Origin of the sequence: Providencia rustigianii DSM 4541, assembly GCF_000156395.1 — a bacterium.
Classification (GTDB): domain Bacteria; phylum Pseudomonadota; class Gammaproteobacteria; order Enterobacterales; family Enterobacteriaceae; genus Providencia; species Providencia rustigianii.
Genome location: NZ_GG703818.1, coordinates 926 through 46,127, shown reverse-complemented (window position 1 = coordinate 46,127; position 45,202 = coordinate 926). Strand labels below are relative to the sequence as shown.

Here is a 45,202-nt window from a genome sequence, read left to right as displayed (position 1 = left end):
ACAACTGACGTAACCGGTACTATCGAGCTGCCAGAAGGCGTAGAGATGGTAATGCCAGGCGACAACATCAACATGATCGTGACACTGATTCACCCAATCGCGATGGATGATGGTTTACGTTTCGCAATCCGTGAAGGTGGTCGTACTGTAGGTGCGGGTGTTGTTGCAAAAATCATTGCATAATACCGCTCTTTCTGAATAAGAAAGAACCACTAAAAAAGGACGTCCTAGGGCGTCCTTTTTATACTCTGAATTTTTTAGAGTATTTGCTTTATAAGCTTAAGAACCTATCTCATCAATCATTTTAATAATTATTGGTGAGATAGGCTCTGAAACAACGATTTGTTGATTGTATTGCAAGTGCAATACAGTTATATGAGATTTATTAAGGTTTTGCTCAGAAGATATGGTATATTTTACCGCTGCCACGAAAAGAAGTTTATTTTTATCATCAAGTGGTCAAAAAATTTACTGAGTATGCGCAATAACCTGTGAAACAGTTTTGCAAAATGATGCCTTATAATAGGCTCGTTACGTTTAATTCGCAGGTGATGTCATTGATATCCCTTCTGATTTCGCAGGCTCGGTTTGTAGTAAATTAAAGGATATGTTGGCATATTCTATTGGTGTGCTCTGATTGTTTTACATTTGTAAGGCAAACGGGCTTTATACATACTTCATGGTAACAGGTTGAATTATGAGTGCGAATAGCGAAGCTCAAGGAAGTGGACGCAGTGTAGACATCTTCAAATGGGTGATTGTCTGTGCCTTATTAATCGTTGCTATCGTGGGCAACTATTACTTCCGTCAATATAATCTCGCACTGCGTGCGTTTGCAGTTGTAGCTGTAGTTGCTATTGCAGGTGCCGTTGCTTTGTGGACCACTAAAGGTAAAGCAACTCTGGCATTTGCGCGCGAAGCTCGCATCGAGGTAAAAAAAGTCATTTGGCCTACTCGCCAGGAAGCATTACAAACGACTTTGATTGTTGCTGCAGTAACGGCTGTAATGTCATTAATCCTATGGGGATTAGATGGTATCCTAGTGCGTTTAGTTTCATTTATTACAAGCCTGAGGTTATTCTAAATGTCAGATACACCTAAAAAGCGCTGGTATGTCATTCAGGCATTCTCTGGTTTTGAAGGTCGCGTAGCACAGTCTCTGCGTGAACACATCAAATTACATGCGATGGAAGATTATTTTGGTGAAGTTATGGTTCCAACAGAAGAAGTTGTTGAGATCCGTAGCGGCCAGCGCCGTAAGAGCGAGCGTAAATTTTTCCCAGGTTATGTATTAGTGCAGATGGTCATGAATGACGAATCTTGGCACTTAGTACGTAGCGTTCCGCGTGTAATGGGTTTCATTGGTGGAACCTCAGATCGCCCAGCGCCAATTAGTGATAAAGAAGTTGATGCGATCATGAATCGCTTACAACAAGTTGGTGATAAACCACGTCCTAAAACACTGTTTGAGCCGGGTGAAATGGTTCGTGTTAGCGAAGGTCCATTTGCTGACTTTAATGGTGTTGTCGAAGAAATCGACTATGAAAAGAGCCGCTTAAAAGTCTCTGTTTCTATTTTTGGTCGTGCTACTCCAGTCGAATTGGATTTTGGTCAGGTCGAAAAAGCCTAATCGAAGCGACAAACCAGCTTGCAAAAGGCGTGAAATTTGACTACAATTTCGCGCCTTTTGTTTTTTATGCTTGGCAATATGACGTGAAAATGTGATTTTGCGAGGCAATTAATATCACGGGGAGCCTTAAAAATTTAAGGCGCTATTACCCATTTAGAGGAAATATTCATGGCTAAGAAAGTACAAGCCTACGTTAAGCTGCAAGTCGCAGCTGGTATGGCAAACCCAAGTCCACCGGTTGGTCCAGCACTGGGTCAGCAAGGTGTGAACATCATGGAATTCTGTAAAGCGTTCAACGCAAAAACAGACAGCATGGAAAAAGGTTTACCAATTCCTGTTGTTATCACTGTTTATGCAGACCGTTCATTCACTTTCGTAACTAAAACTCCACCTGCAGCAGTTCTGCTGAAAAAAGCAGCTGGCGTTAAGTCTGGTTCAGGCAAGCCTAACAAAGACAAAGTAGGTAAAGTGACTACTGCTCAGGTTCGCGAAATCGCAGAAACTAAAGCTGCGGATATGACTGGTGCCGATGTTGACGCGATGATGCGTTCAATCGCTGGTACTGCTCGTTCCATGGGCCTGGTAGTGGAGGACTAAGAAATGGCTAAACTAACTAAGCGCATGCGCACTATTCGTGAAAAAGTTGATGCAACTAAACAGTATGACATCAATGAAGCCATCTCTCTGCTGAAAGAATTAGCAACTGCTAAATTCGTTGAAAGCGTTGACGTAGCTATCAATCTTGGTATTGATGCTCGTAAATCTGATCAGAACGTACGTGGTGCAACTGTACTGCCACACGGTACTGGCCGTTCAGTTCGCGTTGCTGTATTTGCTCAGGGCGCAAACGCTGAAGCTGCTAAAGCTGCAGGTGCTGAACTGGTAGGTATGGAAGATCTGGCTGATAAAATCAAAGCTGGCCAAATGGACTTTGACGTTGTTATTGCTTCTCCAGATGCAATGCGCGTTGTTGGTCAATTAGGTCAAGTTCTTGGTCCACGTGGCCTGATGCCAAACCCTAAAGTTGGTACTGTAACTCCTAACGTTGCTGAAGCAGTTAATAATGCTAAAGCTGGTCAGGTTCGTTACCGTAATGACAAAAACGGAATCATCCATACCACTATCGGTAAAGCTGATTTCGATGCTGACAAACTGAAAGAAAACCTTGAGTCTCTGCTGATCGCGCTGAAAAAAGCAAAACCAGCTTCTGCTAAAGGTATTTTCATCAAGAAAATCAGCCTGTCCACCACTATGGGCGCAGGTGTTGCTATCGACCAATCTGGTCTGTCAGCAGCAGTTTAATTCCATTAGCTTTGGCTAATTGGTAATTAGACTTTACCTTTGCGTTGAATTTGTATAAAATTTGACGCCTCGAGTTTGTTGGGTGTAGAAATACGCTCAACAAACCACAAATTTCGGTATGGAGTCTGGCCTTTCCAGACCCCGTCCAAGACCGCAGGTGTAGTTTATTAGTTATTAGTAGCTACTTAATTTACCTGCGTAGACGGTGACAGAGATACCTAGAATTTCATTCTGGATTTCTATTCTGCTCACCGTGTTTTAGCGCTCTTACATAATGTTGTGTTCGAGTGAAGTGAGTCCCGGGATTTTCCCGGTTAATCCAGGAGCAAGAAGCTAATGGCACTAAATCTTCAAGACAAACAAGCGATTGTTGCTGAAGTCAGCGAAGTAGCCAAAGGCGCGCTTTCTGCAGTTGTTGCTGATTCACGCGGCGTAACTGTAGCAAAAATGACTGAACTGCGTAAAGCAGGTCGCGAAGCTGGCGTTTACATTCGTGTTGTTCGCAACACTTTGATTCGTCGTGCTGTTGAAGGTACTTCTTATGAAGTCCTGAAAGACGCGTTTGTTGGTCCAACCTTAATTGCTTTCTCTAACGAACATCCGGGCGCTGGCGCTCGTCTGTTCAAAGAGTTCGCGAAAGCGAATCCAGCATTTGAGATTAAAGCTGCGGCCTTTGAAGGTGAGTTAATCCAGGCTAAAGATATCGATCGTCTGGCAACTCTCCCAACTTACGAAGAAGCAATCGCACGCCTGATGGCAACCATGAAAGAAGCCGCTGCCGGCAAATTGGTTCGTACTCTGGCTGCACTGCGCGATCAGAAAGAAGCTGCATAAGCCCTTTCCTTCGTTGCTTTTTAACGTATAAACTATTTCTGAATTTTAGGAACACTTGTTATGTCTATCACTAAAGACCAAATCCTTGATGCAGTTGCAGAAATGTCTGTAATGGACGTTGTTGAACTGATTACTATGATGGAAGAAAAATTCGGCGTTTCTGCTGCTGCAGCTGTTGCTGTTGCTGCGGGCCCAGCTGAAGTTGCTGAAGAAAAAACTGAGTTCGACGTTGTTCTTTCTGCTGTTGGCGCAAACAAAGTTGCTGTCATCAAAGCAGTACGCGGCGCAACTGGTCTTGGCTTGAAAGAAGCTAAAGATATGGTAGAGTCAGCTCCAGCAACTATTAAAGAAGCTGCAAGCAAAGACGAAGCAGAAGCACTGAAGAAAGTTCTTGAAGAAGCAGGCGCTACTGCTGAACTTAAATAAGTTCAAATTCAAGTTCGCAGCCTAACTTATTAGGCTGACGGCTGGTGATTATTTAATCACCAGCCTTTTTGCGCTGTAAAGCGTGATGGGTGTTAACAGCTTTTCACGCAGTTTTAATGTTAACAACAACCCTCCAATACTTCTTTCTATTGACGACTTAATATACTGTGTTCATAGCTACGACCCGCTCGGGTAGCTCGGTAGTGATAACAACACAATGAAATGATTTAAGAGTGATAGCTTCAAGTATTAAGGAAAATATTCATTTTCCATTTCTTCAAAAACGCGTTCCTGTTCTGTCCTTAATCACAGGGCGAACGACTTGGGTCAATGATCAACGAGCTGAGGAAACCAATGGTTTACTCCTATACCGAGAAAAAACGTATTCGTAAGGATTTTGGTAAACGTCCACAAGTTCTGGATATACCTTATCTCCTTTCTATCCAACTTGACTCGTTCCAGAAGTTTATCGAGCAAGATCCTAACGGCCAGAATGGTTTGGAAGCAGCTTTCCGTTCTGTATTCCCAATTCAGAGTTACAGCGGTAATGCTGAACTGCAATATGTCAGCTATCGTTTAGGCGAGCCAGTCTTTGATGTTAAAGAATGCCAGATCCGTGGTGTAACTTACTCCGCGCCACTGCGTGTAAAACTGCGCCTGATCGTTTATGAGCGAGAAGCTCCTGAAGGCACCGTTAAAGACATCAAAGAACAAGAAGTCTACATGGGTGAAATTCCACTCATGACTGAAAACGGAACTTTCGTTATCAACGGTACAGAGCGTGTTATCGTTTCTCAGTTACACCGTAGCCCTGGTGTATTCTTCGACAGCGATAAAGGTAAAACACACTCTTCAGGTAAAGTGCTGTATAACGCACGTATTATTCCTTACCGTGGTTCATGGCTAGATTTCGAATTCGACCCGAAAGATAACCTGTTTGTACGTATTGACCGTCGCCGTAAATTACCTGCGACCATTATTCTGCGTGCAATGGATTACAACACCGAAGAAATCTTAAACCTGTTCTTCGATAAAACTGTATTCCAAATCCGTGATAACAAACTGATGATGACTCTGGTTCCAGAGCGTCTGCGTGGTGAAACTGCTTCTTTTGATATCGAAGCTAACGGCAAAGTCTATGTTGAAAAAGGCCGTCGTATCACTGCACGTCATATTCGTCAGTTAGAAAAAGAAGAAGTTAATAGCATCGAAGTTCCTGTTGAATATATCGCAGGCAAAGTCGTTGCAAGAGATTATATCGATGAAAGCACTGGTGAGCTGATTTGTGCAGCAAACATGGAACTTTCATTAGATATGTTGGCACGTCTGAGCCAGTCTGGTCATAAAACAATTGAAACATTGTTTACTAATGACTTAGACCACGGTGCTTACATCTCTGAAACGGTTCGTGTCGACCCAACTAACGATCGTTTAAGCGCATTGGTAGAAATTTACCGTATGATGCGTCCTGGTGAGCCACCAACACGCGAAGCCGCAGAAAACCTATTCGAAAACTTATTCTTCTCTGAAGATCGTTACGATTTATCTGCTGTAGGTCGCATGAAATTCAACCGTTCACTAAACCGTGAAGAGATTGAAGGTTCAGGCATCCTGAGCAAAGAAGATATCATTGAGGTAATGAAAAAACTCATTGAGATCCGTAACGGTAGAGGTGAAGTGGATGATATCGACCACTTAGGTAACCGTCGTATTCGTTCCGTTGGTGAAATGGCTGAGAACCAATTCCGTGTAGGTCTGGTTCGTGTTGAGCGTGCAGTGAAAGAGCGTCTTTCTCTGGGCGACCTTGATGCATTAATGCCACAGGATATGATCAACGCTAAGCCAATTTCAGCCGCAGTTAAAGAGTTCTTTGGTTCCAGCCAGCTGTCTCAATTTATGGACCAGAACAACCCACTGTCTGAAATCACGCACAAACGTCGTATCTCTGCGTTAGGCCCAGGTGGTCTGACTCGTGAACGTGCGGGCTTCGAAGTACGTGACGTTCACCCAACTCACTACGGTCGTGTATGTCCAATCGAAACGCCGGAAGGTCCAAACATCGGTTTGATCAACTCATTATCTGTTTATGCACAGACCAATGAGTACGGTTTCTTAGAAACCCCTTACCGTTTAGTTCGTGATGGCATCGTAACGGATGAAATCCATTACCTGTCTGCAATTGAAGAAGGTAACTTCATCATTGCTCAGGCAAACACCGTATTAAGTGACGATGGTCGTTTCATTGAAGAACTGATTACTTGTCGTAACAAAGGTGAATCAAGCTTATTCAGCCGTGAACAAGTTGAATATATGGACGTTTCGACTCAACAGGTTGTTTCTGTTGGTGCGTCTCTGATCCCATTCCTTGAACACGATGATGCTAACCGTGCATTGATGGGTGCGAACATGCAACGTCAAGCGGTTCCTACTTTACGTGCTGACAAACCATTAGTCGGTACTGGTATGGAACGTGCAGTAGCGGTTGACTCCGGTGTTACAGCGGTAGCAAGACGTGGTGGTACAGTCCAATACGTTGATGCTTCTCGTATCGTTATCAAAGTTAACGAAGATGAGATGTATCCGGGCGAAGCTGGAATCGATATCTATAACCTGACTAAGTACACTCGTTCTAACCAGAACACCTGTATTAACCAGATGCCTTGCGTATCTTTAGGTGAACCAGTTGAACGTGGTGACGTGTTAGCTGATGGTCCTTCAACAGACCTCGGTGAATTGGCTCTTGGTCAAAACATGCGCGTGGCATTCATGCCATGGAATGGTTATAACTTCGAAGACTCCATCTTAGTTTCTGAGCGTGTTGTTCAAGAAGACCGTTTCACAACTATTCACATTCAGGAACTCTCTTGTGTGTCTCGTGACACCAAATTAGGGCCTGAAGAAATCACAGCGGATATTCCAAACGTTGGTGAAGCAGCACTGTCTAAACTTGATGAATCCGGTATCGTTTATATCGGTGCAGAAGTGAAAGGCGGCGATATTCTGGTTGGTAAAGTAACCCCTAAAGGTGAAACCCAATTAACGCCAGAAGAGAAACTGCTGCGTGCTATCTTCGGTGAAAAAGCGTCAGACGTTAAAGACTCTTCTTTACGTATTCCTAACGGTGTTTCCGGTACAGTTATCGATGTACAGGTATTTACCCGTGACGGCGTAGAGAAAGACAAACGTGCTTTGGAAATCGAAGAAACTCAGTTACGTGATGCGAAAAAAGACTTAACAGAAGAACTGCGTATTTTTGAATCTGCATTGTTCTCTCGTATCCGTTCTGTGTTAATCAGCGGTGGTATTGAAGCTGAGAAACTGGACAAACTGCCTCGTGACCGTTGGTTAGAATTATCATTAGCGGACGAAGAGAAACAGAACCAGTTAGAACAATTAGCTGAACAGTATGACGAACTGAAATCTGATTTCGAGAAAAAACTGGACGCGAAACGTCGTAAAATCACCCAAGGTGATGATCTGGCGCCAGGCGTACTGAAAATTGTTAAGGTTTATCTGGCTGTTAAACGTCAGATCCAACCGGGTGATAAAATGGCGGGTCGCCATGGTAACAAAGGTGTTATCTCAAAAATCAACCCAGTTGAAGACATGCCTTACGATGAAAACGGTAACCCAGTTGATATCGTTCTGAACCCGCTGGGCGTACCATCACGTATGAACATCGGTCAGATTCTGGAAACCCACTTAGGTATGGCTGCTAAAGGTATTGGTGAAAAAATCAATGCTATGCTTAAACAGCAGCAAGAAGTTGCCAAACTGCGTGAGTTCATCCAGAAAGCTTATGATTTAGGTGATGATCCACGTCAGAAAGTTGACTTAAGTACTTTCTCTGATGAAGAAGTTATGCGTTTGGCTGAGAACCTGAAAAAAGGTATGCCAATTGCAACACCAGTATTTGATGGTGCAAAAGAGAAAGAAATTAAAGAACTGCTGAAACTGGCTGGTTTACCAACCTCAGGTCAGATTACATTGTTCGACGGTCGTACTGGTGAGAAGTTTGAGCGTCAGGTTACGGTTGGCTACATGTATATGCTGAAACTGAACCACTTGGTTGACGATAAGATGCACGCCCGTTCAACTGGTTCTTACAGCTTGGTTACTCAGCAGCCGCTGGGTGGTAAAGCGCAGTTCGGTGGTCAGCGTTTCGGGGAGATGGAAGTGTGGGCACTGGAAGCATACGGTGCAGCTTATACTCTTCAAGAAATGCTTACTGTTAAATCGGATGACGTTAACGGCCGTACGAAGATGTATAAAAACATCGTCGATGGCAGCCATCAGATGGAACCTGGCATGCCGGAATCTTTCAACGTATTACTGAAAGAAATCCGTTCACTGGGTATCAACATCGAACTGGAAGACGAGTAATTCGTTTTGCGCCGGAAGGTCTGATTTTCAGTCTTCCGGCCGATGTAAGTACTGGGATTTGGCGAGAGTGGCTTGACCTCTCGCCCAATAGGTCTAACTCCGACAGGAGCATTTTGTGAAAGACTTAATAAAGTTTCTGAAAGCGCAAACCAAGACCGAAGAGTTTGATGCGATCAAAATTGCTCTGGCATCACCTGACATGATCCGTTCATGGTCATTCGGTGAAGTTAAAAAGCCAGAAACCATAAACTACCGTACGTTCAAACCTGAGCGTGATGGTCTTTTCTGTGCGCGTATTTTCGGGCCAGTAAAAGATTACGAATGTTTATGCGGTAAGTACAAACGTTTAAAACACCGTGGTGTGATTTGTGAGAAGTGTGGCGTTGAAGTTACACAAACTAAAGTCCGTCGTGAGCGTATGGGTCATATTGAACTCGCATCTCCGACTGCACATATTTGGTTCTTAAAATCACTACCATCCCGTATCGGTTTGCTGCTTGATATGCCACTGCGTGATATCGAACGCGTTCTGTATTTTGAATCATATGTTGTTGTTGAAGGCGGTATGACCAGCCTTGAACGCGCACAGATTCTGACAGAAGAGCAATATTTAGATGCGCTGGAAGAGTTCGGTGACGAATTTGACGCGAAAATGGGTGCGGAAGCAATCCAAGGTCTGCTGAAAAACCTCGATCTTGAGAACGAGTGTGAAACGCTGCGTGAAGAGTTAAACGAAACTAACTCTGAAACTAAACGTAAAAAGCTGACTAAGCGTATCAAACTGTTAGAAGCATTCATTCAATCTGGTAACAAACCAGAGTGGATGATCTTAAACGTTCTGCCAGTTTTACCACCAGATTTACGTCCATTAGTTCCATTGGATGGCGGTCGTTTCGCGACTTCAGATCTGAACGATCTGTATCGCCGCGTAATCAACCGTAATAACCGTCTGAAACGTCTTCTGGATCTGGCTGCGCCAGACATCATCGTACGTAACGAAAAACGTATGCTGCAAGAAGCGGTTGATGCACTGTTAGATAACGGTCGTCGTGGTCGCGCAATCACTGGTTCTAACAAACGTCCTCTGAAATCTTTGGCCGATATGATCAAAGGTAAACAAGGTCGTTTCCGTCAGAACTTACTTGGTAAGCGTGTTGACTATTCTGGTCGTTCTGTAATCACCGTAGGTCCATACCTGCGTCTGCATCAGTGCGGTCTGCCTAAGAAAATGGCTCTTGAATTATTCAAACCATTTATCTATGGCAAATTAGAATTACGTGGTCTGGCAACAACCATCAAAGCTGCGAAGAAAATGGTTGAGCGCGAAGAAGCGGTTGTTTGGGATATCTTGGATGAAGTTATCCGCGAACACCCAGTTATGCTGAACCGTGCACCAACACTTCACCGTCTGGGTATCCAAGCTTTCGAACCAATTCTGATCGAAGGTAAAGCTATCCAATTGCACCCATTAGTTTGTGCGGCATATAACGCCGACTTCGATGGTGACCAAATGGCGGTACACGTTCCTCTGACTCTGGAAGCTCAGTTAGAAGCACGTGCGTTGATGATGTCAACAAACAACATTCTGTCACCTGCAAGTGGTGAGCCTATCATCGTTCCTTCTCAGGACGTTGTATTGGGTATCTACTACATGACGCGTGACTGCGTAAACGCGAAGGGCGAGGGCATGGTATTAGCCGGTCCTAAAGAAGCTGAGCGCGTTTACCGTTCAGGTCATGCTTCACTGCATGCCCGCGTTAAAGTTCGTATCACTGAAGAAGTTAAAGACAGTGAAGGTAACATTACGATTAACACTGGTTTAGTTGATACCACTGTTGGTCGTGCAATTTTATGGATGATCGTACCGAAAGGTCTGCCGTACTCTCTGGTTAACCAGGCGTTAGGTAAAAAAGCGATCTCTAAAATGCTGAATACTTGTTACCGCGTACTGGGTCTGAAGCCGACTGTTATTTTTGCCGACCAAATCATGTATACCGGTTTTGCCTATGCGGCACGTTCTGGTGCATCGGTTGGTATCGACGATATGGTTATTCCAGAGAAAAAAGCTGGGATCATCGCTGAAGCCGAAGCAGAAGTTGCAGAAATTCAGGAACAGTTCCAGTCTGGTCTGGTTACAGCAGGCGAACGTTACAACAAAGTTATCGATATCTGGGCTGCAGCAAACGAACGTGTTGCTAAAGCGATGATGGAAAACTTGTCTACTGAAGCTGTCATCAACCGTGATGGTGAAGAAGAACAACAAGTTTCATTCAACAGTATCTTTATGATGGCCGACTCCGGTGCTCGTGGTTCTGCTGCGCAGATTCGTCAGCTAGCGGGTATGCGTGGTCTGATGGCTAAGCCAGATGGCTCAATCATCGAAACACCAATCACGGCAAACTTCCGTGAAGGTCTGAACGTTCTCCAGTACTTTATTTCTACTCACGGTGCTCGTAAAGGTCTTGCGGATACCGCATTGAAAACTGCGAACTCCGGTTATCTGACTCGTCGTTTAGTTGACGTTGCTCAGGACTTGGTCGTCACTGAAGATGACTGTGGTACTCACGAAGGTATCCTGATGACTCCGGTTATCGAGGGTGGCGACGTTAAAGAACCACTGCGTGAACGTGTACTTGGACGTGTAACTGCAGAAGATATCCTGATCCCAGGTACTGCAGATATTCTGGTTCCACGTAATACACTGTTACACGAAAAACTGTGTGACCTGTTAGAAGCTAACTCTGTTGACAGCGTGAAAGTACGTTCCGTTGTAAGTTGTGAAACTGACTTCGGTGTGTGTGCTCACTGTTATGGTCGTGACCTTGCTCGTGGTCATATCATCAACAAAGGTGAAGCTATCGGTGTTATCGCGGCACAATCAATCGGTGAGCCGGGTACACAGCTGACGATGCGTACGTTCCACATCGGTGGTGCGGCATCTCGTGCGGCAGCAGAATCTAGCATCCAAGTTCGTAACTCTGGTACCCTGAAACTGTTTAATGCGAAATACGTCACTAACACGGAAGGCAAACTGGTTATTACTTCTCGTAATACAGAATTGCGTCTGATTGACGAATTCGGTCGTACTAAAGAGAGCTATAAAGTTCCTTACGGTGCGCATCTGACGAAAGGCGATGGAGCTTCAGTAACTGGCGGTGAAACCGTTGCAAACTGGGATCCACATACAATGCCAGTTGTCAGTGAAGTATCAGGTATTATCAGCTTCTCTGACATGCTTGAAGGTCTGTCAATGACTCGTCAAACTGATGAGTTAACCGGTCTATCTTCAATCGTTGTTATGGATACCGCTGAGCGTACCAGTGCTGGTAAAGACTTACGTCCTGCACTGCGTGTAATCGATGCAAATGGTAAAGATGTTCTGATTCCTAACACAGACATGCCTGCTCAGTATTTCTTACCGGGTAACGCAATTGTTCAGTTAGATGACGGTGTCTCTATCAATGCCGGTGATACTTTAGCGCGTATTCCACAAGAATCTGTGGGTACTAAAGATATCACGGGTGGTCTGCCACGCGTTGCTGACTTGTTCGAAGCACGTCGTCCGAAAGAACCTGCAATCCTGGCAGAAATCAGCGGTATTATCTCGTTTGGTAAAGAAACCAAAGGTAAACGTCGTCTGGTTATCACGCCATTAGATGGTTCTGAGCCGTACGAAGAGATGATCCCTAAATGGCGTCAGCTGAACGTGTTCGAAGGTGAAATTGTTGAACGTGGTGACGTAGTATCTGATGGTCCAGAGTCTCCACATGACATCCTGCGTCTGCGTGGTGTTCATGCTGTGACTCGTTATATCACCAACGAAGTTCAGGAAGTTTACCGCTTACAAGGCGTTAAGATTAACGATAAACACATTGAAGTTATCGTTCGTCAGATGCTGCGTAAAGTTACCATCGAAGATTCAGGAAGCTCTGAATTCCTCGAAGGTGAGCAGGTTGAGTACTCTCGCGTTAAAGTTGCGAACCGTAAACTGGAAAATGAAGGTAAAATTCCAGCTAACTTTGGTCGTGATCTGTTGGGTATTACTAAGGCATCTCTGGCAACAGAATCCTTTATCTCGGCAGCATCGTTCCAAGAAACGACTCGCGTACTGACAGAAGCTGCGGTAGCAGGTAAACGTGATGAGCTGCGCGGTCTGAAAGAGAACGTTATTGTTGGACGTCTGATCCCAGCGGGTACTGGTTTTGCGTATCACCAAGATCGTATTCGTCGTCGTCATCTGAGCGATGTTGTGGATGCTCCACAAGTTAGCGCAGACGAAGCAACAGCGAACTTAGCAGAACTGTTAAATGCAGGCTTCTCTAGCGATAATCAGAACTAATCACTGATTTAGCAAAGTAGCTTGATAGAAACCGGTGTCGAAAGGCACCGGTTTTTTTTTGTTTTATCCATAAATTTTTGAGCTGTTATTACAACGAATTTATTTTCTAATGACTACGGTGAGCATCTCCACGATTTATCAAATAATGAAGCGATTACCATTGCCCAAAATACCTACGTTAAAGTGTATACTTATCAGGGAACTCCTGATGATTCCACTACAAACCTTGACCGTTTTCCTAGCCTTACCGATAGGGACAGTATAACCAAAGAGTATGCTCGATTAACTGAAAAAACGGGAGGTCGTGCCTATATTTACACCACAGGAATTGCTAATTTTTCTCTAGTATTGCAAGAAATTCTCTGTGATAGTCTACTCCCATCAAGCAAACCTCTGAGGGAAGCTTCGGATTGTGCAAATGTGTGTGAACAGCTCCCAGCGATCCTTACCACAGTAAACTCACTGGCTAATATTATAAATAAAGCTATTGATGCCTGCTGTGGTGAAAATGACGTTCAGAGTGGGCATCATCATTCAGATTGCCGGTGTAAGCACTAACCCCTGAAGGTCTAAAATTGCAGGCTTAATAACCGAACGGATGTTATGGAGTTTAAAAGTAAAATATTGCGATAAACTACGTCATTTTTCATCTATTTGGTTTTGTCGAAAGTTATTGTTGCTAAGGGGACTTCAAATTTATTTCCTTTACTAGTCTCTATTATAAAAAACGAATACAGTGGGAAAGATAATGTTGAACTTGATGAATTAATTGAAAGTTATTGAGGATAATATATTGGCGCCAATTACCGAAGAAAAACAGGATGGACAGGTTTTATTAGTCAGTAGTTCACGACTCAATGATAATACATCCATTATGTTCTACCGAATTGAGAAGGAAAAGCCTGAATATGAAATCGAAATATATAGCGATGCTTATCGTTCTAAAACGGAAGATGTGATATGGCTAGATTACGATGCTGAATATCATTGTGGAGATATTCATTCCACTGCTTTTCTTCAAACAGATACCGTACAGGAAGAAGTACTACTATGTGACTGTTACTACAGCGGTGACAGTATTATCTTTCATGCCCAACTCTCGAATAAACAGCTAAGTTCTATCAAAGCTGCTGATAAATTACAATTGAAGCTATCAACCCCAGGCGTGGTTATCAATAATGGGCATGAAATTCTATTGCTCACCGAGAGTATGTTAAGTGAGTGGCAGCAGATTATTATCTTGGGTAATGACGTTGATTAGAGTGTGCTTCAGAACGAAAATAATTCATTTTCGTGTATGATTTCTGTCGATCTTTCTGTACTAGAAAAACGTAATAATGGGATTTATTAAAGAAATAAGGCCCTCAACGATATTCATAGGGGCCTTATATGCAACGAGCTTTAAGCTACATTAATTACACACTATCGCTAGAGTTAGTAAAAAATCCCGATGATAGCGCAGTGAGCGACAAACCCGACCATTAATGGTACAGCGGTTCGTTTCACCACATCGAACGGCTGAAGCTTAGCCCCACTGGATACTGCAATAATCACCCCAGAAACTGGTGACATACCACGCCCCATATGAGAAGCCTGCTGCATTGGCAGGATCATTGCGATTGGGTTAACGCCCATACTGTGAGCGATTTGTGGTATTAACTCCACAAAGGCTAAGAATGGCGCATTACCTGAACCCATAATAATTGCTGCGGCTAATGTGACTAATGCGAACACAATCGCCATCGCAAATGGTGGTAAACCAACGGATTCAGCACCGAGAATGAGTTGGTCAATGGCACCACTGACTTTGATACCGTGAGCAAATACGCCTGCGGCAACCAGAAGCCCGACCACATTACTGAACGCGTGCCCCATTCCATTTAAAAACGTTTGGAACCCATTGCAGACCTGTTTGAAATTACGCACTCGGACGGTTTCAAGCACCATACAGATCGCCATCGCAATCAGTACAATGGTCACAACATCGAGATGAATACCTTCAAAAAACAGGTTAGAAGAGCCTACCGCCATAATGATGGGAAGCATCGGTAAAATCGCATAATAACCCGGTACGGATTTAGCGACTTTTTCCTTATCATGAGATTGAACGGCTTTACCAATTTCCGGCACAAAACCTTGTTTGCGATCGCAATGACGTTGCCAGAAAATATGGGTAATACCAACCACCAGCACAGTGGCTAACGCCGCAGGCCCTTGGTAGTAAAGCACATATTCAACTACCGACATGTCGACGGCTTTCGCACCACGGATAGCATCAATCGCCGTTGGCGTATAGGCCACACCAAGGGATGTCGCGATGACCCCAGCCGCTGAAGCGGGTGATAGACCTAAACCGATCATGATTGGGAACATGGTTCCCATTAACAAGACGGCTAAACCTGTTGCGGAAGGGATCGCTAATTGCAAAATACTGGCAAGCAAGAAAGAGAAAAATAGCAGCACATAAGGTGAGCGCATATTTTTCAGCGGCTTAGTGGCAACACGAACAACGGCTTCGTTCGCACCAATATGATCCATATAGTGTGCAAACCCCATCAGCGCCATAATCATCAGACCAAGGTCTGCGGCACGGCTACTAAATAGGTCTCGCATCACTTCGAATGGGTCAAGCCAAGTGATACCGGTGGTTGCTACGCTTTTTGGTAGAATTGGACCCCAGCCAAGAGCGAGGGTACAGATCATCAAGACTAAACCTGCAATTAATAAGACAGGTTCAGCCTTGTAGCCTTTCAAAATAAACCGAGCAACCAAAACAACGACAATCAGAACCGTTAGAATTGGGATCATGCATTAGCTCCTGGCTTGAAACGCTCAGCAGTGATTTGCACTACTTGCTTCAGAACATCACTTGCGGCGTACAATGATTTCACTGGCAGGTATTCATAGATGGAGTGGAAGTTATGTGCTCCGGTGAAAATATTTGGACAAGGTAGCCCATTTTGCGATAACGCCGCGCCATCATAGCCTCCACGCATTGGGATTACTTTTGGTGTAATTCCACAAGCTTGGTAAGCTGCGTGAGCAATATCAATTGGATAGCGGTTTTCACCTTGCAGGCTGTTGTAAACGTTAGAGTAGCGATCAGCCAGTGTACAAGTGACACTTTCTGGTCCCCATAGATCTTCACAGTGACTCGCTAATTTTTTCAAGAATGCCATACGGGAGCGGTAGCCTTCTTCGGTAAAGTCACGAACATCCATTTTAAGAACGGTACGTGCGCTGTTACCTGACATCTGTTTAACCCAGTAATAACCTTCACGATTTTCGGTATACTCTGGTGCTTCACCGCCGGGTAACATGGCGATAAACTTCTGTGCCATCAGCAGGGAGTTAACTAATTTGCCTTTTGCAGACATCGGGTGAGCAGATTTTCCGGTAAAGACGATTTCCACATCGCCGGCATTCCAGTTTTCATACACTAACTCGCCAATACCGCAGCAATCTAATGTGTAGGCAAAATCAGCGCCAAATTCTTGGACATCAAATACTTTTGCTCCACGCAGGCCTTGTTCTTCGTCAGGAACGAAACCGACTTTGATGGTACCGTGTTTGATTTCTGGATTTTGTTTGAAGTATTGCAGCATATCCATAATTGATGCGATAGCCGCTTTATCATCGGCACCGAGTAGGCTGGTGCCATCGGTCACTATGATGTCATCACCGAGATAGTTTTCGAGCTCAGGGAACTCACTTTTACGCAGATAAATATTGAGTTCTTTATTCATACAAATATCTTCGCCAGTATAAGGCAATATTTGTGCTTTGGTATCGTTAGTCTGCTCTGCACTGGTATCTAAGTGCCCAAAGAAAGCCACGGTAGGAACATCGTAGTCAAGGTTGGACGGTAAGGTTGCCGTCACAATCGCCGTGTCACGTAGCTTAATATCTTGTAGACCCAAGCCTTCAAGCTCTTGAACCAGCTGTTTAGCTAATACGCGCTGACCTTCAGATGATGGCATGATACCCGCAGCGCCTTTTTCCCTATTGGTGGTGGTGTTAATTTTTGTATAAGAAATAAAACGGTCAACAATATTCATTCTTTTCATTCTCCAACATCATCATGATGTATTTTTTATACGAGCAATGTTGCTAAGATCATTTTTTTATTTCATAGCAATATTCTTTTACCATGAATAAGAGAAAAATAAATATCTGACCAGTTAATTTTTTGATTAAAGACACAGAGTAATTAAAAAACTCAATTAAAAGTGGCTTTAATAATAGATTCACTTGAATGTACGACTTAAAGATTAGTATTAAAATAATTTAATCAATTGATTTATCGTTAGTATTTTTGTATTTGATTCTATTAACCTATTTAGTATCAGATATTAATCTTCCTTAAAGTAAATTACACTTTAATACGCTGGATAAGCGTAAATATTGAGATGCTATTATATTAAAAAAATTAATTTAACTTTAAAAATTATTAAAATAAATTTTAATTTTTATTAAATCTTTAGTTATAACTAGTTTATTTTAAAATGAATTGGTTTTTTGTGATCAAATTAATATTATTTTCATCAGGTTTAAACTCAATATTTGATTGTTCCATTATATGGGAAACACCCCGAAGAATGTTTCCCAATTTAAGCTAGTTAACGCCCTAAATATCTATCCCAATCTTTCCAAACTGGCTGTAATCCAGCTTGCATGAGTGCTTGTGCCACTTCAGTAGCGCTGCGGTTATCATGGGGAGAAAATTGCTCCAACTCTGCCTTTGAATCGGCATAGCCTCCCGGTTGGGTTTTTGAGCCAGCGCTGACATTATTGATTGCTAATGGCACCACATGATCCCGAAAATAAGGGGATTCACGAGTGGATAGCGATAACTCAACATTGGGTGCTAATAACCGAAACGCGCAAATCAATTGCACTAATTCGGCATCATTCATCAATGATGCGGGTTCAATACCTCCAGCGCAAGGACGCAAACGGGGAAATGAAATCGAATAGCGACTCTGCCAATAATGCTGCTGTAAATACAATAAATGTTCCGCCAGCATATAGCAGTCAGTGCGCCAACTGCTCGAAAGTCCAATTAGCGCTCCTAACCCAATTTTATCAACACCGGCTTGACCTAGGCGTTCAGGGGTTTCCAAGCGCCAGTGAAAATCCTGTTTTTTACCCTTCAGATGGTGAAGTTGGTAGGTCGGCTCATGGTAGGTTTCTTGATATACCATGACGCCATCCAGCCCCAAGATTTTTAGCTCTCGGTACTCTTCAGTGCTCAAAGGCTGAACTTCCATCATCAATGAGCTGAAATAATGACGAATAATCGGTAAATAGCGCCGAAAATAATCCATTCCTACCTTAGTTTGATGCTCACCAGTGACGAGTAACAGGCTGTCGAAACCTATTTTTCGAATGGTTTCACACTCATTGATTATTTCAGACTCATCGAGGGTTTTACGCTTGATTCGGTTACTCATAGAGAAACCGCAGTAAGTACAATCGTTGGCACACAAATTTGAAAGATAAAGAGGCACATAGAAACCCACCGCATGGCCAAATCGCTGGCGGGTGAGTTGCTGAGCCTTCTGCGCCATCGGTTCAATATAATGACTCGCGGCAGGGGAAAGCAATGCCATGAAATCCTCGAGAGTCAGCATGCCACGATGAAGAGCTTGCTCAACATCGGCGGCTGTTTTGCTATTGATCTGCAAGGTGAGGTCATCCCAATCCAGCGTTTCCCAGCGTTCACGGAAGCGGCTGATCATTGTAGAGCCCCCAAAAATTGAGTCAGTGGGCTAGAGGCTTGAGCTTGCTGTTTGGGAGCGGCAAGGCCACTTTGATAGGCAAGCTCGGCAGCTTCCACTGCCATTTTAAACGCTTGAGCCATTAAAATCGGTTGCTTGGCGACGGCGATGGCGGTATTGACGAGCACGGCATCAGCCCCCATTTCAATCGCTTCAGCAGCATGGCTGGGTGCACCAATACCTGCATCAATCACCACAGGGACATTAGCTTGCTCAATAATGATACGCAGCATCTCTTTGGTCACTAAACCTTTATTCGTTCCGATAGGTGCACCTAACGGCATGACAGCGGCGCAACCGACTTCTTCAAGACGTCGGCAAAGTACCGGATCGGCGCTGCAATAAGGCAATACCACAAATCCCTCTTTAACCAATTGTTCAGCGGCTAGCAAGGTTTCAACGGGATCAGGCAGTAGATACTGCATATCCGGATGAATTTCCAATTTAATCCAATGGGTACCTAACGCTTCTCGAGCGAGCCGTGCGGCAAAAATGGCTTCTTGGGCATTTTTAGCCCCCGAGGTATTGGGCAGTAATCTAACGCCAAGCTCCTGAAGTGGTTGTAGAATCCCGTCATCTTGCCCTCGCAGGTTAACTCGCTTCATCGCCATGGTGACAAGTTGGCTACCCGAAGCTTGAATCGCTTGCTGCATTACGTTTGAACTAGCGAATTTTCCGGTACCGGTAAATAAACGTGATTGAAAAGTGACATCAGCAATTTTTAACATGATTAGCCTCCAGCAATCGCTTGGAATAGCAAAATATTGTCTTGGTCATTCAGTAAGTGGCTTTCCCACTGACTTTTAGGAATGATCACTTGGTTGATGGCCAGTGCCGAACCCGCAGTGGGATGCTCAATTTTTTCAAATAGTTGGAGCACCGTCATTGGTTCCGTCATTTCCATCGGTTGGTCGTTGATTATGATAAGCATATTTCCTCTCGACAGACGGGGCACTGCTTAGACGGGGTGAGTTGCAAGGTATTCCATTGCTGCTGCTTACCATCAAATAAACGCAATTTGCCACTTAATGGCGAAGGTAGCCCCACCAGTAACTTGATCGCTTCGAGAGCTTGCAATGTGCCAATCACGCCAACCACTGGACCTAGCACACCTGCGGTACGGCAGTTGCGCTGAGGTTCTTCTTGGTCAGGGTAGAGACAGGCGTAACATCCGGATTGGAAGGGAGGTTCTAAGACCATCAATTGCCCACCAAACCCGACTGCGCTGCCACTGATAAGGGGCTTATTTCCTTTCACACAGGCAGCATTAACGGCATGGCGAGTTGCCATGTTGTCGCAGCAATCGAGTACCAAATCCACTTGGGCCACCAGCGGAATTAAACTATCGATATCCAATTTTTGCTGAAAAACTCGCGTCTTGATTAATGGATTAAGTTGCTTTAAACGCTGTGCAGCAAGCTGCGCTTTTGACTGTTCAATATCTTGGGTTGCATACAGAACTTGGCGTTGTAGGTTGGAAATATGCAGCTCATCATGATCAGCAATCCATAATTCACCGACACCCGCCCCAGTGAGATAGAGAGCGGCTGGGGAGCCTAATCCTCCCAGCCCGACAATCAACACTTTGCTATTTTTAAGTTTTTGCTGCCCATCCGAGCTTATGTCTTCAAGAAGAAGTTGGCGGCTATAGCGCATAAATTCTTGGTCATTCAACATGATAGGTATCCTCTCAACGCGTATGATGCTTAACCAAATCCAGCAACGTTTGCGTCGCGGCAAGCCAATCATCGGCTTGAGTGATGGCACTGACCACGGCTACACTGCCAACACCTGTGGCTAATACCGCTGGCACTCGCTCAATGGAGATCCCGCCAATAGCCACGGTGGGGTATTCGGGGGTTACATCCACCATCTGTTTGAGCGTCTCTAAACCTTGGGGAGATGAAGGCATCTGCTTGGTTTGTGTTGGAAAAATATGCCCCATAGCGATATAGGAAGGGCGAACAGATTTAGCAATGGCCAACTCTTCATGGTCGTGGGTGGAAATGCCCAAACGCAAGCCAGCTTGATGAATTGCTACAAGATCGGTGGCTTCAAGATCTTCTTGCCCCAGATGGACACCATAAGCACCAAATTCGACGGCAAGCCGCCAATAATCATTGATAAATAATCGGGCATTATGTTGCTTGCCAAGAGAGATAGCCTGTTGAATATCATCGCGAACTTCTCTATCCGCTTTGTCTTTGATGCGTAGCTGGAGAGTGGAAACACCCGCATTTAGCAGGCGTTCAATCCATTCGACAGAATCTACAACAGGGTAAAGACCGAGGTGCTGCTCGGTCTGCGGGAATGGGCTATTCGGCAATTTAAGCATTTTGTTCATCGCTTACAACCTCGGAATTAACTATCTCGGCACCATGATAAAGTTCGCTACCATGGGAACGGAATGCTTCTGACATCTGCTCCATCCCCTGTTCTTTTTCAGCCGCTTCTTTCTGCGCCGCATAATCGCGAACTTCTTGTGAAATTTTCATTGAGCAGAATTTAGGACCGCACATTGAGCAGAAATGCGCTACTTTTCCAGAGGCCTGTGGCAGAGTTTCATCGTGATATTTACGCGCAGTTTCTGGATCGAGGGCTAGGTTGAATTGATCCTCCCAGCGGAATTCAAAACGTGCTTTGGACATGGCGTTATCGCGGATCTGAGCACCCGGATGGCCTTTAGCAAGGTCAGCGGCGTGGGCGGCAATTTTATAGGTAATTAATCCTTGTTTAACGTCGTCTTTATTCGGCAAACCGAGGTGCTCTTTTGGTGTCACGTAGCACAGCATTGCACAACCAAACCAGCCGATCATGGCGGCACCAATACCGGAAGTGAAGTGGTCATAACCCGGTGCGATATCGGTAGTCAGTGGGCCTAATGTATAAAACGGCGCTTCATGACAATGTTCCAATTCTTCGGTCATATTACGGCGGATCATCTGCATTGGCACATGCCCTGGCCCTTCGATCATCACTTGAACATCATATTCCCATGCGATTTTAGTCAGTTCACCGAGGGTATGTAATTCTGAAAATTGGGCTTCATCGTTAGCATCTTGAATCGAGCCTGGACGCAATCCATCACCGAGTGAGAGAGAAACATCATAAGCCGCGCAGAGTTCACAGATTTCACGAAAATGCTCATACAAAAAGTTTTCTTGATGATGAGACAGGCACCATTTCGCCATGATGGAGCCACCGCGGGAAACAATTCCGGTCAGGCGTTTGGCGGTCATTGGCACATAACGCAGCAATACACCCGCATGAATGGTGAAGTAGTCGACCCCTTGTTCTGCCTGTTCTAGCAACGTATCGCGGAACATTTCCCACGTTAGGTTTTCGGCAACGCCATTGACTTTTTCGAGGGCTTGATAGATTGGCACAGTACCGATTGGCACTGGGCTATTACGTAAAATCCATTCGCGGGTTTCATGAATATAGCGACCTGTCGATAAGTCCATCACGGTATCGGCGCCCCAACGGGTAGACCAAATCAGCTTTTCCACTTCTTCTTCAATGGAGGAAGTGACCGAGGAGTTACCGATATTGGCGTTCACTTTGACTAAGAAATTTCGCCCGATAATCATCGGTTCGGATTCAGGGTGGTTAATATTGGCAGGGATAATCGCTCGACCCGCCGCCACTTCTTGGCGAACAAACTCAGGGGTAATATTTTCTGGCAAAATCGCCCCGAAACCTTGTCCCGGATGCTGATGACGTAAAACTTCACTACGAATACGTTCGCGCCCCATATTTTCACGAATGGCGATAAATTCCATTTCTGGGGTGATAATCCCTTGGCGAGCATAGTGCAGTTGGGTGACACACTTACCATTTTGCGCTTTCAGGGGAGTGGGGCGATGATTAAAACGCAGGTGATCTAAGCCGGCATCGGCAAGACGCTGTTGAGTAAAATCAGAGCTTAAATTCTCAATGGCGATGGTATCTGCGCGCTCACTGATCCACGGCGCTCGAATTTTTTTCAGCCCTTTATGAACATTGAGTTCAGAAGCCGGATCGCCGTAGGGGCCTGAAGTATCGTAAATTGGGATTGCTTCGTTGTCTTCGAATTGAGGATTGTCTTTTTCACCACCGATCAGGGTCGGGGATAGTTGGATTTCACGCATCGGGACTTGGATATCCTGACGTGAGCCCTGAAGATAAATGCGCTTTGAGTTTGGAAATGAAACGCCAGAGAGGGTGTTGATAAAATCTTCAGCGGCATCCCGTTGTGCTTTACGAGTACGTGCCGGTGCAGCTTTTGGGGATAAATTAGTCGTCGGTATTACAGAATTATTAGCATTATTGGACATAGCAATTTCCTGACATCGTCACAGGCTATTTGACGTAGTGCGCCAATAGCGGGTTTATCGAAAGAAAGTTGCTTGTCTGGAGCTCGGAGGAGTAATTGAATAACGTTGCGGCTGGTTTTTCGCCAAACGGATAAGCGAAAATTGCGCTGAATGATTACTCTTGTTCCCTTCGCGGGTATTAACCCGATCAGGTTCCGCGGATCCCGAATTAACGGTCTCAGCCTGATGTTTGCACATACTAGGCACTCCGACAAGAATGTTTAGTATAGAGTTTCCCCGTCATTCTTCAAGCGATAAGTGCGTTGGCTTCACTCGGCTACCCTAGTCACATACTTGTGTATGCTCCTAGGGATATCCTCGCTTGCCGCCTTCTTCTAGCTCGAATAATTTAGGGGAAATCAGCGTATTAGGTAAAAATTAAAAACCTAGAAATTACTAATTAAAAGTTAAAACTAGCTTGGGGATATCCTCGCTTGCCGCCTTCTTCTAGCTCGAATAATTTAGGGGAAATCAGCGTATTAGGTAAAAATTAAAAACCTAGAAATTAATAATTAAAAGTTAAAACTAGCTTGGAGATATCCTCGCTTGCCGCCTTCCTCTAGCATGAATAATTTAGAGGAGCCTTTGAAAGGCTAGTTAGTTAAAAACCAAAAAACAAAAACTAGAAATTAAAAGTTAAAACTAGCTTGGAGATATCCTCGCTTGCCGCCTTCCTCTAGCACGAATAATTTAGAGGAACCTTTGAAAGGCTAGTGAGTTAAAACCAAGGCCACAACCAAGAACCGACTTTACAAACGCCACGAATATTACAGCGTTATTGTCACCTTTGTGTAAACGTTTACACTAAGGTGGGATTGATCACAGAACTGGGGTGCTGGTCGTTGTTATACTGCCCTGCAAAATGGTAGGTAACGCGGTAAATCGTATTTGAAATGATTCAGAGGTGGATATGCAGAAGATTGAAGTGTTAGTAACAGGCGGGCTTGGCTATATTGGTAGCCATACTTGCGTTCAAATGATAGCCGCGGGAATCTCCCCAATTATTCTTGATAATCTTTGTAATTCAAAGATGGAAGTCCTGAATCGCATTGAAAAACTGACGGGTTTTCGCCCGGTATTTTATCAGGGAGATGTCCGTGATGAGCAGTGCTTAAAGGCTATTTTTTCCACTCATCATATTCACTCTGTTATTCATTTTGCCGGTTTGAAAGCCGTGGGGGAATCCGTCGAAAAACCTATTGAATATTATGATGTTAATGTTAATGGCACACTGGTTTTAGCCCGCTGTATGCAGAATGCTGGCGTAAAAAGTCTTATCTTTAGTTCCTCAGCAACCGTTTATGGGGAACCCACATCATTACCTATCACTGAAGACTTTCCGACAGGAAATACCCAAAGCCCCTATGGCACCAGTAAATACATGGTTGAGCGTTGCTTATCAGACCTTTATCAAGCCGATAAAGCGTGGTCAATCTCGCTATTGCGCTATTTTAATCCTGTCGGCGCCCATTCATCAGGATTGATGGGGGAAGATCCTCAAGGTATCCCCAATAATCTGACACCGTATATTGCTCAGGTCGCCATTGGTCGACGTCCAAAATTAACCGTCTATGGAAACGATTACCCTACCGTGGATGGAACGGGTGTGCGTGACTATATCCATGTAATGGATCTTGCGGATGGTCATGTCGCTGCACTGAATAAGCTTGGCGAGAAAGCCGGCTTACATATTTATAATCTAGGCACAGGGAATGGAAATAGTGTGCTGCAAGTTCTTCATGCTTTTGAAAAAGCAGCTGGCAAGCCTATTCCGTATGTGTTTGAAGCACGGCGCGCAGGTGATATTGCCGAATATTGGTCAAGCCCAGCAAAAGCCACCGCTGAATTAGGCTGGCATGCGACTCGGACTATTGATGATATGGCCGCTGATACATGGCGCTGGCAACTGCATAACCCGAATGGATATGAAAGCGAGAGAGGCTAAGTGATTATGACAAAAATGCAATTTAATCCATCAGAAAACCCTCATCGCCGCTATAACCCGTTAACGGGGCAGTGGGTTTTGGTCTCTCCTCACCGTTCAAAACGCCCATGGAGTGGTCAGGATGAGAAGCCTGCATTTTCTGAATTGGCGAAGTATGATCAACATTGCTACTTGTGTCCGACAAATCAACGCGTTTCTGGGGAGTTAAACCCAGATTACCAAGGCACTTTTGTTTTCCAAAATGATTACTCAGCATTGCTACCCGAAACCTGTGAGCAGCCAAGTAATCAGTCAGATTTATTTCAAACTCAAGCTGTGAGTGGTCTTAGTCGTGTTATCTGTTTTTCCCCTGATCACAGTAAAACCCTTCCAGAGCTGACGCTACCTGAAATTGGACAAGTGGTGGACACTTGGCAGCAGCAAATTTCAGAGTTAAGTGAACGATTTTTATGGGTACAGGTTTTTGAAAATAAAGGGGAAGCCATGGGATGCTCCCAGCCTCATCCCCATGGACAAATTTGGGCTAGCGATTTTTTACCCAACGAAATTGCCCGAAAAGACCACTTTTTAGCTGAATATTATCAACGGCATGGCAGCAATTTATTGAATGATTATGTTAAGGCTGAAATGCAAGATGGCGCTCGAACAGTCGTTGAAACGGAGCATTGGATTGCGTTGGTACCTTATTGGGCGGCATGGCCATTCGAAACCATGTTATTACCAAAAAAACATATTAAACGCATGGATGAGATGAGTGAGTCGATTCGCGCCGATTTAAGTTTGGCATTAAAACAGCTGACTTGCCGCTATGACAATCTCTTTAACTGCGCTTTTCCTTATTCTATGGGATGGCACTTTGCACCGTTTTTTGATCACGGAAAAGACATTGAACACTGGCAACTTCACGCTTTGTTTTATCCTCCATTACTGCGTTCAGCTACCGTTAAAAAATTTATGGTGGGTTATGAAATGTTAGCTGAAACTCAGCGTGACTTGACGCCTGAGCAGGCGGCACAGCGCTTACGTGAAGTCAGTGATATTCATTATAAGCAGCAGTAATGCAGTTAAAAAATCAATAATTATTAGCTTATTTAAGCAGTTCGAATAATTTGAAAATTTAGGAACCTATTCAATGGATAAATTACAAAAGACGGTTGAAAATGCTTTTCAATACGTATTTGGGTACCAACCGGATACCTATGTTCAAGCCCCTGGACGCGTTAATCTTATTGGTGAACACACTGATTATAATGACGGTTTTGTCCTTCCCTGCGCTATTGACTATCAAACCATGACAGCAGCAAAAAAACGTAATGACCGAATTATTCGAGTGGTTGCTGCAGATTATGCTAACGATGGCGATGAATTTAGCTTGGATGATGAGATCACTTTTTTACCGGGAAAAATGTGGGCAAACTACATTCGAGGCGTGATCAAATTTTTATTACAAAGAGGCTTTGAATTCGGCGGCTGTGACATTGCGGTGAGTGGCAATGTTCCTCAAGGTGCTGGGCTCAGTTCTTCAGCCTCTTTAGAGGTCGTTATTGGGCAAACGATTAAAGAGCTGTATCAACTTGATATTAGCCAACAAGAGATTGCACTTAATGGTCAACAAGCTGAAAACCAATTTGTTGGGTGCAACTGTGGGATTATGGACCAACTCATTTCTGCCAGCGGTGATGCAGAGCATGCTTTACTAATAGATTGCCGTAGCTTAGAAGTTTACCCAATTCCCGTGCCTGATGATTTGGTTGTGATGATCATCAACTCCAATAAAAAACGTGGCTTAGTCGACAGTGAATACAATACTCGTCGTCAGCAATGTGAAGCTGCCGCAACGCAGTTTTCAGTCAAAGCATTACGTGATATTACGCTGGATGAGTTTACTCAAAAGCAGAACCAACTCGACCCATTAGTTGCCAAGCGGGCTAAACATGTTATTACGGAAAATGCCCGTACACTGGCGGCTGCAAAAGCATTAACAGAAAACAATTTGCTATTACTGAGCCAGCTCATGGCAGAATCCCATGTTTCTATGCGGGATGATTTCGAAATCACGGTTAAAGAAATCGACATATTAGTGGATATCGTCAAATCTGTTTTAGGCGATCAAGGCGGTGTACGCATGACCGGAGGTGGATTTGGCGGCTGTGTTGTTGCGGTAATGAAACAGCAGCTCGTTGAGCCAGTTAAAGCTGCGGTAGAAGCCCAATACCAGACTATGACTGGGTTAAAAGAAGATATTTATGTCTGTCAGCCAAGTGCAGGGGCTGGGGTTTTCGTTGCGAGTTAATCACGTTTTAAGTTATTAAGCATCAATCAGGTTACGGCTGGAAGAATATGCAGATTTCTAAAGAATCGGATGCACCAAAAGAAATTACGCTGATAAATCAAAGTGGAATGGAAATTAGATTGACGACGTTTGGTGCTAGCTGGATGAGCTGTATATTACCGCTCTCCACGGGAAAGCGCGATGTTGTCTTAGGTTCACCAAACATAGCTTCACAAATGGAACAATCTGTTTATTTGGGGGCAACGGTTGGGCGTGTCGCTAATCGTATCGCCAATGGGTCATTCACCTTGAACGATAAGGTGTATTCGGTGACGAGTAACCAAGGCGAGCATTGCTTGCATGGTGGAAAAGATAATTTTAGCTACCGTCTATGGGCGGTTACACAGCCAAATTCACAGCAGGCCATTTTTACGCTAACTTCCGCTGATGGCGACCAAGGATTTCCGGGGAAACTGTGGGTTGAGGTGAGCTATGAACTGACTGATGATAATCAGGTCATCATTGATTATCAACACCGAGTCGACCAGCTATGCCCTGTTAATCTCACCAATCATGCTTATTTTAATTTGGCAGGAGAAGGTTCTGACAAAACGGTGTTAGAGCATGATTTACAAATCTATGGAACCCATTTTTTACCCACCAATAAAGAGGGGATTCCAACTGGTGAATGGCGCGATGTCACCGAAACTAATTTTGACTTTAGGCAAAGTAAGCGTATTAGCCGTGATTTTTTGCAAGATGAAGACCAACGACGTGCTGGGGGATATGACCATACGTTGATATTGGAACCTTCGGTGGTTGATGGAAAGAGCGTTGCTGCGTCGTTATTATCTCCAGATGGTGATGTACGCATGAATATGATGACGACAATGCCTGCTATGCAGCTATATACGGGTAATTACCTTATTGATGTAACAGGAAAAACAAAGGTATACACCCCTTTTTCAGGTATTGCATTTGAAACGCAATTTCCACCGGATGCAGTCAATCATCCAGAGTGGGGGGAGCCGTGGAGTGGTATTTCCTACCCTAATCAAACTTATACAAGCCAAACGCGTTACCAATTTATTTTTTAATTTTTTATTTTCTAATAAATAAGCCAGTGGCTGATGTATTCCCAAGCACCGCAATATGACGGTGCTTTATTTTTTTATATCGCGAAACGTTAGCCATCGTTATTTAAAATGATTTAGCCCATTGTTTAAACGCTAACACATTGTTTTTAAATACAGCCTGTTGTTTAATAAACTTATCGTGAATATTGAGGTGTACAATGGCGACAATAAAAGATGTAGCACGGGAAGCAGGGGTGTCTGTTGCAACGGTTTCTCGCGTGCTCAACCTATCTCCTAAGGCAAGTCAGGCCTCGATAGCATCCGTTCAACAAGCAATGAATAAACTGGGTTATAGGCCCAATGCCGCCGCTCGCGCATTAGTGAACCAAAGCTCAAATACCATTGGTGTATTAGTTAACGATGTCTCTGACCCTTTTTTTGGTGTAATGGTCAAAGCCGTTGATGCAGTAGCGCATAAAAATGGTAAACATATCCTGATTTGTAATGGTTACCATAATGCGAAAGAAGAGCGACAATCGATTGAATTACTGATTAACAATCGTTGTGATGCTTTGATTATTCATTCAAAAGCGCTGGAGGATGAAGAACTGATAGCATACGCGAAAGAAGTGCCCAGTATGGTCTTGATCAACCGACGCATTGAAAAAATTGCTAATCGCTGTATTTCGTTGAATAACTATAAAGGGGCTTATCTGGCGACGGAGCACCTTATTCGTCAAGGTCATAAAAAAATCGCGTATATCTCTTCAAATCATCAAATAGAGGATGCCGCTCAGCGTTTGCTCGGTTATCGAGATGCATTGAAAAATCACGGTGTTGAGTTACCAGAAAGTTATGTGGAATATGGTGAGCCGTCGGGAGAAGGTGGTGAACTCGCTATGACCAAATTATTGATTAAATCGTTAGATATTACCGCGGTGGTCGGCTACAACGATTTTATGGCCGCGGGTGCGATTGCAGTTTTAGATGAAAACGATATTTCTTCGCCAGAACAAGTGTCGGTTATCGGTTTTGATGACGTTCTCATTGCTCGCTATATTCATCCTCGCTTAACAACTATTCGTTATCCCATTCAAATGATGGCAGAGCGAGCCACACAGCTAGCATTGGCTTTGGCTCGGGAAGAAACGATCCCAGATGAAAATTTAGTCTATTCACCGACATTAGTTCAGCGTAATTCTGTTCGCCCTCTCTAACTCCTTTTTTATCAATGTAAACGTTATCATTTATTTGTGATGGCGTTCAACAACCTTATCATTAGTTAATAACCCCAAACCTTATCAATATTATACAAATCCTTATAAATCAATAGATAAAATAGATTACCATTCTATTTTTGTTAATCTAAATGTGTTAAATATTTAGTGTTAATATGTGATTCAAGTAACGGCTAATTATTGTGGTAACGTTTACACTGGCGTCGTTATCATTTGGCTAAGGAATTTTATTATGCAGACAGCAGGTATTGGATTAAGCACACTAGACTACGGGGTTTTTGCCTTGTATGTGCTAATCATAGTCACCGTTGGGCTTTGGGTATCCCGAGATAAAAATGGACAGAAAAAAGGGACGAAAGATTATTTCCTTGCAGGAAAGACTTTGCCTTGGTGGGCAATAGGTTCCTCATTAATTGCAGCGAATATTTCTGCGGAACAATTTATTGGTATGTCAGGCTCGGGTTTCTCTATCGGGCTGGCTATCGCATCATATGAATGGATGGCTGCACTGACATTGATCATCGTGGCAAAATATTTTATGCCAGTCTTTATTGAGAAAGGTATTTTTACCATCCCTGAATTTGTTGAAAAACGCTTCAATCGGACATTAAAAACCATTTTGGCTGTATTCTGGTTAGCACTGTTTATCTTTGTTAATTTAACATCTGTACTGTATCTAGGGGCTCTGGCTCTGCAAACTATTCTTGGTATCCCAATGCATTACGCGATTTTGGGGTTAGCTTTGTTTGCGGTGGTATATTCTCTTTATGGTGGTTTGTCCGCGGTGGCATGGACAGACGTTGTACAAGTATTCTTTTTGATCTTGGGTGGGTTCTTAACCACTATTATGGCGGTGAGTTATATCGGTGGTGATGCCGGTATTTTTGCCGGTATGAGTCGTATGGCGGATGAAGCGCCAGCTCACTTTGAAATGATTTTAAGTCCGGATAATCCACAGTTTAGTAACTTACCTGGTATTGCTGTTCTAATCGGTGGGTTATGGGTTGCTAACTTGTATTATTGGGGTTTTAACCAATATATTATTCAGCGTGCTTTAGCGGCTAAATCCATTGGTGAAGCACAAAAAGGGTTAGTTTTTGCCGCGTTTATGAAGTTGATTGTGCCTATACTCGTGGTTGTTCCGGGTATTGCTGCTTATGTTATCGTTTCTGATCCTGCGCTACTGGCAGGTTTAGGGGAAACGGCACAAGCACATATGCCTACATTAGCTCAGGCAGATAAAGCTTATCCTTGGTTAACACAATTCTTACCTGTTGGCGCAAAAGGTATTGTATTCGCTGCGTTGGCTGCTGCGATAGTATCTTCATTGGCTTCGATGCTGAACTCAGTGGCAACCATTTTCACGATGGATATCTATAAGGAATACATTGCACCTGCAACGGAAGATCATAAACTCGTGAATGTGGGACGTATTAGTGCAGTTGTTGCACTGATTGTGGCTTGCTTTATTGCACCATTATTAGGCAACATTGGGCAAGCTTTCCAATATATTCAAGAATATACAGGGTTAGTTAGCCCAGGTATTTTAGCCGTATTCTTATTAGGTCTATTTTGGAAAAAAACCAATGCGAAAGGCGCAATCATAGGTGTTTTACTTTCCATTCCATTTGCATTGTTCCTGAAATTAATGCCTTTAGGCATGCCATTCCTTGATCAAATGATGTACACCTTCTTCTTTACTGCGGTAGTTATCGGGTTGATTAGTCTGACAACGTCAAAAGAGGATGATAGTAAAGGCGCAATAATTTTAACCTCAGAAACATTTAAAACATCAGCAGGTTTTAATATTGCATCGTATATCATTATGGTCATTCTATGTGCACTGTATGCCTTGCTGTGGTAATTCATTAATATAAATGAGTCATTATTTATCATGATCACAAAGGGCAGCCATCGAGCTGCCCTTTGGTTTTTTATCGATAAAAATTAAAACTTACAAACGCCACGTATATTGTGGCCAGTGATTTTCATTGGCAGCTTGAAGCAAGCGTGGGTCGCCGTTGACGATGAAAGTTTCGTCGGCAAATAGGCACATTGGTAGGTCATTGGCTGAATCAGTATAGAAATAAATGTAGGCATCCGTGATTGGTTGGTGAGCGAGCCATTGAGTCAAGCGCTTCACTTTACCTTCTTTAAACGTTGGAATGCCATCAATTTCGGTGGAGTAACAGCCATTTGATTGCTTGATATTAATCCCCATCGCCACATCTGCACCGAGACGATCGGCGATTTTTTTCACAATAAACGAGACCGTTGCCGAGATCACAATGATCGGGATCCCTTGGGATCGGTAAGAGGCTACCGTGCTCAATCCCTCGGGATAAACACGAGGAATAATAATGGTATCCACAAAATCATCCAGCCATTGGTCAACTTGCTCTACCTTAATTCCATTCAGGGTTTGCAGGTTAAACTGCAAATAAGTCGCCATATCTAAATTACCAGTATTGTACTGCTCCATCATAGCTTTATCTGCTTCGACAAAACGTGGGTCACTGATGATTTTTTTATCCCAAAGGTATTGGGTCCACAGCACACTGCTGTCTCCTTGGATCAGCGTATCGTCTAAATCAAAGATGGCTAATTGGTTTTGCATGGTATTCCTTTGGCTAACTAACTTAGAGCACGAATTTCATTTTTATTAAACATCAGTTCAAGGCGAGTGCCCGGTTCAAATAACCGTTCAGAAGAACGATTGAGTAAATCCACGGTCATATCTCCTGCAGGTGTATTCACGCTGTAGCGAATGATATTCCCTAATAATTGATGGTCAAGGATAACGGCATCAACTGGAGCCGAAATATGAGTGCCATACTGGCGTCCAACTTCCCGTACATAAATAGACTCAGGGCGAATAGCGAGCGTGCCGTTTAAATTCACTCCCAACATTCCATTGGCTTTTTCTGCATCAACTAAATTGTAATGCCCCATAAAACGCGCAACAAATTCCGTTGCGGGTTGAGTATAGATATTTTCTGCAGTATCGCTTTGAATAATTGCGCCTTTATTCATTAAAAAAATGCGGTCGGACATAATCATCGCTTCGTCTTGGTCGTGAGTCACGAAAATAGTGGTTAAACCTAATTCCCGCTGAATTTCACGAATTTGCTGACGCAGATGTTTACGAATACGGGCATCCAAGGCGGATAAAGGCTCATCAAGTAATAAAATTTGCGGCTTCATTACCAATGCGCGGGCGAGGGCAACACGTTGGCGCTGACCACCAGATAGTTGATGAGGATACTGGTTTTCTTTGCCTTGCAGTTCCACCATCTCAATGACATCCGCAACGGCTTTTTCTCTTTCTTGCCCAGAGACTTTGCGCATTTTCAACCCAAAGGCGATATTCTCCGCAACGGTCATATTGGGGAACAATGCGTAGCTTTGGAACACCATTCCGACACCGCGCTGTTGAGCTGGCTGATGGGTAATATTTTGGCGATTAATATACAGCTCACCGCTATCGGGTTGTTCCAGACCCGCGATGCAGCGCAGTAGGGTAGATTTTCCACAGCCACTTGGACCGAGTAGAGTAATAAACTCCCCTTTTTCGACCGTAAACTGTATATCAGAGAATACCTGATTCTGACCAAAGGATTTTGTTAAGTTTTCAGCAATGACGTAGCTCATTGTTCATCTCCAGCACGGTTTAATCGCGTTGCTAACCAAGTGAGCAGCAACGTAAAAATGAAATAGGACATCACCAATGCAGAAGTAAAGTGTCCGCTAGTTTGGCGCATATTAAACAGATAAATTTGCAGGGTTTCATAACGGGTACCGACCAAGATATTGGCAAATACAAACTCGCCCATTAGAAATGAGAATGAAATCAGCAGGGAAACTAACAATCCTTTTCGGATATTGGGTAGCACAATCATTAAGAAGGCTTTGAAAGTACTGGCACCTAACAGATGTGCGGCATCCATTAAGTCATGAAGATTAATACCTTGAAAACTGTTCGCCAGTGCACGGTACATAAAAGGCAGCATAATGGTGAAATAAGTTCCGATTAGGATCCACGGGGTTCCCACCAACATGAATGGCTCATCAGCAAAGATTTGCAATAAACCCACCGAAGAAACCACCGGAGGGATCGCGAATGGCAAAATGATCAGTAAATCCATCACGCCTTTCAGCTTTGGAAAACGGTAAAACACCGCAAAGGTCATCGGTAAGATCACTAAGGTACTGATCAATAACGTACCAAAACAGATCAGTAGCGATCGCCCAAATGCCATTAAAAATCGTGGATCTTGCCACAGTTGCAGATACCATTTTACGGACAATGCATCAGGTAAAATGGTCGCACCCCACGAACTCGAAATGGAGTAAATAAACGTGGCAATAATTGGCAAGGCGAGGATAGCAGCCACACTGCTCAGCACGATTTTATGAAACAGTAAGCTCGGCGTTTTTGAGGTACGGAGATTAGGACTTAGCATGGTAGCTCCGCTTTAATAGCCAATGGTGGATAGCCGTAATGAAACCTAGAATAGCAATCAGCAGTACAGAAATTGCCGCAGCCATATTGGGTTCGAGGAAAAGATCGCCGGAAACCAAGCTGGCAATACGGATGGTAACAAGATTGTAGTTACCGCTGGTCAACGCGTAGGTACTGGCATAAGCCCCCACCGCATTTGCCACGAGAATAATAAAAGTACCGAGCAATGCGGGAGCTATCACCGGAATCCCCACTTTCATCCAGTAGGTGAACTTACTAGCTCCCATGGTTTTGGCGGCATCTTCCCATTCAGGTTTAAGGGCATCAAACGCAGGGTATAGCAATAAAACACCCAGCGGGATTTGAAAGTAGATATACAGCAGCATTAACCCACTGGCGCTATAAATATTAAAATCATCAATCCATCCCCACGCTTTTAATTGCAGAGTAATTGCACCGTTGAAGCCCAAAATGATGATAAAGGCGAAAGCCAGAGGTACGCCACTAAAGTTGCTCGCCATTGTCGTAAATGAAATCATCAAATTGCGTACTTTTCCCTGCATTTTGTAGATGGAAAAAGCGGTGATGCTGGCTATCAATAAACCAACCACGCTGCAAATTAAGGATAGCCAAATCGTATTTTCAAAAGCTTGCAGATAAAAATCATTAGTGAAGATTTCAAAGTAATTATCGAAAGACCAAGCTTCTTCATAAATGAAGCTGTTAAACAGCACCCAAATCATAGGGGCAATTTGGAATAAGCAAAACAGTAGGATGAACGGCACGATTAACAGTGCGGCTTGCCAATGAAAACGCGCGAATGGTTTTTTAGTCATTATTATGCCCTCCGTTTTTGGATGGGGCTGTGCGCAGTCGGCGGGGATATCAGCCATGAGTCACCTCGGTGAGTAAGTCATCACAAACAGTTTTGTTTGGATGGGGAACATCAAGTAACTGGCAAATTGTGCCGCAAATAGCCGTTTGCTCAATTGCAGCATGAGATTGATGGGAAAAATGGTTACCAATGGTGAATAACGGGATTTCGCGTTCTTCGGGTAAAATTCCACCATGGCTACGATCGTTATTCATGCCGTGATCGCTGGTAATTATGATTTGATAACCTTGTTCCATCCACGCAGGTATGTAGTGGGATAGGGTCACGTCAGCTTTACGGGCCACATTACGATATTGTGGGGAATCAAAACCAAATTTGTGCCCAGTATCGTCAATGTTCATTGGATGGATTAATAAAAAATCTGGGGAATACTGGGTTCGTAAATACTCTGCATCCATAAACAGGTGGTCATCGGGATAATGGTCAGCTTGGTAAAAGCAGCCATATTGAATCGGTAACTGTGTATCGTGGGTAAAGCGGTCGCGGTTGGCATCAAAAGGAGCTCGATTATACAATTCGCTGACCCAATAATAAGCCGCTGCTGCCGTGATTTTCCCGGCTTTATGAGCCAGGGAAAAAATACTGTCAAAGTGAGATAAGCGCACAATCTCGTTGTTGACGATGCCACTTTTGACCGGAGGTACACCCGTTAAAATACATTCGTATAACGGGCGCGACATGGATGGGAGCTCACACTCCATTTTATAAAGTGTTGCACTACCGGTTTTGATAAGACCATTGAGATAGCCCATGCATTGATGGGCTACTGAATAACTTAAACCGTCTAGAACAACAAGTATGACTTTCTCAGACATCAGACTGTTGCTTCCTAAATTATTGCTGGTGGATCAGCACTTGTTGCTGCCACATTTTTGGTAAATTACGTGATGATTTTTCCCACGCTTGCGCATCTTTAATTGGGTGAACATTTTTGTATTGCTCATCCGGTAACAGTTTGGCTTGAATATCTGCTGGCAGCGTAAGGTATTGAGCACGAATTGGACGTGCATAACCTTCGGCAAGGTTGATTTGGCCTTTATCGCTGAAGATAAATTCACGGGCTAACTTAGCGGCATTTGGGTTTTTGGCGTATTTATTGATGATGGTGGTGTAACCCGAAATGACGCTACCATCGGATGGGATCACGACGATAAAGCGGTCGCGGTTGATTTGGTCACGGTAATTCAATGCGTTGAAATCCCAAAGAATACCGACTTCGACTTCGCCTTTTTCGATGTTAGCTACGGTTGGATCATTGACGGAAAGTCTTTTTTGTTTTGCGAGTTCACCGAAAAATTCAATGGCAGGTTGCAGGTTATTTTCATCGCCCCCACGTGCAAAAGCGGCAGCTAAGACGGCATTATTTGCTTGGGCTGCGATCCCCACATCACCCACAGTAACTTTGTATTTGCCTTTTAGCAGGTCGTCCCAACTTGCCGGGGCTTCTTTGACTAAATCTTTGTTAATCATAAAAGCGATAGTGCCGGTATACGCCAGTGCCCAATGGCCATCTTTATCTTTTGCCCAATCAGGAACTTGTGACCAAGTCGTCGGTTTATAAGGTTGTGTTACCCCTTTTTGTACCGCTACGGGACCAAAAGAGGCACCGACATCGCCGATATCCGCCGTTGCATTACTTTTTTCAGCGGCGAATTTTGCGATTTCTTGTGCGGAACTCATATCGGTATCTTGGTGTTTTAAGCCGTACTGGCTGGATAAATCTTGCCATGTGCCTTTCCAGTTTGCCCATGTATCAGGCATCCCCACGCTATAAACTTGACCTTCTTTCTTTGCTGCTTCGATAAGTTTGGTTAAATCGCTGTCTGCTGCAAAAGCCATTTGAGACGCGCTGAGTGACAGTAAAATTGCAGGTACGATAGCTTTCATGTTGTTTCTCTCTATAAGAGGAGCCGTATTGGTTGCTTAGCATGCTAATTTTTGAAGGTGACAATGAGTTGACGGTTGTGTGACACTTTTTGTACATCGTGACTTTAAAATGTCTAAAAAGTGTCAAACTGCACAAACTAAGATGACGAATAAAACGGTTATGTGACAATCTATAAAACAAGCGTATCTTTAACGGCAACAAAAGGATCTAATACAGATATTAACGATGAATAAATTCACATTAGCAGGAACGGAAAGTGGCTGGTGGTTTGTCTGTTTTGCCGGTCGTTTATGGCTGCCAAAAGGGGATGTACCGAGAGGAAATGCCAACCAGTATGGGTTAACCGGAAAAGTGGCAACGCCAATTGGTGAGTGGCAAGGCGAAGTAGTTTGGCTGATAGCAGAAAAAATGCCAGCAGATATGGGATCTCCACGGATGGTAACCGCTCAAGATGAAGGCTTATTTCGCTTAGCGGGACGCGGAGTGCAGTTGGCTGAGTTTTATCGTTCACATCGTTATTGTGGTTATTGTGGTACCGCAATGCGCCATAGCCCAACAGAATGGGCATGCTTATGTGACCATTGTCATGAACGTTATTATCCACAAATAGCACCTTGCATTATTGTGGGTATCCGCCGTGATGACCATATCTTGCTGGCTCAACATCGCCGTCATTCGCAAAATCCACTATTTACAGTGCTTGCGGGGTTTGTCGAAGTTGGGGAAACCCTAGAAGAGGCCGTTGCTCGTGAAGTGATGGAAGAGAGCAATATTAAGGTTCGTAATATTCGCTATGTTTCCTCCCAACCTTGGCCATTCCCACATTCATTAATGATGGGTTTTTTAGCCGATTATGATAGTGGCGATATTAAGGTCGATCCGAATGAGCTGATTCGTGCCGATTGGTATCACTATAACGATCTGCCAATGATCCCACCGGGAGATACCATCGCAAGGCGTTTGATTGAAGATACTGTGGTTTTATGCCGTCAATATGATGAAGAGAATCGCTAAAGGCAGGATCGCTGATATTGTTTCCCTTTGCTGATATAATGCGGCGCCTTAGCCATTTGCGGCGGCCACAATAATAATGGAGTAAATAATGACTGAGTTAAAAAATGACCGCTATCTACGTGCGTTGCTACGTCAGCCTGTAGATGTAACCCCAGTATGGATGATGCGTCAAGCCGGGCGTTACCTACCAGAATATAAAGCAACTCGCGCAGAAGCTGGTGATTTTATTGCTTTGTGTAAAAATACTGAGTTAGCGTGTGAAGTCACGTTACAGCCACTTCGTCGTTTTCCATTAGACGCCGCAATTTTATTCTCTGATATTTTAACTATCCCTGATGCAATGGGGCTTGGGCTTTATTTCGAAACTGGGGAAGGACCTCGTTTTGAAAAGCCAATCAAGAATGCCGCAGATGTTAAAAATATCCCTATTCCCGATCCAGAAATGGAACTTGGCTATGTGATGGATGCGGTGCGCGCGATCCGTAAGGCACTGAATGGGGATGTCCCGCTGATTGGTTTCTCCGGAAGCCCATGGACATTAGCAACTTATATGGTCGAAGGCGGTAGCAGTAAAGCATTCACTAAAATCAAAAAAATGATGTATGAAGATCCAACGACGCTGCATCTGCTTCTTGATAAGTTAGCGGATAGCGTGATTTTGTATCTGAACGCACAAATCCGTGCAGGTGCACAATCGCTGATGATTTTTGATACATGGGGCGGAGTGCTGACCAAGCGTGATTATCTGCAATTCTCCCTGCACTACATGCATAAAATTGTTGATGGTTTAATTCGTGAAAATGACGGTCGCCGTGTGCCTGTAACGTTATTTACTAAGGGTGGCGGTCAATGGTTAGAAGAGATGGCAGCAACAGGTTGTGATGCACTCGGTCTGGACTGGACAACTGAAATTGCAGATGCCCGTCGCCGTGTTGGGGATAAAGTGGCTCTACAAGGTAATATGGATCCTTCAATGTTATATGCGCCTCCTGCTCGTATTGAAGAAGAAGTGCAGCATATTCTAAAAGGCTTCGGTCAAGGAGAAGGGCACGTCTTCAACTTAGGACATGGTATCCATCAAGACGTTCAGCCGGAGCATGCGGGTACTTTTGTCGATGCAGTGCACCGTTTTTCCCGCCAGTACCATCAGTAGATAGAACGCAGGTTCTATCTCACTTTGCATCTCAAAATGAATGGTGTATTTACAGCGTGTTGTAAATACACCATTAGCATCTATGATTAAAACTCACTAAGCAGCGGTCGTACTATGGTTTTAGATACTCAGCAATTACGGCAACAGCAAACCCAGCTAGCACAACGCATCATTTTACAGGATGATTTTGCGACTCCCCATTTTATTGGTGGAGCAGATGTTGGATTTGAGCAGGATGGGGCTATCACTCGTGCAGTGATTGTCGTGCTGTCATGGCCTGAACTTAAATTGATTGAGTATCAAATCGCACGTATACCAACACAATTGCCTTATATTCCGGGGTTACTCTCTTTTCGTGAGGTTCCTGGGCTAATGGCGGCTTGGTCGCAAATAAAGCAGAAACCTGATTTAGTGCTGGTGGATGGGCAAGGTATTGCGCATCCTCGGCGTTTCGGTGTGGCGTGTCACTTTGGATTACTTGCGGATGTTCCCACCATTGGGGTTGCAAAAAGCCGATTATGTGGTGATAACGTCGAGCTTGATCCTGAACCTGAAAGTGTCCAAATGTTAAGGTTGGGGGATGAACAGCTCGGATGGGTATATCGGAGTAAAAAACGCTGTAATCCTTTATATGTTTCACCGGGTCACAAAGTGAGTTTTATTTCCTCGCTAGCATGGGTAAAAGGGTGTATTCAGGGGTATAGATTACCAGAACCCACCCGTATGGCTGACGGAATCGCTTCGAATCGAACGTTTTTTAAGCGAATGAATGAGAAAATTGGCTAATTATCAGCAAAATATGTGGCATTGGCTGATTTTCAGGTAAACTGCGAAGTATTAAGATTGATGAGTCAGAAATTATGTTAAGAAATCCTATTCATTTGAGGTTGGAGAAGTTAGAAGCCTGGCAGCATATGACATTTATGGCATGCCTGTGCGAAAGAATGTATCCCAACTATCAGATGTTTTGTCAGCAAACTGAATTTGCTGATGCGAAGGTTTATCGCTCCATTCTAGATTTAGTTTGGGAAACCTTGGTTATCAAAGATAGCAAAGTCAATTTCGACAGTCAGTTAGAAAAGTTAGAAGAAATTATTCCAGTAGCTGATGACTTCGATATGTATGGTGTGTATCCCGCTATCGACGCTTGCATTGCTTTAGGTGAACTCGTTCATGCAAAACTGAGTGGCGAAACGCTTGAGCACGCAATTTTAGTGAGTGAAGCCTCCATCCGTACAGTTGCCATGCTTGAAATGACCCAAGCAGGGCGGGAAATGACTGATGAAGAATTAAAAGATGTGCCTGCTGTAGAAGAAGAGTGGGACATTCAATGGGATATTTTCCGTTTATTGGCAGCTTGCGAAGAACGGGACTTAGAATTAATTAAAGGATTAAAATCTGACCTCCGCGAAGCGGGTGTCAGCAACATTGGCATCACTGTAGACTAAAATTTGCGCTTTTATGCGTGAAAACGTGACTTGAAGCAGTAATGCTGTGTACTAAGACTTCACATTTACCCCTACTCTGGTCTACATTGAGGGGCGAGAAGAAGTGGCTATCGGGGGCGTGTATCAGGGCTGTCAATCTGGCATATCCGACGCACTCGATGCTTTGCAAACGATAAACACACTGTGTAAGGATAATTTATGAACAAGACTGAATTAGTTGATGCTATCGCAGAATCTACAGATCTGACTAAAACCCAAGCTAAATCAGCTCTGGAAGCGACTCTGAGCGCTATTTCAGATTCACTGAAAAAAGGCGAAGCAGTACAACTGGTCGGTTTCGGTACTTTTAAAGTTAGCCACCGTGCAGCACGTACCGGTCGTAACCCACAAACTAAAGCAGAAATTCAAATTCCTGCGACAACTGTACCTGCTTTCTCTGCCGGTAAAGCATTGAAAGACGCTGTAAAATAAGTACATTGTCTATAAGAGTTATCAGAGGGGGTATTACATTATCCCCTTTGTTTATTCGCAAAAGGTTGCTGGTATTGGGAGCTATCTCAATGCTAAGCGCCTGTTCTTCTCATTCGCCTCAATTACCTGAGTTTAGCGCGAGTGGATTTATTGCCGATGATGGCGTGATCCGAATGTGGCGACTCAACGATGCGAAAAGTCAGCCGTTGGTCTTAATGGTGGTGTATAGCCCCTTTAAACGAACTGACACTTCAGTCAATTTTTTTGAGTATCGTGATGGTCAACTTTGGCAGATCCGCAGCCAGGTCTTAAACCAAGGCGACAACAATATCACCGAGCAATTGCGATTTAATAAAGACAATGAAATTGTGTTTATGCAGCGAGCTCAAAAAAATATCAAATCACCACTTTCTCCTGATGAAATTAACCGTTGGCGCTTTGAAGCTGGACGGATCCTCGATGTGAATACGGCTTTAATTGTTGGCGGCGTAGAACTGCACCAAGGTCACTGGCAGCAAGGTAAAATTACCACTTGTAGCGGCGAAGAACGAAAAGTAACGTTCGAACCTTATGCACAAAAATGGTTGGATGACCGCGCGAAAGTGTGGACTAAAGAGCTGAATTTAGCTTGGTTGGAGTCGCCAGAAGGGACTCAGCTTTTGATGGTGGCGGATACTAACTTCTGCAATTGGCAACCTTCTAAAGATAGTTTATAAATAACCGCTCGTCGTTTTTCAAATCCTAGCGTTGTTGGCTTCGGTGACTTAACCCAGTCACATAGTTATCTATGCTCCTGGGCATAAGTAACCTTGCCGCCTAGCTATGCTTCGAAATACTTAGAGCCATTGGCTGGGTGAAGGTCAAAGGCAAAAACAAGAAACAGAAAAGCAAAAAGCTGATAAAAGTTTTCTCTTATCAGCTTGTGGGTTATTTGTTTCTATTATTTGTTTTATTACTTAATGCGGGCGATGGCGCGGTAGCCGATGTCGTTACGATAGAAACTGTCAGACCAATTGATGGTTTTGGCAACTTCATAAGCTTTAGCTTGGGCTTTTGCGATGTCGTTACCTAATGCAGTTACGCATAGAACGCGCCCACCGGCAGTAACGACTTCACCTGCTTGATTTAACTTGGTACCCGCGTGGAATACTTTACTATCAGCAGCCTCGCTGGTTGGTAAACCAGAAATGACATCGCCGTTGCGATAATCACCCGGATAACCACCGGCGGCGATAACAACGCCTAGAGCAGGGCGTTCATCCCATAGGGAATCTTTACCTGCTAACTCACCTTTAGCGCCCGCTAAACACAGTGCAACTAAATCAGACTGCAAGCGCATCATAATTGGCTGAGTTTCAGGATCACCAAAGCGGCAGTTAAATTCAATGACTTTCGGATTTCCGGCTTTATCAATCATCAAACCTGCATATAAGAAGCCTTGATAACGATTACCTTCCTGATACATTCCTTTGACCGTAGGATAAATCACTTGCTCCATGACTCGCTGATGAACTTCATCAGTCACGACAGGTGCTGGAGAATAAGCGCCCATTCCGCCAGTATTTAAACCTGTATCACCGTCACCAACACGTTTATGATCTTGGCTGGTTGCCATTGGAATGACATTTTCACCATCAACCATCACGATAAAACTGGCTTCTTCACCATCGAGAAACTCCTCGATAACGATACGATGACCCGCGTCACCAAAGGCATTTCCAGCCAGCATATCGTGCACCGCATCTTTAGCTTCTTGCCGTGTCATCGCAACGATAACGCCTTTACCTGCGGCAAGGCCATCAGCTTTAATAACAATCGGTGCGCCGACTTTATCTAAGTACGCGAGAGCGGGCTCAACTTCAGTAAAGTTTTCATACGCTGCTGTTGGAATATTATGGCGAGCTAAGAAATCTTTGGTAAAGGCTTTTGAGCCTTCAAGTTGTGCAGCACCTTGAGTTGGACCAAAAATAGTGAGTCCAGCTTGCTTGAATGCATCAACAACACCAATAACTAAAGGCGCTTCAGGACCTACGATGGTCAAGCCAATTTGTTTATCCTTGGCAAATTGAAGTAGTCCATCGATATCCGTCGCTGAAATATCAACATTCTCTAACGCTGGCTCAATCGCTGTTCCTGCATTACCTGGAGCAACATAAACTTTGTCAGCTAAAGGTGATTGTGCTGCTTTCCACGCTAAAGCGTGTTCACGACCGCCGCCACCAATAATCAATATATTCATAAAAACCCCTAAGAATTAATGACGGAAATGACGCATGTTAGTAAAGATCATTGCGATGCCATGTTCATTAGCCGCATCGATGATTTCATTATCACGGATAGAGCCACCCGGTTGGATAACACACGTTACACCAACTGCGGCAGCGGCATCAATACCATCACGGAATGGGAAGAATGCATCAGATGCCATTGCACAGCCCGCGACTTCTAAACCTTCATCCGCAGCTTTGATGCCTGCGATCTTCGCGGAGTACACACGGCTCATTTGCCCTGCGCCAATTCCGATAGTCATATCATTCTTAGAATAAACAATTGCATTCGACTTCACGAATTTAGCCACTTTCCAGCAGAATAGGGCATCTTTTAATTCACGCTCAGTCGGCTGACGTTTAGTCACCACACGCAAATCGTCGGCGGTTACCATGCCTAAGTCACGGTCTTGTACTAATAAGCCACCGTTAACACGTTTGAAATCTAAGCCTGCAACTGGCTTGCTCCATTCTCCGCAAACTAAAACGCGAACGTTCTGTTTTGTTGCTAATGAAGGAAGCGCATCTTCAGCAATAGAAGGTGCGATAATCACTTCCACAAATTGGCGTTCAATAATGGCTTCCGCTGTCGCTTTATCTAATTGGCGGTTAAACGCAATAATGCCACCGAATGCGGAGGTAGGATCAGTTTTGAATGCTTTATCGTAAGCGGTATGAATATTATCGCCAATTGCTACGCCACAAGGGTTAGCGTGCTTAACAATTACGCAGGCTGGTTCGTCGAAAGATTTGACACATTCAAGAGCGGCATCGGTATCAGCAATATTATTATAAGAAAGCGCTTTACCTTGAATTTGTGTCGCAGTAGCGATTGACGCTTCCTTCGGATTCTCTTCTATATAGAAAGCGGCATCTTGATGGCTGTTTTCACCATAACGCATATCTTGCTTTTTAATGAAGTTAAGATTCAAGGTACGAGGAAAGCGACCCGATGGCTGAGAAGTGTCACCATGGTAAGGTGCAACGAGCTCACCAAAGTAGTTAGCAATCATGCTGTCATAAGCGGCAGTATGTTCAAATGCTTTAATTGCTAAGTCAAAACGTGTTGACCAATTTAAAGAGTTTTCGTAGTTATCCATCTCTTCAATGACTGTATTGTAATCATTGCTATTTACGACGATGGCAACGTCTTTATGGTTCTTAGCGGCGGAGCGAACCATGGTTGGACCGCCGATATCAATATTCTCAACGGCATCTTCTAATGTGCAGTTTGGTTTTGCTACGGTTTGAGCAAAAGGATAGAGGTTTACAACCACCATATCGATAGGGGCAATATCATGTTCTTGCATGATTGTGTCATCGGTACCACGACGACCTAAGATCCCACCGTGAACTTTAGGGTGCAGAGTCTTAACACGACCATCCATCATTTCAGGAAAACCGGTGTAATCCGAAACTTCAGTGACCTTTAGGCCTTGCTCTGCTAATAACTTTGCGGTTCCACCAGTAGAAAGCAGTTCAACACCACGCTGAGAAAGCGCCTTAGCGAATTCAACAACCCCTGTTTTATCAGAGACACTGAGCAGGGCACGACGAATAGGACGAAGCTGTTGCATGAGAGAGATCCCTTGGATTTGGATAAAGAAAGCAATATCTATATAAGTCACTAACAATTTCAGAGCATCAAAATAAAATCAATGCTGAATTTTCGCGCCAATTGTAGCGCAAACGTTTGCGTAATGCGCGAACTATTTTAACTATTTTTCATCATTGTGGATAACTCTGTGTGTAAATCGGTATAAATAGGGGTTTTGCTGTGGAATGCAGCAGTTGAATCAAAAAATGCAAAAAATATCAAAAAAAGGGTTGCCAGATTTTTCTGACTCCCTATAATGCGCATCCACTGACCGGGAACAAGCCAACGCAAAGCGCGATGGACACTGAACCGGCAGCGAGAGAATCTGAAAAGATTAAGCAAAAAAATGCTTGACTCTCACTGAGGGAAGCGTAATATACGCCACCTCGCGACAACGACCTAAGTTGATAAAAACTGAGTCGATTTC

The 45,202-nt window shown here is 43.9% G+C and carries 38 protein-coding genes, 1 pseudogene and 1 riboswitch; of the genes and pseudogenes, 23 read left to right on the top strand and 16 right to left on the bottom strand.

Annotated features, from left to right (window positions below; translation table 11 throughout):
• The 11 genes and pseudogenes from PROVRUST_RS20135 to PROVRUST_RS05250 all read left to right on the top strand — a co-directional run.
• Positions 1 to 183, top strand: a 183-nt coding sequence (locus PROVRUST_RS20135; RefSeq protein ID WP_006813691.1) for an EF-Tu C-terminal domain-related protein, incomplete at its 5' end; no start/stop codon positions are given.
• Between the two features lie 514 nt (positions 184 to 697).
• The gene (gene secE, locus PROVRUST_RS05290; RefSeq protein ID WP_006813689.1) at positions 698 to 1,084 is read left to right on the top strand and encodes a preprotein translocase subunit SecE; all 387 of its coding nucleotides are present in this window, start codon (positions 698 to 700) and stop codon (positions 1,082 to 1,084) included.
• Positions 1,085 to 1,630, top strand: a complete 546-nt coding sequence (nusG, locus tag PROVRUST_RS05285; RefSeq protein ID WP_006813688.1) for a transcription termination/antitermination protein NusG — start codon at positions 1,085 to 1,087, stop codon at positions 1,628 to 1,630. It abuts the gene before it with no gap.
• Positions 1,631 to 1,798: 168 nt separating this feature from the next.
• On the top strand, positions 1,799 to 2,227 hold the full coding sequence (gene rplK, locus PROVRUST_RS05280) for a 50S ribosomal protein L11 (RefSeq protein ID WP_006813687.1): 429 nt from the start codon (positions 1,799 to 1,801) through the stop codon (positions 2,225 to 2,227).
• Positions 2,228 to 2,230: 3 nt separating this feature from the next.
• On the top strand, positions 2,231 to 2,932 hold the full coding sequence (gene rplA / locus PROVRUST_RS05275; RefSeq protein ID WP_006813686.1) for a 50S ribosomal protein L1: 702 nt from the start codon (positions 2,231 to 2,233) through the stop codon (positions 2,930 to 2,932).
• Between the two features lie 336 nt (positions 2,933 to 3,268).
• Positions 3,269 to 3,766 (top strand): 50S ribosomal protein L10, encoded by a 498-nt coding sequence (gene rplJ, locus PROVRUST_RS05270; protein ID WP_006813685.1) that lies wholly within the window; start codon positions 3,269 to 3,271, stop codon positions 3,764 to 3,766.
• Between the two features lie 60 nt (positions 3,767 to 3,826).
• Positions 3,827 to 4,192 carry a 50S ribosomal protein L7/L12 gene (rplL, locus tag PROVRUST_RS05265; protein ID WP_006813684.1) on the top strand — a complete coding sequence of 122 codons (366 nt, stop codon included), beginning with the start codon at positions 3,827 to 3,829 and terminating at the stop codon, positions 4,190 to 4,192.
• Between the two features lie 354 nt (positions 4,193 to 4,546).
• Positions 4,547 to 8,575, top strand: coding sequence for a DNA-directed RNA polymerase subunit beta (rpoB, locus tag PROVRUST_RS05260; protein ID WP_039854517.1), 4,029 nt, complete (start codon positions 4,547 to 4,549; stop codon positions 8,573 to 8,575).
• 115 nt (positions 8,576 to 8,690) lie between these two features.
• Positions 8,691 to 12,914 carry a DNA-directed RNA polymerase subunit beta' gene (gene rpoC, locus PROVRUST_RS05255; protein ID WP_006813682.1) on the top strand — a complete coding sequence of 1,408 codons (4,224 nt, stop codon included), beginning with the start codon at positions 8,691 to 8,693 and terminating at the stop codon, positions 12,912 to 12,914.
• A gap of 141 nt (positions 12,915 to 13,055) precedes the next feature.
• A pseudogene (locus PROVRUST_RS20130) lies at positions 13,056 to 13,472 on the top strand (VWA domain-containing protein); the annotation flags it as partial.
• 235 nt (positions 13,473 to 13,707) lie between these two features.
• Positions 13,708 to 14,175: a hypothetical protein gene (locus PROVRUST_RS05250; protein ID WP_039854514.1), complete on the top strand. Its 468-nt coding sequence runs from the start codon at positions 13,708 to 13,710 to the stop codon at positions 14,173 to 14,175.
• Between the two features lie 173 nt (positions 14,176 to 14,348).
• Here the strand turns inward: PROVRUST_RS05250 and dcuC are convergent, their stop codons facing one another.
• The 8 genes from dcuC to thiC all read right to left on the bottom strand — a co-directional run bounded on the left by dcuC (position 14,349) and on the right by thiC (position 23,010).
• Positions 14,349 to 15,722: a C4-dicarboxylate transporter DcuC gene (gene dcuC / locus PROVRUST_RS05245; protein WP_006813678.1), complete on the bottom strand. Its 1,374-nt coding sequence runs from the start codon at positions 15,720 to 15,722 to the stop codon at positions 14,349 to 14,351.
• Positions 15,719 to 16,972, bottom strand: coding sequence for a peptidase T (gene pepT / locus PROVRUST_RS05240; protein ID WP_039854513.1), 1,254 nt, complete (start codon positions 16,970 to 16,972; stop codon positions 15,719 to 15,721). The genes dcuC and pepT overlap by 4 nt, the downstream gene beginning before the upstream one ends.
• A 561-nt stretch (positions 16,973 to 17,533) precedes the next feature.
• Complete coding sequence (thiH, locus tag PROVRUST_RS05235) at positions 17,534 to 18,655, bottom strand: 2-iminoacetate synthase ThiH (protein ID WP_006813675.1); 1,122 nt, start codon at positions 18,653 to 18,655, stop codon at positions 17,534 to 17,536.
• Positions 18,652 to 19,422, bottom strand: coding sequence for a thiazole synthase (locus tag PROVRUST_RS05230; RefSeq protein ID WP_006813674.1), 771 nt, complete (start codon positions 19,420 to 19,422; stop codon positions 18,652 to 18,654). The genes thiH and PROVRUST_RS05230 overlap by 4 nt, the downstream gene beginning before the upstream one ends.
• 2 nt (positions 19,423 to 19,424) lie before the next feature.
• The gene (thiS, locus tag PROVRUST_RS05225) at positions 19,425 to 19,625 is read right to left on the bottom strand and encodes a sulfur carrier protein ThiS (protein ID WP_006813673.1); all 201 of its coding nucleotides are present in this window, start codon (positions 19,623 to 19,625) and stop codon (positions 19,425 to 19,427) included.
• Complete coding sequence (locus tag PROVRUST_RS05220) at positions 19,613 to 20,371, bottom strand: HesA/MoeB/ThiF family protein (protein WP_006813672.1); 759 nt, start codon at positions 20,369 to 20,371, stop codon at positions 19,613 to 19,615. Before PROVRUST_RS05220 ends, thiS begins: the two co-directional genes overlap by 13 nt.
• Before the next feature lie 13 nt (positions 20,372 to 20,384).
• On the bottom strand, positions 20,385 to 21,029 hold the full coding sequence (gene thiE / locus PROVRUST_RS05215; RefSeq protein WP_039854899.1) for a thiamine phosphate synthase: 645 nt from the start codon (positions 21,027 to 21,029) through the stop codon (positions 20,385 to 20,387).
• Positions 21,022 to 23,010, bottom strand: coding sequence for a phosphomethylpyrimidine synthase ThiC (gene thiC, locus PROVRUST_RS05210; RefSeq protein WP_006813670.1), 1,989 nt, complete (start codon positions 23,008 to 23,010; stop codon positions 21,022 to 21,024). The genes thiE and thiC overlap by 8 nt, the downstream gene beginning before the upstream one ends.
• A 147-nt stretch (positions 23,011 to 23,157) precedes the next feature.
• Positions 23,158 to 23,270: riboswitch (TPP riboswitch) on the bottom strand.
• A 689-nt stretch (positions 23,271 to 23,959) separates the two neighbouring features.
• Between thiC and galE the strand changes: the two genes are divergently transcribed.
• From galE to PROVRUST_RS05180, 6 genes are all read left to right on the top strand, one after another.
• Positions 23,960 to 24,994 carry a UDP-glucose 4-epimerase GalE gene (gene galE, locus PROVRUST_RS05205; RefSeq protein WP_006813669.1) on the top strand — a complete coding sequence of 345 codons (1,035 nt, stop codon included), beginning with the start codon at positions 23,960 to 23,962 and terminating at the stop codon, positions 24,992 to 24,994.
• Positions 24,995 to 25,000: 6 nt separating this feature from the next.
• Entirely contained in the window at positions 25,001 to 26,053 is a 1,053-nt protein-coding gene (locus tag PROVRUST_RS05200) for a UDP-glucose--hexose-1-phosphate uridylyltransferase (protein ID WP_039854511.1), read from the top strand.
• 73 nt (positions 26,054 to 26,126) lie between these two features.
• Entirely contained in the window at positions 26,127 to 27,287 is a 1,161-nt protein-coding gene (gene galK, locus PROVRUST_RS05195) for a galactokinase (protein ID WP_006813667.1), read from the top strand.
• A gap of 47 nt (positions 27,288 to 27,334) precedes the next feature.
• The gene (gene galM, locus PROVRUST_RS05190) at positions 27,335 to 28,363 is read left to right on the top strand and encodes a galactose-1-epimerase (protein WP_006813666.1); all 1,029 of its coding nucleotides are present in this window, start codon (positions 27,335 to 27,337) and stop codon (positions 28,361 to 28,363) included.
• Positions 28,364 to 28,560: 197 nt separating this feature from the next.
• Positions 28,561 to 29,559, top strand: a complete 999-nt coding sequence (locus PROVRUST_RS05185; RefSeq protein ID WP_006813665.1) for a substrate-binding domain-containing protein — start codon at positions 28,561 to 28,563, stop codon at positions 29,557 to 29,559.
• A 253-nt stretch (positions 29,560 to 29,812) separates the two neighbouring features.
• Positions 29,813 to 31,444: a sodium/sugar symporter gene (locus tag PROVRUST_RS05180; protein ID WP_039854509.1), complete on the top strand. Its 1,632-nt coding sequence runs from the start codon at positions 29,813 to 29,815 to the stop codon at positions 31,442 to 31,444.
• Positions 31,445 to 31,534: 90 nt separating this feature from the next.
• On the opposite strand, the gene PROVRUST_RS05175 is transcribed toward PROVRUST_RS05180, so the two are convergent.
• From PROVRUST_RS05175 to PROVRUST_RS05150, 6 genes are read right to left on the bottom strand one after another with little or no spacing between them, the layout of a single operon-like run.
• Positions 31,535 to 32,197: an HAD family hydrolase gene (locus PROVRUST_RS05175; protein WP_006813663.1), complete on the bottom strand. Its 663-nt coding sequence runs from the start codon at positions 32,195 to 32,197 to the stop codon at positions 31,535 to 31,537.
• A 17-nt stretch (positions 32,198 to 32,214) separates the two neighbouring features.
• The gene (locus tag PROVRUST_RS05170) at positions 32,215 to 33,231 is read right to left on the bottom strand and encodes an ABC transporter ATP-binding protein (protein WP_006813662.1); all 1,017 of its coding nucleotides are present in this window, start codon (positions 33,229 to 33,231) and stop codon (positions 32,215 to 32,217) included.
• Complete coding sequence (locus tag PROVRUST_RS05165; RefSeq protein ID WP_006813661.1) at positions 33,228 to 34,043, bottom strand: ABC transporter permease; 816 nt, start codon at positions 34,041 to 34,043, stop codon at positions 33,228 to 33,230. The genes PROVRUST_RS05170 and PROVRUST_RS05165 overlap by 4 nt, the downstream gene beginning before the upstream one ends.
• A complete protein-coding gene (locus tag PROVRUST_RS05160) occupies positions 34,030 to 34,935 on the bottom strand; it encodes an ABC transporter permease (protein ID WP_006813660.1) in 906 nt (301 codons plus the stop codon). Before PROVRUST_RS05160 ends, PROVRUST_RS05165 begins: the two co-directional genes overlap by 14 nt.
• The gene (locus PROVRUST_RS05155) at positions 34,928 to 35,752 is read right to left on the bottom strand and encodes an alkaline phosphatase family protein (protein ID WP_006813659.1); all 825 of its coding nucleotides are present in this window, start codon (positions 35,750 to 35,752) and stop codon (positions 34,928 to 34,930) included. Before PROVRUST_RS05155 ends, PROVRUST_RS05160 begins: the two co-directional genes overlap by 8 nt.
• Before the next feature lie 19 nt (positions 35,753 to 35,771).
• On the bottom strand, positions 35,772 to 36,824 hold the full coding sequence (locus PROVRUST_RS05150) for an ABC transporter substrate-binding protein (RefSeq protein ID WP_006813658.1): 1,053 nt from the start codon (positions 36,822 to 36,824) through the stop codon (positions 35,772 to 35,774).
• A 226-nt stretch (positions 36,825 to 37,050) separates the two neighbouring features.
• Between PROVRUST_RS05150 and nudC the strand changes: the two genes are divergently transcribed.
• The 6 genes from nudC to PROVRUST_RS05120 all read left to right on the top strand — a co-directional run bounded on the left by nudC (position 37,051) and on the right by PROVRUST_RS05120 (position 41,627).
• Positions 37,051 to 37,839, top strand: a complete 789-nt coding sequence (gene nudC, locus PROVRUST_RS05145) for an NAD(+) diphosphatase (protein ID WP_006813657.1) — start codon at positions 37,051 to 37,053, stop codon at positions 37,837 to 37,839.
• 88 nt (positions 37,840 to 37,927) lie between these two features.
• Positions 37,928 to 38,992, top strand: a complete 1,065-nt coding sequence (gene hemE, locus PROVRUST_RS05140) for a uroporphyrinogen decarboxylase (protein ID WP_006813656.1) — start codon at positions 37,928 to 37,930, stop codon at positions 38,990 to 38,992.
• Positions 38,993 to 39,106: 114 nt separating this feature from the next.
• A complete protein-coding gene (nfi, locus tag PROVRUST_RS05135; protein ID WP_006813655.1) occupies positions 39,107 to 39,778 on the top strand; it encodes a deoxyribonuclease V in 672 nt (223 codons plus the stop codon).
• A gap of 74 nt (positions 39,779 to 39,852) precedes the next feature.
• Positions 39,853 to 40,440: a YjaG family protein gene (locus PROVRUST_RS05130; RefSeq protein WP_006813654.1), complete on the top strand. Its 588-nt coding sequence runs from the start codon at positions 39,853 to 39,855 to the stop codon at positions 40,438 to 40,440.
• Positions 40,441 to 40,638: 198 nt separating this feature from the next.
• Entirely contained in the window at positions 40,639 to 40,911 is a 273-nt protein-coding gene (locus PROVRUST_RS05125; protein WP_006813653.1) for an HU family DNA-binding protein, read from the top strand.
• An 89-nt stretch (positions 40,912 to 41,000) separates the two neighbouring features.
• Positions 41,001 to 41,627, top strand: a complete 627-nt coding sequence (locus PROVRUST_RS05120; RefSeq protein ID WP_006813652.1) for a DUF1481 domain-containing protein — start codon at positions 41,001 to 41,003, stop codon at positions 41,625 to 41,627.
• A 236-nt stretch (positions 41,628 to 41,863) separates the two neighbouring features.
• Here the strand turns inward: PROVRUST_RS05120 and purD are convergent, their stop codons facing one another.
• Both purD and purH read right to left on the bottom strand, forming a co-directional pair.
• Positions 41,864 to 43,150: a phosphoribosylamine--glycine ligase gene (gene purD / locus PROVRUST_RS05115; protein WP_006813651.1), complete on the bottom strand. Its 1,287-nt coding sequence runs from the start codon at positions 43,148 to 43,150 to the stop codon at positions 41,864 to 41,866.
• Positions 43,151 to 43,165: 15 nt separating this feature from the next.
• On the bottom strand, positions 43,166 to 44,755 hold the full coding sequence (gene purH / locus PROVRUST_RS05110; protein ID WP_039854505.1) for a bifunctional phosphoribosylaminoimidazolecarboxamide formyltransferase/IMP cyclohydrolase: 1,590 nt from the start codon (positions 44,753 to 44,755) through the stop codon (positions 43,166 to 43,168).
• Between the last annotated feature and the right edge of the window lie 447 nt (positions 44,756 to 45,202).

Bases quoted from the DNA above. Each gene is read 5' to 3' on its own strand.
- rplA (WP_006813686.1), top strand. From the start codon at position 2,231: ATGGCTAAACTAACTAAGCGCATGCGCACTATTCGTGAAAAAGTTGAT.
- hemE (WP_006813656.1), top strand. From the start codon at position 37,928: ATGACTGAGTTAAAAAATGACCGCTATCTACGTGCGTTGCTACGTCAG.
- PROVRUST_RS05185 (WP_006813665.1), top strand. From the start codon at position 28,561: ATGGCGACAATAAAAGATGTAGCACGGGAAGCAGGGGTGTCTGTTGCA.
- PROVRUST_RS05220 (WP_006813672.1), bottom strand. From the start codon at position 20,371: ATGTTGAATGACCAAGAATTTATGCGCTATAGCCGCCAACTTCTTCTT.
- PROVRUST_RS05170 (WP_006813662.1), bottom strand. From the start codon at position 33,231: ATGAGCTACGTCATTGCTGAAAACTTAACAAAATCCTTTGGTCAGAAT.
- galM (WP_006813666.1), top strand. From the start codon at position 27,335: ATGCAGATTTCTAAAGAATCGGATGCACCAAAAGAAATTACGCTGATA.
- galE (WP_006813669.1), top strand. From the start codon at position 23,960: ATGCAGAAGATTGAAGTGTTAGTAACAGGCGGGCTTGGCTATATTGGT.
- thiS (WP_006813673.1), bottom strand. From the start codon at position 19,625: ATGCTTATCATAATCAACGACCAACCGATGGAAATGACGGAACCAATG.
- PROVRUST_RS05130 (WP_006813654.1), top strand. From the start codon at position 39,853: ATGTTAAGAAATCCTATTCATTTGAGGTTGGAGAAGTTAGAAGCCTGG.
- PROVRUST_RS05175 (WP_006813663.1), bottom strand. From the start codon at position 32,197: ATGCAAAACCAATTAGCCATCTTTGATTTAGACGATACGCTGATCCAA.
- rplK (WP_006813687.1), top strand. From the start codon at position 1,799: ATGGCTAAGAAAGTACAAGCCTACGTTAAGCTGCAAGTCGCAGCTGGT.
- PROVRUST_RS05150 (WP_006813658.1), bottom strand. From the start codon at position 36,824: ATGAAAGCTATCGTACCTGCAATTTTACTGTCACTCAGCGCGTCTCAA.
- dcuC (WP_006813678.1), bottom strand. From the start codon at position 15,722: ATGATCCCAATTCTAACGGTTCTGATTGTCGTTGTTTTGGTTGCTCGG.
- PROVRUST_RS05125 (WP_006813653.1), top strand. From the start codon at position 40,639: ATGAACAAGACTGAATTAGTTGATGCTATCGCAGAATCTACAGATCTG.
- PROVRUST_RS05165 (WP_006813661.1), bottom strand. From the start codon at position 34,043: ATGCTAAGTCCTAATCTCCGTACCTCAAAAACGCCGAGCTTACTGTTT.
- rpoB (WP_039854517.1), top strand. From the start codon at position 4,547: ATGGTTTACTCCTATACCGAGAAAAAACGTATTCGTAAGGATTTTGGT.
- rplJ (WP_006813685.1), top strand. From the start codon at position 3,269: ATGGCACTAAATCTTCAAGACAAACAAGCGATTGTTGCTGAAGTCAGC.
- PROVRUST_RS05180 (WP_039854509.1), top strand. From the start codon at position 29,813: ATGCAGACAGCAGGTATTGGATTAAGCACACTAGACTACGGGGTTTTT.
- purD (WP_006813651.1), bottom strand. From the start codon at position 43,150: ATGAATATATTGATTATTGGTGGCGGCGGTCGTGAACACGCTTTAGCG.
- PROVRUST_RS05230 (WP_006813674.1), bottom strand. From the start codon at position 19,422: ATGTTAAAAATTGCTGATGTCACTTTTCAATCACGTTTATTTACCGGT.
- PROVRUST_RS05155 (WP_006813659.1), bottom strand. From the start codon at position 35,752: ATGTCTGAGAAAGTCATACTTGTTGTTCTAGACGGTTTAAGTTATTCA.
- nfi (WP_006813655.1), top strand. From the start codon at position 39,107: ATGGTTTTAGATACTCAGCAATTACGGCAACAGCAAACCCAGCTAGCA.
- thiC (WP_006813670.1), bottom strand. From the start codon at position 23,010: ATGTCCAATAATGCTAATAATTCTGTAATACCGACGACTAATTTATCC.
- nusG (WP_006813688.1), top strand. From the start codon at position 1,085: ATGTCAGATACACCTAAAAAGCGCTGGTATGTCATTCAGGCATTCTCT.
- pepT (WP_039854513.1), bottom strand. From the start codon at position 16,972: ATGAATATTGTTGACCGTTTTATTTCTTATACAAAAATTAACACCACC.
- thiE (WP_039854899.1), bottom strand. From the start codon at position 21,029: ATGCTTAAATTGCCGAATAGCCCATTCCCGCAGACCGAGCAGCACCTC.
- nudC (WP_006813657.1), top strand. From the start codon at position 37,051: ATGAATAAATTCACATTAGCAGGAACGGAAAGTGGCTGGTGGTTTGTC.
- PROVRUST_RS05200 (WP_039854511.1), top strand. From the start codon at position 25,001: ATGACAAAAATGCAATTTAATCCATCAGAAAACCCTCATCGCCGCTAT.
- PROVRUST_RS05120 (WP_006813652.1), top strand. From the start codon at position 41,001: ATGCTAAGCGCCTGTTCTTCTCATTCGCCTCAATTACCTGAGTTTAGC.
- thiH (WP_006813675.1), bottom strand. From the start codon at position 18,655: ATGATCAGCCGCTTCCGTGAACGCTGGGAAACGCTGGATTGGGATGAC.
- galK (WP_006813667.1), top strand. From the start codon at position 26,127: ATGGATAAATTACAAAAGACGGTTGAAAATGCTTTTCAATACGTATTT.
- purH (WP_039854505.1), bottom strand. From the start codon at position 44,755: ATGCAACAGCTTCGTCCTATTCGTCGTGCCCTGCTCAGTGTCTCTGAT.
- secE (WP_006813689.1), top strand. From the start codon at position 698: ATGAGTGCGAATAGCGAAGCTCAAGGAAGTGGACGCAGTGTAGACATC.
- PROVRUST_RS05160 (WP_006813660.1), bottom strand. From the start codon at position 34,935: ATGGCTGATATCCCCGCCGACTGCGCACAGCCCCATCCAAAAACGGAG.
- rplL (WP_006813684.1), top strand. From the start codon at position 3,827: ATGTCTATCACTAAAGACCAAATCCTTGATGCAGTTGCAGAAATGTCT.